Source organism: Streptomyces sp. NPDC048185 (assembly GCF_043202495.1).
In the GTDB taxonomy this organism is placed as follows: Bacteria; Actinomycetota; Actinomycetes; order Streptomycetales; family Streptomycetaceae; genus Streptomyces.
Map to the genome: position 1 here is coordinate 522284 of NZ_JBIDAN010000003.1, position 57055 is coordinate 579338.

Below are 57055 nucleotides of genomic sequence, written 5' to 3' on the forward strand. Positions count from 1 at the left end.
CCGGCTGGGGTGCGGGTTCTTGGCCGAGCGGTTCGGCTGGGGTGCGGGTTCTTGGCCGAGCGGTTCGGCTGGGGTGCGGGTTCTTGGCCGAGCGGTCCGGCCGGGGTGCGGCTTCTCGGCCGACCGGGCCGGCCTGGCGCGTGATTTCTTGGCCGACCGAGTGGGCCTGAGGCTTGGCATCCTGGCCCACCGGGGCGGGCCCGGGGCGTCGCTTCTTGGCTGGCCGAGTCGGGTGGTGGGTGGGCGTAGGCCGGGGGTCCAGGGGGCGGAGCCCCCTGGCGGGGTTGCGAGGGGCGGCGCCCCTACAACCCCGCCCCCTGCCGCGACCGCCGCCCGAGCAACTCGGCCAGCCCCCGCCGCGTCGCCGCCAGCACCACCCGATCCTCACCCCGCAGGACATACGTGTCGGGCATCCCCCACACCAACCGCGCCCCCCGGCCCCCCTCCGCACCGGCACCGACACCCGCACCGGCACCCGCAACCGCACCCGCACCAGCCCCCGCACCGCCCCCCACCCCGTCGGAGACCTCCCGCGCCACCACCCGCCACGCCCCCGCCCGGAATGCCTCCCCGACCGTCTTCCCCTCCAGCTGCGGATGCCCCGCCACCCGCACCGCCGCGAACAGCAGCACCCGCCGCTCCACGGGAATCGCCCCCAGGATCTGACGCCCCATCATCGCCCCGGCGAACGCGGGCGCGGCCAGGTGGGTCACGCTGCGGCTGCGGGTCAGCGCCCCCGGGTGCGCGGCGCGCAGGGTGCGGTAGACGGCGGTCGCGAAGTCGTCGTCGTACAGGCGCAGCACCACCCGCAGATCGGGCCGCACGGACCGCCCGTACAGCACCGCCTCCAGGTTCGTCGTGTCGACGCTGGTCAGCGCGAGCAGCGAGTGCGCGCGGTGGATCTTGGCCGCCTCCAGGACGCCCTCCTGCGTGACGTCCCCGAGCACCACCGGCACCCGCAGCCGCCGCGCGGTCGCCATGCCGCGTGCCTCCGGGTCGCCCTCGACGCACACGACGGGGATGTCCATCTCCCGCAGCCGGGTCAGCACCCGCGTGCCGATCTTGCCGAGGCCCAGCAGGACGACGTGCCCGCCGAGCCCGCGCGGCGGCTTGCGCAGGCTGGAGGCGCTGCGGAAGGTCCCCAGGGCCTCCAGCACGGCGGCCAGCAGCACCGGCAGCAACAGCAAACCCACGAAGCCCGAGAGCAGTTGGAGGACCTGTTCCCCGGAGTCCTTGTTGTGGGCGGGCTCGTTGATGGCGAACAGGTCGAGCAGCGTCACGTACGTCGCGTGCAGCGGATGGTCGCCGGTGACCACCATGAGCGCCACGGCGAGCCCGATCACACAGGCCACGAGCCCGGCCAGCGACCACCGCAGCCGCCGCGAGAACAGCGAGGCGAACGGCGGCACCCCCGCCCGCCCGGCGGGCAGTGACGGGCCCGAGTACGACACCTGCTCCAGGACGACGGTGCCGCGGCCGGTCGCCGCCCGCACCGCCGCCGCGTCGGGCAGCAGCTGCGGCCCCTGCTCGCCGCTGCCCTCCGAACCGTCCGCACCGGCGGGATCGTTGCTCGTCGCGGACAGCAGGGCCAGCGTGCACAGCCCGGGGTCGGCGACCTCACCGGCGCGGGGCGGCCGGCGCTCCACCGCGCGCAGCAGCAGCCCGTCCGTCTGGACGACCTTGCTGGTGCCGACGAGCGCGGTCGCCGCGAGGGCGGGCGCCGCCGTGTCGGCGTCGGAGAGCACGGTCGTGGAGGCCTCGACGCCGTCCGGTCCGGCGGGACGCCCGTCGCCGGCCGCGAGGGCGGCACTCTGGTCGAGGAGGGCCTCGATGTGCTGGCCGAGCCGCCGGTTGTACAGGCGCAGCACGAGTCGCAGCCGTGGATTGAGCCGACGGGCGGTCAGGGCGGCGCGGATGTTGGTCTCGTCGTCGTCGTAGACGAGGGCGAGTGCGGCGGCCCGGTCCACGTCGGCCTCCGCGAGGACGTCCTCGGCCGGCTCGGCGGCCTCCAGCGTCCGCCCGGTGCTGCCCGCGTCGCCGTTGCCCGTCCGGTTGACGGCCGCGTTGAAGCGGTCCAGCAGTGCCGCCGAGGCCGCGCGGGCCCGGCCCACCACCGGCTGGCGTACCCGGCGCCCGGAGGGCGGGACGACGAGCGTGACCTGCTCGCCGTAGACCCCGCGCAGTTCGGCGGCGAGCCGGTGCGCCAGCCCGTCGTCGCCGCACACCACCATGTGCGCGGACGTGTCTCCGGGCGCACCGCCCGGCGGAACCTGGTTCGGAACGCTCACCACACCGGACAAGACTGCCGGTGCGGTGCGGCCGGTTCCAGTGCGTGAGCGCGGCATGGAAGAGGCGGGAAGATTGCCGGGCCCCGGAAGTGACGGGCCGTCACCGTCCGTGTGACGATGCGTCTCACCGAAGCTCAGCGACGGGTGGGAGGGGGACGGCACGCAGGGCCCGGTCTCCGGACCGGGTGCCACGGGGGACGTGCCGCCCGCCCTGTCGCTGGTCTTCGGGCCTTCGCTTCCGGTCAGATCTCCTCGGTGGGCCAGCCCAGCAGCCGGGCCCCGATGACCGCGGTCTGCAGCGTGTAGCGGTGCACGGGGTCGGCGGGGTTCGCCCCGGTCAGCTGGTGGATGCGGTCCAGCCGGTAGGTCAGCGCCCGCACGCTGAGCGCGAGGCGCCGCGCGGCCTCGGCCGCGGTGCACCCGGCGTCGAAGTACACCTCCAGGGTCCGCAGCAGCGGCTCGGCACCGCCCCGGGCGTCGCGCAGGGGGCCCAGCACGCTCAGGACGAGGTCGGCCATGGCCTGCCGGTCGCGGGTGAGCACCGGGTAGACCAGCAGGTCGGCGGCGCGCACCACGGGCTCGTCGAGTTCCAGGCGTGCGGCGAGTTCGAGGGTGCTGAGCGCCTCCTCGTAGCTGTGCACCACGCCGCCCGCACCGGCCCGGGGCCGGCCGATGGCCACCCGGCTGCCCTCGGTGGCGGCGTAGGCCTGCTTGGCGAAGAAGGCGAGGACGTCGTCCTGGTCGCCGGGGGCGATGCAGATGAGCCGGCCGTTCTTGGTGGCGATGAGGATCCGCCGGTCGCCGAAGCGGGAGACGAGCGCGGTCTCCACGAGCCGGGTGACGGGGGCGGTGTCGTCGTACGCCGCGGGCCCCTCGGCCACCGCCACGGCGTGGGCCCGGGACAGCACCAGGCCGAAACGTTCCGCCCGCTCGGCGAGCCGTCCCAGGTCGCTGCGCCCGTAGAGCAGGTCGTCGATGAACTCCCGCCGCGCGGCCTCCTCCTGCCGTACCGCGTGCCGCTGGGCGCGCTCGTACCCCTCGGCGAACGCGTCGACGGCCTGGGCGACGGCCCCGAGCACGCTGTCGGTCGTGCCGGCGCTCCCCGCCCCGCCCGGCCAGCAGCTGCGCGTGGCGTCCAGGTGTCCCTGGACGAGGGTGCGCAGGCTGTGGCCCTCTTCCGCGGCCTGTTCGCCGAGCCGCCGCCGCTGCTCCAGCTCGTCGCGGTTCAGCCGGCGTCCCGTGCCGGCGACCTGCGCGAGGATCTCCGCGTACCCGGTCAGGTACGCCTCCTGCCGTTCCCCCACTCCGCCCTCCCCTGCCGGTCACGCCCGGTGCGCGGGGTCCGGCAGCGAAAGGGTAGTCAGGGCTGCCGGAACCCGGCAACGGGGACGGGCGCCTAGGACTGGTACGGCTGCTGCTGCGGCTGCCCGTACGCCGGCCCGCCCTGGCCGCCCGCGCTCTGGGCCAGGAGCTGGTCGGCCTGCTCCTTGGTCACCTGCTGCTCGGCGCCGCAGAAGGTGCACTGGAGCGCGTACTTCGTGGAGAAGGGGAAGAGCGGCACGAAGAACAGGGTGAACTTGACGACGCGCTTCCTGAGCGTGTGCGCGGCGGGCGTGTTGCAGGAGCGGCAGACCAGCGTCAGTATCGCGAGCTGGTAGAGGTATCCCTTGGTGCCGAAGATGATCACGGGGCGGTCCTTCCCGGGTGGGTGCCTGTGGGCAAGGAGATCTTCTCCCAGGGTGCGCCCGGACAGCCGCCGAGGGCCACTGGGGACGGCCCCGCCCACGCACCTTCGCTACGCGTCCCCGGTCTCCCAGCGCAGCAGGTCGCCGGGCTGGCACTCGAGCGCCTCGCAGAGCGCGGCGAGGGTCGCGAAGCGTACGGCCTTGGCGCGGCCGTTCTTGAGGACCGCCAGGTTGGCGGGGGTGATGCCGACGCGTTCCGCGAGCTCGCCCACGGACATCTTGCGCTTGGCCAGCATCACGTCGATGTCGACCGCGATCGGCATCAGATCACCTCGGCCAGCTCGGCCTGCATCCGCGACGCCTCGACGTCCCGGGCGACGGCCTGGGCGAGGAGCATCCGCAGCACGAGGACGGTCAGCGCGACGCCAAGCACCGCGACGGCGGCCCCGCCCAGCAGCAGGACGACGCCCGGGGCGACGGCCTCGCCCGGTGCCAGGACGACCCCGAGCGCGAACACCAGGAGCGCGGCCGCCACGAAGGCGCCGATCACGATGTGCACGTAGCGGAAGGCGCCGGGGGAGAACACCGTCCCGCGTCGCACCATCGTCACCAGCCGCCACACGCAGACCAGGACGACCTGAGCCGCCACGACGCCCAGGACGACGATCACGAGCACCGGGGTCCGTGCGGCCACCAGGTCCGGGCCGGCTCCGCCGAAGTCCTTCGCCAGCAGCGGCACCATCACCGCCTGGACGAACACCGAACCGGCGAGCAGCACCCCGATCACGGCCCGCAGCGCGAGCACGGTCAGCTTTCCCATCACCCCTCCATCCATCGACCGACGATGAAAAGCTATCGAAAAACGATAGGTGCGGCAAGGTGGCGGGCGAACGACGAGGGGCCGGGCCGACGCCTCGAAGGCGTCGGCCCGGCCCCTCGGCCGTGCGGCGGTCAGTCGGTGCCGGACTCCATCGCGGCACGGTCCAGCAGCTCGTCCTCACCGGAGACCTCGCCGCGGGAGGCGATGGCCTCGGCGCCGCCCTCGGGCATGGCGCCGATCAGCCCGGTCGCCGCCGCCTGCGCGGCACCGATGGCCGGGTTGGCGGTGCCGATCAGGCCGAGACCGGCGTACTGCTCGAGCTTGGCGCGCGAGTCGGCGATGTCGAGGTTGCGCATGGTGAGCTGGCCGATCCGGTCCACCGGGCCGAACGCGGAGTCCTCGGTGCGCTCCATCGACAGCTTGTCCGGGTGGTAGCTGAACGCCGGGCCCGTGGTGTCGAGGATCGAGTAGTCCTCACCGCGCCGCAGCCGCAGGGTGACCTCGCCGGTGACGGCCGAGCCGACCCAGCGCTGCAGCGACTCGCGGATCATCAGCGACTGCGGGTCCAGCCAGCGGCCCTCGTACATCAGCCGGCCGAGCCGCCGGCCCTCGGTGTGGTACTGGGCGAGGGTGTCCTCGTTGTGGATCGCGTTGACGAGGCGCTCGTACGCCGCGTGCAGCAGGGCCATGCCGGGTGCCTCGTAGATGCCGCGGCTCTTGGCCTCGATGATCCGGTTCTCGATCTGGTCGGACATGCCCATGCCGTGGCGGCCGCCGATGGCGTTGGCCTCCATCACCAGGTCGACGGGGGAGGCGAACTCCTTGCCGTTGACCGTCACCGGGCGGCCCTGGTCGAAGCCGATGGTCACGTCCTCGGCGGCGATCTCGACCGACGGGTCCCAGAACCGCACGCCCATGATGGGCTCCACGGTCTCCACGCCGGTGTCGAGGTGCTCCAGGGTCTTGGCCTCGTGGGTGGCGCCCCAGATGTTGGCGTCGGTGGAGTACGCCTTCTCCGTGCTGTCCCGGTAGGGCAGGCCGTGGGCGAGCAGCCACTCCGACATTTCCTTGCGGCCGCCCAGCTCGGTCACGAAGTCCGCGTCGAGCCAGGGCTTGTAGATCCGCAGGTGCGGGTTGGCGAGCAGGCCGTAGCGGTAGAACCGCTCGATGTCGTTGCCCTTGAACGTCGAGCCGTCGCCCCAGATCTGGACGTCGTCCTCGAGCATGGCGCGCACCAGCAGCGTGCCGGTGACGGCGCGGCCGAGCGGCGTGGTGTTGAAGTACGCCCGCCCGCCCGAGCGGATGTGGAACGCACCGCAGGTCAGCGCGGCCAGTCCCTCCTCGACCAGTGCCGCACGGCAGTCGACCAGACGCGCGATCTCGGCGCCGTAGGTCTTCGCACGGCCGGGCACCGAGGCGATGTCGGGCTCGTCGTACTGACCGATGTCAGCGGTGTAGGTGCACGGCACGGCGCCCTTGTCGCGCATCCACGCGACCGCGACGGAGGTGTCGAGGCCGCCGGAGAAGGCGATACCGACGCGCTCACCGGTGGGCAGGGAGGTGAGGACTTTGGACATGGAAAAAGTATGCATCACTTCGCATGGTCATGCAACCCATGCATGAGCGACCGGCCCACCGACAAGGCCGGTCCCCCTGGGTGCGCGGCCTGTCGGTGCGCCACCGGCACACGGTGGGGGTGGATGAGCCTGAGGAAGCCCCCTACTGGGCCCGGCGGCCGAGGATGCAGAACTCGTTGCCCTCGGGATCGGCCAGGACGACCCACGACTGTTCACCCTGGCCGATGTCGACACGCTGTGCGCCGAGAGCGACGAGACGGGCCACCTCTGCGTCCTGGTCGTCCGGCACGAAGTCGAGGTGCAGCCGGCTCTTGGCCTTCTTGGGCTCGTCGAGCAGCACGAACTCCAGCCCCGGCGCCTGCCCCGACTCCGGGCGTATCGCGAACTCCACCTCGGAGGTGTGCACGACGACCCACCCGAGGGCCTCGGCCCACCACCGCCCCAGCGCCGCCGGGTCCTGGGAGTGGACGATGACGTTCTGCCATTTCAAGGTCATGACCGGAGCTTAGGCTCCGCCGGCCCCGCGGAGCAGGTGCTTTCCGGCGCGGCGCCGGCGGGCGGGGCGGCCGGCCCGGGCGGCGGCCGGCCCTCCCCGGACGCATGCTGGACCCAGGGCCGCCGGGAAGGGTGCCGCCCCGGGAGGACGTGCGGGAGAAGGTGACCGCCCATGTGGGCCGACGGCGAGGCGTACGAGCCGTACATCGGGCGATGGAGCCGGCGGGTCGCGGACGCGTTCGTGCGCGGGCTTGACGTGCCGACCGGAGCGAGATGGTGGGACGTCGGCTGCGGCACCGGCGCGGTGACCCGGACGGTGCTGGAGACCGCGGCGCCCGAGCGGGTGGTCGGCATCGACCCGTCCGACAGCTACCTGCGGTACGCGCGACGGAACATCACCGACCCGCGAGCCGCTTTCGCACGCGCCGACGCCATGAGACTGCCCGTCAGGGACGGGGCCGCGTCCGTCGCGGTCAGCGGCCTGGTCCTGAACTTCGTCCCGGACCCCGGCCGCGCGGTCGCCGAGATGCTCCGTGCCGTCCGCCCCGGAGGCACGGTCGGCGTCTACGTCTGGGACCACGTCCAGGGCGGCATGGAGATCATCCGCCGTTTCTGGGACGCCGCCGTGGCGCTGGAGGACGACGCCGCGCCGTTGAGCGAGGCCGTCCGTTTCCCCCTGTGCGCACCGGAACCCCTGCGCGGTGTGCTGCGCGACGCAGGACTCACCGACGTCCGGGTCGAGGCCATCCCGGTCCCGGCCCGCTTCGCGGACTTCGCGGACTACTGGGGGCCGTTCGAAGGCGGTCAGGGCCCGGCACCGTCGTACCTGGCCTCGCTGCCGAGCACCCGGAGGGACCGGCTGCGGGACTACCTGCAGTCGACGCTCCCCGAGGCGGCCGACGGCTCGATCACCCTGACCGCCCGCGCCTGGAGCGCCAGGGGCAGACGTCCTGTCCACTGAGGGACCACAAGGGAAAGGGGCCTGACCCGCTTTCGCGGATCAGGCCCCTGACCGGTGTTCACTGTCGGGGTGGCGGGATTTGAACCCACGACCTCTTCGTCCCGAACGAAGCGCGCTACCAAGCTGCGCCACACCCCGATTGTCGCTGCTCGTCGCGGCGACGTCGTTTACTTTAGCCCACCCGCGCCCGGACACGAAATCGGGTTTACCAGCGGCGGCGCAGCGGGTCAGGGCGGATGTGGTCCAGGGCCACGAGGAGGACGGCCAGGGCGTAGACGGCGAGGCCCAGGAGGAGGGCGTTGCCCAGGACGCCCTTGTAGCCGTGCTGGTCGACGTCGAGGAAGGGGTAGAGGTAGCGGCCCTCGGTGCCGGGGAGGAGGAGCTCGCCGCGGGCCAGGGAGAAGCCCAGGTAGGCCAGGGGGTAGAGGAGCCACGTGACGGCCTGGCGCAGGTGCAGGTGGCGGGGGCGGGTGAGCAGGAGCCAGTCCAGGGCCGCGGCGGCCGGCGTGACCGTGCACATGAGCTGGACGGCGACGGCGCGCCACCCCGTGCCGCCGGCGTCGGCCACGGCGAACGGGCTCGCGGCGTCGGCCAGGAGCAGGTGGTGCACGAGGCCGGCGACGACGGCGTAGAGCAGCGCCGCGCCCGTCAGGCCGCCGGACACGGGGCGCCCGGCGGACCAGGCGCGGCGGGCCGAGACGGCCATGACCAGGGCCAGCAGGATGCTGCTCTGCACCGAGAAGTGGCTCAGGGCCCGGAGGGCCGGACCGCCGAGGGTCAGCTCGAGCGCCGCGCCGGTCAGGGCCAGCAGCGCGGTGAGCAGGCGGAAGCCGGCGACCAGCGGGCGCCGGACCGGGGTCAGGACCGCGCTCGCCGGGACCGGTGAGGGCAGGAGTCTGGGCGGGCGCGGGACCGCGGGCAGGTCCGGGATGTCCCTGGGTATCGGAGCTGTCATGGCCTCACGCTAGGGAGGCCGGACATATCGGACCATACGGGTGGTCCGACCGGGTTACCTCCGCTGCTCGCGCCCCACCAGCGTCAGCAGCGTCGCCTCCGGCGGGCAGGCGAAGCGGACGGGGGTGTAGCGGTTGGTGCCGCAGCCCGCCGACACGTGGAGGTAGGCCGTGCGGCCCTCGGCCGTGTGCCTGGACAGGCCCTTCACGCGGTCCGTGTCCAGGTCGCAGTTGGTGACCAGCGCGCCGTAGAAGGGGATGCACAGCTGGCCGCCGTGGGTGTGGCCGGCGAGGACCAGGGGGTAGCCGTCCCCGGCGAAGGAGTCGAGGACGCGCAGGTAGGGCGCGTGGACCACGCCCATCGAGAAGTCGGCCGCCCCCGACGGGCCGCCCGCCACCTCCGCGTACCGGTCCCGCTTGATGTGCGGGTCGTCGAGGCCGGTCAGCTCGACCGACACCCCCTCGACCTTCAGCGTGCCGCGCGTGTTCGTGAGGTTCTGCCAGCCCGCCGCGTCGAAACCGTCCCGCAGGTCCTCCCACGGGTTGTGGACGGCGCCGACGGCGGGCGCGTTGCCGTTCAGACCGTGGCGTCCCTGGACCTTCTCGATCAGGTACCGGGCGGGGTTGCGGAGCTTGGGGCCGTAGTAGTCGTTGGAGCCGAAGACGTACGCGCCCGGGAACTCCATCAGGGGGCCCAGCGCGTCCAGCGTCTCCGGGACGCCCTCCGGGTCGGACAGGTTGTCGCCCGTGTTGATCACGAAGTCGGGGCGCAGCCCGGCCAGCGAGCGCAGCCAGCGCTGCTTCTTGCGCTGGCCGCCGACCATGTGGATGTCGGAGACCTGGAGCACGCGCAGCGGGCGCATCCCGGAGGGCAGGACGGGGACGGTCACCCGTCGGAGGCGGAAGGAGCGGGCCTCGAAGCCCGCCGCGTAGGCCAGACCGGCGGCGCCGACCGCCGTGATTCCCAGGGGTACTCCGTATCGCGCGCGCATACCCCCATCGTGTCAGAAGCGGCGGCCGGGGCCGACCGTGCGGGGACTCGTCATGGGGTCCCGGAAATCGGCGGGCGTCCTTCCTGTCGCACCTGCGACAATCGCACCCATGACCACGCTCAAGTCGAAGCTGCACGACGACCTCAACGCCGCGATCAAGGAGCGAGACGAGCTCCGCTCCTCGACGCTCCGGCTGACGCTCGCCGCGATCACCAAGGAGGAGGTCGCGGGGAAGGAGAAGCGGGAGCTCTCCGACGACGAGGTGCAGAAGGTGATCACCCGCGAGGCGAAGAAGCGCCGCGAGGCCGCCGACGCCTTCGCCCAGGGCGGCCGCCCCGAGCAGGCCGAGCGGGAGAAGGCGGAGGGTGAGGTGCTCGCCGCGTACCTGCCCAAGCAGCTGTCCGACGACGAGCTGAACGCGATCGTCGCCCAGGCCGTCGAGGAGGCCAAGGCGGCCGGCGCCGAGGGGCCGCGGGCCATGGGCGCCGTCATGAAGATCGTGAACCCGAAGGTGGCCGGGCAGGCCGAGGGCGGCCGGGTCGCCGCCGCGGTCAAGAAGCTGCTGGCCGGCTGACCCGAGGCCACGCGCACCGACGGCCCCCTTCCCGGTGAGGAAGGGGGCCGTCGCCGCGAGCGGGGTGCGGGTCTCAGTCGCGCCGGCCGCCGGGGCCGTTCCCGCCGTTGCCCTGGCCCTGGAAGAGGTCGCCCCAGGCGCCTCCCGGGAAGCCGCCGTCGCCGCCGGTGTCGCCGCCGCCGTCGCCGTTGTTCCCGTCGTTCCGGCCGCCGCCGTCGCCCTTGTCCCTGTCCTTGTCCTTGTCCTTGTCCGTGTCCTTGCCCTTGTCGGCGTCGGGGATGTCGATGATGTTGAAGCCGGGAGCGGGCTTGCCCTCCAGCGCGCCGGACATCATGTCCCGCCAGATCGGGCCGGGGACCGCGCCGCCGAAGACCTTGTCGTACGGGACGCCGCCGATGGTGATGTTCACCATCTGCCGGTCGTGCTTCGGGTCACCGACCCACACGGCGCCGGCGAGGTTGGGGGTGTAGCCCACGAACCAGGCGGCGTAGCGCTCGTCGGTCGTACCGGTCTTGCCCGCGCTCGCCCGGCTGCCGAGGCCGGCCTGCGTACCCGTGCCGTCCTCGACGACGCCCTTGAGGAGCGTGTTGACGGTGTCGGCCGTGGTCTCGGACATGGCGCGCGAGCACGTGGACTTCGGGACCTCCAGCGACTTGTTCTTGTTGCCGATCCGCTGGCTGATCGACTCGATGGCGACCGGCGTGCAGTACATGCCGCGCGAGGCGAAGGTCGCGTAGGCGCTCGCCATGGTCAGCGGGGAGACCTCGGTGACGCCGAGGGCGATGGACGGGGTCTGCTCGAGCTTCTTGCCGTTGGCGCGCGCGACGCCCATCTTCTCGGCCAGCTGCGTCACCGGGCAGACGCCGATGTCGCTGATCATCTGCACGTAGTAGGTGTTGACCGACTTGGCGGTCGCTTCCTTCATGTCGTACGGGCCGACCTCGGTCTCGTTCTCGTTGGTCAGCTCGACGCCCGGCTCGTTCCACGACTTGCCGTCGCAGGCCGCGACCGGGGCCGGGTAGTCCATCTTGTACGGCGAGGAGTACGTCTTCGTCGCCGGCATCCCGCCCTCGAGGGCCGCCGCGGCCACGATCGGCTTGAACGTCGAGCCCGGCTGGAAGCCCGCGCCGCCGCCCATGGCCTGGTCCACCGACAGGTTGAGCGTCGTCTCGTGCTGCTTGACGTCGACGCCGTACGGACGGGACTGGCCCATCGCGACGATCTTGCCGGTGCCGGGCTGGACGATGGTCGCGGCGGTCGCCACGTCGTCGCCCGAGTTGACGTGGTCCTTGATCGACTGCTGCACCGACTTCTGGGCCTGCGGGTCCAGGGTCGTGCGGATGGTGAGGCCGCCCTGGTTCCAGACCTTGGCCCGGGCCTCCTTGGTCTTGCCGAAGACCGGGTCGCTCAGGAAGACGGAACGCACGTAGTCGCAGAAGAAGCTCGCGCCCTTCACGGCCGTGATGCAGCCGTTCTTGGGCCGGCTGACCTTCAGCTCCAGCGGCGCCTTCTGGGCCTTGTCCGCCTCCGCCCGCGAGATGTCGCCGACCTCGGCCATGCGCGCCAGCACCACGTTGCGCCGCTTGACGGCCTCGGCCTCGTCGTTGACCGGGTCGTAGCGGGTGGGCGACTGGACGATGCCGGCCAGGAGGGCGGACTCCTGGAGGTTGAGGTCCTTGGCGCTCTTGGAGAAGTACCGCTGGGCGGCCGCCTCGACGCCGTAGGCCTGCTGGCCGAAGAAGGTGATGTTGAGGTAGTTCTCGAGGATCTTCTTCTTGCCCAGCTCCTCCTCGACCTGGATCGCGAACTTCAGCTCGCGGATCTTGCGGCCGATGGTCTGCTGGGTGGCCTGCGCGACCTTCGTCGGGTCGTCACCGGCCTCCTCGACGAAGACGTTCTTGACGTACTGCTGCGTGAGCGTGGACGCGCCCTCGGAGACCCCGCCGCTGCGGGCGTTCTTGTTGAGCGCGCGCAGCACGCCCTTCAGGTCGACCGCGCCGTGCTGGTAGAAGCGCGAGTCCTCGATGGCGACGATCGCCTTCTGCATGTACGGCGAGATGTCCTTCAGGCCGACCACCGTGCGGTCGCGCGAGTAGACGGAGGCGATGGTGCCGCCCTCGGAGTCGAGGATCGTGGTGCGCTGGCTCAGCGGGGGAGTCTTCAGGTTGGCCGGGAGTTCGTCGAAACTCTCCACCGAACCCTTGGCGGCCAGCCCCAGCGCGCCCACGGCCGGCAGCGCGATGCCGGCCAGGACGGCTCCCGCGAGCACACTGACACCGAGGAACTTGGCGGCCTGCTGCGTTGGCGACAGACCACCGCCCGAGCGCTTCTTTGGCATGGAGGCAGCCTACGTTCTCATTCGCCGGACACGCGTATATGCCTTGGCCTAAGCTGCACTCAACTGTCACAGCAGTGAGGCCACGTATCAATACGTCCGGCGACCCCGAATCGTTCCGGACCCGCTCGACTTTCTTCCGAGAGGCCCCGCTGGGGGGCGCGTTGGCGTGTGCGAGCGCGTGCCACGGCGTGGGGGATGCGTGTCCGTATCCACCTTGTGTGTCACCGGGTGTCCGTTGTGGCGCCATGGAGTTGACCCGAATGCCGGGATCGTCACGCATGTCGCCAGCTCACTCCCCCGGGTGATCTGCCGCTTACGCATAGTCCGTTCGGGCCATTCAAGATTGGGCCCGAAGGGGGTGTTGCGCTGTGCCCACCTTCCGTAACGTCCTCAACTGGCGGCGGTGAATATGCCGCTGCCGCCGTGGGGGAGCCTCGATTCGGGAGAGGACGGCGCCGGTATGGGCTGGGTAACCGACTGGAGTGCGCAGGCCGCCTGCCGCACTACCGATCCGGACGAACTGTTCGTTCAGGGAGCAGCGCAGAACAGGGCCAAGGCGGTGTGCACCGGGTGTCCGGTGCGGACCGAATGCCTGGCCGACGCGCTCGACAACCGCGTCGAGTTCGGCGTGTGGGGAGGCATGACGGAGCGGGAGCGCCGCGCACTGCTGCGCCGGCGGCCCACCGTGACCTCCTGGCGCCGACTGCTGGAGACGGCGCGGACGGAGTACGAGCGAGGGGCCGGCATCGTGCCCCTCGACGACGACGAGGTCTACGAGAACTACGCGGCCGTGGGCTGAGGCGGCCGGGGGTGCTCCTCGGAAGCGGACGCCCCGGTCGGGTCGGAGCACGGGCCGGCGCTCGGGTCAGGCGCCGGGCTCGGGCAGCTCGGGCCGGACCGTCGCGAGACGGTCCCCGATGTCCCGCAGCCCCGCGAGGTCGTGCACGTCGCCGGGCAGCGCGGCCACTTCGGTGACCGCCACCTCGGGATGACGCGCGGTGAAGCGGTCGCGCGTGCGCTGCTCGCGGGCCAGCAGGTGCATGCGCTCCGCGTGCAGCCTCAGCAGGCCCGCGGTGATCCGGTCGACGGATCGCTCCGGCGCGTCCGGAGCCTCGGGGGATGGATCGGCGGGGGCGTCGGTCTGGCTTCCGGCAAGGGCTCCGGCAGGGGACTGCGGGTCGATCGCGGCTGAACTGCCGTACGTGTCGGGAGAGTTACGAAGTCCAGCTTTCCCGTCGTCCTGATCCACAATGCGAGGATCCTCAAGATTTTCCGCGGCGTCGAGCGCCCGCTCGGCCGAGAGCCCGTCGGCACCGCTGCCGTGGACGCGGTTGAGCACCAGACCCGCGAGCGGCATGTCCTCGGCCGCCAGCCGTTCCACGAAGTACGCGGCCTCGCGCAGCGCGTCCCGCTCCGGGGCCGCGACCACCAGGAACGCCGTCCCTGGCGCCTGGAGCAGCTTGTACGTGGCGTCCGCGCGGGTACGAAAACCCCCGAACATGGAGTCCATCGCGGCCACGAAGGTCTGGACGTCCTTCAGGAACTGCCCGCCGAGCACCTTCCCCAGGACACCGGTCATCATCGACATGCCGACGTTCAGGAACTTCATGCCGGCCCGGCCGCCGACCTTCGCGGGGGCCAGCAGCACGCGGATCAGCTTGCCGTCCAGGAACGACCCGAGGCGCTTGGGCGCGTCCAGGAAGTCCAGCGCCGAACGGGACGGCGGCGTGTCGACGACGATGAGGTCCCACTCGTCCCGCGCCCGCAGCTGCCCCAGCTTCTCCATCGCCATGTACTCCTGCGTGCCCGCGAAGCCCGCCGAGAGCGACTGGTAGAAGGGGTTGCCCAGGATCGCGGCGGCCCGCTCCGGGTCCGCGTGCGCCTCGACGATCTCGTCGAAGGTGCGCTTCATGTCGAGCATCATGGCGTGCAGCTCACCGCCCGCCGAGTCGTCGACGCCCTTCACCCGGCGCGGAGTGTTGTCGAGGGAGTCGATGCCCATGGACTGGGCGAGCCGCCGGGCCGGGTCGATGGTGAGGACGACCACCTTGCGGCCCCGCTCGGCCGCGCGCAGTCCGAGGGCCGCCGCGGTGGTCGTCTTGCCGACGCCGCCCGAGCCGCAGCACACCACGATGCGCGTCCTCGGGTCCTCCAGCAGCGGATCGACGTCCAGCGCCCGCGCGGCGGCCAGACGGCGCCCGCCCTCTCCCCGCCGGTCCGGTTCCGGACTCATGCGATCCCCTGCTTCCGCAGCTCGTGGGCCAGTTCGTACAGGCCCGCCAGGTCCATTCCCTCGGCGAACAGCGGCAGTTCGTGCAGGGGCAGGTCCAGTGCGCCGAGGGCCGCCCGCTGCTCCTGCTCCAGCGCGTACCGCTCCGCGTACTCGTCGGCCTGCGCCAGCAGCGGGTCCACCAGCCGCTCGGCGTGCCCGCCCCGCCGCGCCCCGCCGAGCCCGGCCCCGGACAGGGACCGCGCGATCGCCGCGCGCGGTGTGCTCCGTACGAGGTCCAGGTCGGTCGCGTCCAGCAGCGAGGGGCGGACCATGTTCACGATGACCCGGCCCACCGGCAGCCGGGCCGCGCGCAGCTCTGCGATGCCGTCCGCGGTCTCCTGGACCGGCATCTCCTCCAGCAGCGTCACCAGGTGCACGGCGGTCTCCCGGGACTTCAGCACCCGCATCACGGCCTGCGCCTGATTGTGTATCGGGCCGACCTTGGCGAGCCCGGCGACCTCGTCGTTCACATTGAGGAAGCGCGTGATGCGCCCGGTGGGCGGCGCGTCCATGACGACGTAGTCGTACGCGAACCGCCCGCTCCTGTCCTTGCGCCGCACGGCCTCGCAGGCCTTGCCGGTCAGCAGGACGTCCCTGACCCCCGGCGCGATGGTGGTCGCGAAGTCGATCGCGCCGAGCTTCTTCAGGGCCCGTCCGGCGCTGCCCAGTTTGTAGAACATCTGGAGGTAGTCCAGAAGGGCCAGTTCGGGGTCGATGGCGAGGGCGTACACCTCCCCGCCCCCGGGAGCGACGGCGATCTTCCGCTCCTCATAAGGCAGCGCTTCGGTTTCGAAGAGCTGCGCGATGCCCTGGCGACCCTCGACCTCGACGAGAAGCGCGCGCTTCCCCTCGGTGGCCAAGGCCAGCGCGAGGGCCGCGGCCACCGTGGTCTTGCCGGTTCCGCCCTTGCCGCTGACGACCTGGAGCCTGCTCACGTATTCGAGCGTAACCAGTCCGCCCGCGTAGTACGCCGGTGGCCGTGGAGAACGTGGCCGCGGTCGGCCGTCTGCCGGGTCCCGGGCAGCGGCTAGAGTCGCCCACATGACCAAGTGGGAATACGCAACCGTGCCGCTGCTCGTCCATGCCACGAAGCAGATCCTGGACACCTGGGGCGAGGACGGCTGGGAGCTCGTCCAGGTCGTGCCCGGGCCGAACAACCCCGAGCAGCTCGTGGCCTACCTGAAGCGGGAGAAGCAGGCGTGAGCGCCGTCGAGGAGAAGCTGGCCGAGCTCGGCCTGACGCTGCCCGAGGTCGTCCCGCCGCTGGCCGCCTACCAGCCGGCCGTGCAGTCCGGCCCGTACGTCTACACCTCCGGCCAGCTGCCGATGGTGGACGGCAAGCTCCCCGTCAGCGGCAAGGTGGGCGGCGAGGTCACGCCGGAGGAGGCCAAGGACCTGGCGCGCACGTGCGCGCTGAACGCCCTGGCCGCGGTGAAGTCCGTCGCCGGTGACCTCGACCGCATCGCGCGCGTGGTCAAGGTCGTCGGTTTCGTCGCCTCGGCGACCGACTTCAACGGCCAGCCGGGCGTGGTCAACGGCGCCAGCGAGCTCCTCGGCGCGGTCCTGGGCGACAAGGGCGTGCACGCCCGCAGCGCGGTCGGCGTGGCGGTACTGCCGCTGGACGCGCCGGTGGAGGTCGAGATCCAGGTGGAGCTCACCCAGGCGTGACCCGCCGCGGCGGACGGACGGCGCCGAGGACGCAGGACGGTGAGACCGGGGGCCCGGGGCCCCGACCCCGCGCCGCCGGTACGGACGGTCGGCCGGGTGACCTGGGCCGCGCCGCCGGAACGGGCGGCCGGCCGGGTGGCCCGGTCCGTGTTGCCGGTACGGGCGGCCGACTGGGTGACCTGGGCCGTGTTGCCGGAACGGCAACAAGCCTGGTCCCTGCCCGAGCCGCCCTCGCAGGATGGTCGCCGGCGCCGTACCGACCGACCCGCCCGGAGGAGCCATGCAGCAGTCGCCCGTCCCCGTCCAGGCCCCCGTCCACCGGCTCGTGCCCTCACCGGCGGGCCGGACGCACCTCGTGGAGCAGGGCAGCGGGCCCCTGGTCCTGCTGGTCCACGGCTTCCCCGAGTCCTGGTACTCCTGGCGCCGCCAGCTCCCCGCACTGGCCGCCGCGGGCTTCCGCGCCGCCGCGATCGACGTACGCGGCTACGGGCGGTCCTCCCGGCCCGGCGCGGTGGACGCGTACCGGATGCTCGACCTGGTGGCGGACAACGCCGCCGTGGTGGAGGCGCTGGGCGAGCGCTCCGCGGTGATCGTCGGCCACGACTGGGGCGCGACGATCGCCGCCCACTCCGCGCTGCTGCGGCCCGACGTGTTCCGCGCGGTCGGCCTGCTCAGCGTGCCGTACACCCCGCCGGGCGGCCCGAAGCCCAGCGAGGCCTTCGCCGCCATGAGCGACCCCTCCGGGCCCTTCGCCGGGCAGGAGTTCTACGTCTCCTACTTCCAGGAGCCCGGCCGCGCCGAGGCGGAGATCGAGCCCGACGTACGGGGCTGGCTCGCCGGCTTCTACGCCGCCCTGTCCGCCGGGACGATGCCGGGGCCCCAGGCGCCCGACCCGCACTTCGTCGCCCCCGGCGGCAGGCTGCGCGACCGCTTCCCGGCCGACGGGCGGCTGCCGGCCTGGCTCACCGAGGAGGACCTGGACGTCTACGCGGGGGAGTTCGAGCGCACCGGCCTGACCGGCGCCCTCAACCGCTACCGCGCCATGGACCGCGACTGGGCGGACCTGACCGGCCACGCGGGTGCCCCGGTCACCCAGCCGTCCCTGTTCCTCGGCGGCGCCCTGGACGCCTCCACCACCTGGCTGTCCGACGCGATCGCCGCCTACCCGGCCACCCTGCCCGGCCTGACCGCCTCGCACCTCCTCGACGGCTGCGGCCACTGGCTCCAGCAGGAACGGCCCGAGGAGACGAACCGGCTGCTCACCGAATGGCTGGCCGGTCTGCCCGGCTGACGTCCGCCCGGCCCCGGGGGCCACTCGAACATCCGCCCGTCACCGGATAGCCTCCGGCCATGGCGAATGGGCAGGCGAATGGGCAGTGGTACCCCCCGGAGTGGCCGGACCGCATCCGCGCGCTGGCGGACGGCACGCTCACCCCGGTCACCCCGAGACGCGCGGCCACCGTCATGCTCCTCAAGGACACCGGCACCGGCACCGCCGTGCACATGCTGCGCCGCCGCGCCTCGATGGCCTTCGCCGGGGGCGCGTACGCGTACCCGGGCGGCGGCGTCGACCCGCGCGACGACGACCGTGACATCGGCTGGGCGGGCCCTCCGCGCGCGTGGTGGGCCGACCGGCTCGGCGTCGACGAGGCGGGCGCCCAGGCGATCGTCTGCGCGGCCGTACGGGAGACGTACGAGGAGGCGGGCGTCCTGCTCGCCGGCCCGACCCCCGGCTCGGTGGTCGGCGACACCACGGGTGAGGACTGGGAGGCCGACCGCGCGGCCCTGGTCGCCCGGGACCTGTCGTTCGCGGAGTTCCTGCACCGCAGGGGCCTCGTCCTCCGCTCCGACCTGCTCGGCGCCTGGGCCCGCTGGATCACCCCGGAGTTCGAGGCCCGGCGCTACGACACGTGGTTCTTCGTGGCCGCCCTTCCCGAGGGCCAGCGCACGCGCAACGCCTCCACGGAGGCCGACCGGACGGTGTGGATCACCCCGGCCGACGCGGCCGAGGGGTACGACAAGGGCGAGCTGCTGATGATGCCGCCGACCATCGCCACCCTGCGCGCGCTCGCGGAGTGCGGCACGGCGGCCGAGGCGCTCGCGTCGGCGCCGGACCGCGACATGACGCCCGTACTGGCCCGGGCGCGGCTGGTCGAGGGCGAGATCGAGCTCTCGTGGCCCGGTCACGACGAGTTCACCAAGCACGTCCCGGCCACCACGCCGGCGCCGGCCACACCTTCCGACCCGACCGGGGGAGCCCCCGCATGACGGACGCAGCAGCACTGCCCGGCCAGCCGCGCGGCGGGGTCCTCTCGGGGCCGGCCACCGCCCGCGCGGTGAACGTCCTCGCGCCCAACGCCTCCGCGATGACGCTGGACGGCACGAACACCTGGATCCTCGCCGAGCCCGACTCGGACCTGGCCGTCGTGGTCGACCCGGGCCCGCTGGACGACTCCCACCTGCGGAACGTCGTCGACACCGCCGAGCGGGCGGGCAAGCGCGTCGCCCTCACCCTGCTGACGCACGGTCACCCGGACCACGCGGAGGGCGCCGCGCGCTTCGCCGAGCTGACGGGCACGAACGTGCGGGCACTGGACCCGGCGCTGCGGCTGGGCGACGAGGGGCTGGCCGCGGGCGACGTGGTCACGGTCGGCGGCCTGGAGCTCAGGGTCGTACCGACCCCGGGGCACACCGCGGACTCCCTGTGCTTCCATCTCCCGGCCGACCGGGCGGTCCTTACGGGCGACACCGTCCTGGGCCGCGGCACGACGGTGGTGGCCCATCCCGACGGCCGTCTCGGCGACTACCTGGACTCGCTGCGCAGGCTCAGGTCGCTCACGGCCGACGACGGCGTGCACACGGTGCTGCCCGGCCACGGGCCGGTCCTGGACGACGCGCAGGGCGCCGTCGAGTTCTACCTCGCCCACCGCGCCCACCGCCTCGCCCAGGTCGAGACGGCGGTGGAGGACGGCTACCGGACGCCGGGCGAGGTCGTCGCCCACGTGTACGCGGACGTCGACCGCTCACTGTGGCCGGCGGCGGAGCTGTCGGTGCGGGCGCAGCTGGAGTACCTGGGCGAGCACGGGCTCATCCAGCTGCCCGACTGAGGTCCCTCAGCGGGAGCGCTTGGCGAGCCGCTCCACGTCCAGCAGGATCACCGCGCGGGCCTCCAGCCGCAGCCAGCCGCGCTGGGCGAAGTCGGCGAGGGCCTTGTTGACCGTCTCGCGGGACGCGCCGACCAGCTGGGCCAGCTCCTCCTGCGTCAGGTCGTGCACCACGTGGATGCCCTCCTCGGACTGCACGCCGAAGCGGCGGGAGAGGTCCAGCAGGGCGCGGGCGACGCGGCCGGGAACGTCCGAGAAGACCAGGTCCGACATGGCGTCGTTGGTCTTGCGCAGCCGGCGCGCGACGGCGCGCAGCAGCGCGGTGGCCACCTCCGGGCGGACGTTCAGCCAGGGCTGGAGGTCGCCGTGGCCGAGGGCGAGCAGCTTCACCTCGGTCAGCGCGGTGGCGGTCGCCGTGCGCGGGCCCGGGTCGAAGAGCGACAGCTCGCCGATCAGCTCGCTCGGTCCGACCACGGCCAGCATGTTCTCGCGGCCGTCGGGGGACGTGCGGTGGAGCTTGACCTTGCCCTCCGTGACCACGTAGAGGCGGTCTCCGGGGTCGCCTTCGTGGAACAGCGAGTCGCCGCGGGCGAGGGTCACCTCACTCATGGAGGCGCGGAGCTCGGCGGATTGCTCGTCGTCGAGCGCCGCGAAGAGCGGGTTGCGCCGCAGAACGTCGTCCACGAGTTCTCTCCTTGTCGACCGGCTCAGAGGATCTTGTTCCCCCGGTGTACCAGGGGTCCGTGGTGCCCATTTTGCCGGACAGTCCAAACAGTGTGATCTGTCACAAGGATGCCGCACACATGTCCTGGGGTATGCGGCAGGGGTCCAATTGGACGCCGATCTTCAGGGTCCGGGGCGGATGTCGGTGCCGGGTCGTAGGCTGGCCGGGTGTCCAAATCGCCGGTGAGAGCACAGGCCTAGGGGGCTGCGCGGGTGGTTGTACGTCGCGATTCCGCTGTGGGCGAACAGGGTCCCGATGGCGGCAGGAAAACGGCGAAAACGGCAAAGAAGGCGGCGCCTGCCAAGCGAGTGACCGCGGAGAAGGGTGCCTTGAAGAAGAACGCGGAGAAGACGCCGCCCGAGCCCGCCGAAAAGCCGGCGACGCCCGCGAGGAAGACGGCGCCCGCCGAAAAGCCGGCGACGCCCGCGAAGAAGACGGCGCCCGCGAAGAAGACGGCGTCGGCCAAGAAGACGGCGCCTGCGAAGAAGTCGGCGTCCGTCAAGAAGCAGGTGTCCGCCGGGAAGGCCGCTCCCGCGGAAAAGTCCGCGCCCGCCAGGAAGGCCGCCTCCGAGAAGAAGTCCGCCCCCGCCGGGAAGCCGGCGTCCGCGAAGAAGTCCGCCCCCGCCAAGAAGCCGGCGGCAGCCAAGCGGCAGGCCCCCGCCAAGAAGCCCGCCGTCGTCCCGGCGAAGGCCGCCGCCGCGGTCAAGGGCGTGACCCCGGCGAAGACCATCGCCCCGCACTCCCCCCGCGACGAGTCGCGCACCGCCCTGGTCCGCCGTGCCCGCAGGATCAACCGTGAGCTCGCCGAGGTGTATCCGTACGCCCACCCGGAACTGGACTTCGAGAACCCCTTCCAGCTCCTGGTGGCCACGGTGCTCTCCGCCCAGACCACCGACCTGCGCGTCAACCAGACGACGCCCGCCCTCTTCGCCGCGTACCCCACCCCCGAGGACCTGGCGGCCGCCAACCCGGAGGAGGTCGAGGAGATCCTGCGCCCGACCGGGTTCTTCCGCGCCAAGACCAGGTCGGTCATAGGGCTGTCCAAGGCCCTGGCCGAGGATTTCGGCGGCGAGGTCCCCGGCCGCCTCGAGGACCTCGTCAAGCTGCCCGGCGTCGGCCGCAAGACCGCCTTCGTCGTCCTCGGCAACGCCTACGGCCGGCCCGGCATCACCGTGGACACGCACTTCCAGCGTCTGGTGCGCCGCTGGCAGTGGACCGCGGAGACCGACCCGGACAAGATCGAGGCCGCGATCGGCGCGCTGTTCCCCAAGAGCGACTGGACGGACCTGTCCCACCACGTGATCTGGCACGGCCGCCGCATCTGCCACGCCCGCAAGCCCGCCTGCGGTGCCTGCCCCATCGCCCCGCTCTGCCCGGCGTACGGGGAGGGCGAGACGGACCCCGAGAAGGCGAAGAAGCTGCTGAAGTACGAGAAGGGCGGCCTGCCCGGCCAGCGGCTCAAGCCCCCGCAGGCCTACCTGGACGCGGGCGGTACCCCGGCGCCGCCGCTGAGGGCCGGATGACGGAACGATCTAGGGGGCCTCGTACGTTGGACACGGCAGAACGGGGGTGGCGATGACGCGGGCGGGCAACACTCAGGGCGTGGCGCTCAGCGAGGTGGGCCTGCCCGGCTGGCTGGAGCCGGTGGCGCGGGCCGCCCGGACGGTCCGGCCGAGCCAGCTGAGCCGCTTCCTCCCCCCGCCCGACGGGGCCGGGCGGCAGTCCGCCGTGCTGATCCTGTTCGGCGAGGGCGTGGCCGAGAGCGAGGGCGGCCGCGGCCCCGAGCTGCTGCTCATGGAGCGGGCCGGCTCCCTGCGCTCGCACGCGGGCCAGCCCGCCTTCCCCGGCGGCGCCCTCGACCCGGAGGACGGTGATCCGCAGGGGGAGGGCCCGCTGCGGGCCGCCCTGCGCGAGGCCGAGGAGGAGACCGGCCTCGACCCGGCCGGCGTGCAGCTCTTCGGGGCCCTGCCCAAGCTGTACATCCCGGTCAGCAGCTTCGTCGTCACGCCCGTGCTCGGCTGGTGGCGGGAGCCCAGCCCGGTCGGCGTCGTCGACCCGAACGAGACGGCGCGGGTCTTCACGGTCCCCGTGGCCGATCTCACGGACCCGGCCAACCGGGTCACCTCCGTCCACCCCCGCGGCCACCGGGGACCGGCATTCCTGGTCGAATCGACCCTGGTGTGGGGCTTCACCGCCGGGATCATCGACCGCCTGCTGCACTTCGCCGGCTGGGAACGCCCCTGGGACAGGGACAAGCAGGTCCCGCTCGACTGGCGGTCATGACAGGGTGACCGGTGTGAGCGTAGGACGACGAGGCGAGGCCTGAATCAGTGAACGTGCTGGACATCCTGCTGCTGCTGGCCGCCGTCTGGTTCGCGATCGTCGGCTACCGCCAGGGCTTCGTGGTCGGCATCCTGTCCGTGATCGGCTTCCTCGGCGGCGGTCTCGTCGCCGTCTATCTCCTCCCGGTCGTCTGGGACGCCCTGACGGACAACGCGGAGGTGAGTACGACCGCCGCCGTCGTCGCGGTCGTCGTCGTCATCATCTGCGCCTCCGTCGGCCAGGCCCTGACCACGCATGTGGGCAACAAGCTGCGCCGGTACATCACTTGGTCCCCGGCCCGTGCCCTGGACGCCACCGGCGGCGCACTGGTCAACGTCGTCGCCATGCTCCTCGTCGCCTGGCTCATCGGCTCCGCCCTCGCCGGCACCACGCTGCCCACGCTCGGCAAGGAGGTCCGCAGCTCCAAGGTGCTGCTGGGCGTCTCCCGGGCGCTGCCCGCGCAGGCCGACACCTGGTTCGCGGACTTCTCCTCGGTCCTCGCGCAGAACGGCTTCCCGCAGGTCTTCAGCCCGTTCTCCAACGAGCCGATCACCGACGTCCAGCCGCCCGACCCGGCCCTCGTCAACAGCCCCGTCGCCACCCGTGCCAAGCGTTCCATCGTCAAGGTGATGGGCACGGCCACCGGTTGCGGCAAGGTCCTGGAGGGCACCGGGTTCGTCTTCGCCGAGCGCCGCGTGATGACCAACGCCCATGTGGTGGGCGGCGTCGACGAACCCACCGTGCAGATAGGCGGTGAGGGCCGCAAGTACGACGCGACGGTCGTCCTCTACGACTGGCAGCGCGACATCGCCGTCCTCGACGTCCCGGAACTGCGGGCTCCCGCCCTGCGGTTCACGGACGAGGACGCCACCAGGGACGACGACGCGATCGTCGCGGGCTTCCCGGAGAACGGGGCGTACGACGTGCGTGCCGCGCGCGTGCGCGGGCGCATCACGGCCAGCGGCCCGGACATCTACCACCGCGACACGGTCCGCCGCGACGTCTACTCGCTGTTCGCGACCGTCCGTCAGGGAAACTCCGGCGGCCCGCTGCTGACGCCCGAGGGCGAGGTCTACGGCGTGGTCTTCGCCAAGTCCCTCGACGACCCGGACACCGGCTACGCGCTCACCGCGGACGAGATCCGCGAGGACATCACCGAGGGCCGCGCCGCCGACCAGCAGGTGGACAGCGACAGCTGTGCGCTCTAGGGAAGTCCGGCCGCGAGGGCGCCGACCGCGAGTACCGCGCGGCGCTCAGGTGCGCGGATGACGCAGGCGTACGGAGACCCAGCGGGCCCGGCGGCGCAGAATGCGCGGAATGCCCACCCGTAGATCCGTCCCCGCCAGTTGCGGGGTGCCGCCGCGTCGGTGGGTGCTCGCGCCGCTCGTGGAGCGGCCGTCGCGTGCTACGTCACTGTAGTCGTGCGTCCAGCCCATACCGGGACGTGTGCCCCCGCCCCAAGGTCGATAACCGCTCCCGGGGCCCCCAATTGGCCTATGCGCCAGGCAAGTGGCCGTTCATAGGACAAGCGTTCCGGTATGGATACCGGGCGCGTCCGTTCGGTCACCGATCGGGTTCGGGATCCTTCAGCCAGTTGATCAGTTCGGTGGAGAAAGTGACCGGATCCTCTTCGTGCGGGAAGTGCCCGAGCCCGTCGAACAACCGCCAGCGGTACGGCGCTTCGACGTACTGACCGGATCCCGCCGCGCTCCGCGTCCGCAACACGGGGTCCAGCGAGCCGTGCAGATGCAGCGTCGGCACGCGCACCGGCCGCTTCATGCGGCGGTAGAACTGGACGCCGTCGGGACGGGCCAGCGAGCGGACCAGCCAGCGGTACGGCTCGACGGAACAGTGGGCCGTGGACGGGATGCACATGGCCCGGCGGTAGACCTCCACCGCCTCCTCGTCGGGCAGCCGCGGCCCCGACCACTCCTGGATCAGCCGGCCGACCAGCGCGCCGTCGTCCGCGGTCAGCTGCCGCTCCGGGATCCAGGGGCGCTGGAAGCCCCAGATGTACGAGCCCGCCCGGGTCTGCCGGACGTCCCCGAGCATGGCGGAGCGCCAGCGGCGGGGGTGCGGCATCGACGACACCGCGAGCCGCCGCACGAGCTTGGGGCGCATCGCCGCGGCCGTCCAGGCCAGGTAGCCGCCCAGGTCGTGGCCGACCAGCGCGGCGTCGGGCTCGCCGAGCGAGCGGATCACTCCGGTGATGTCCAGGGCGAGGCCCGCGGGGTCGTAGCCGCGCGGGGTGCGGTCGCTGCCGCCGACGCCGCGCAGGTCCATGGCGACGGCGCGGAAACCGGCGTCGGCCAGTGCCGTCAGCTGGTGCCGCCAGGTCCACCAGAACTGCGGGAAGCCGTGCAGCAGCAGCACCAGCGGTCCGTCGCCGAGTTCGGCGATGTGGAAGCGGGCGCCGTTGGCGGCGACGTCCCGGTGGGTCACCTCACGCCCGCCGGGGATGTCGAGTCGTACGACCGAGGTGGGTTGCGCCGATGGAGTGGCGGGGTCCGTCATGAGGACGAGCGTGCCACAGCCTCGATGGCCTCGGGGGACCGGTCGGCCGGCAGCTCCGGGCGCGGGTGCGGCTTGGCGTTCTGCAGGACGCCCGCCGACTGCTTCACCGAGGCGGCGACCTTCTGCGGGCCGCGGCCCTTCTTGGCCTTCTTGGCGAAGGTGATGCCGATCAGCGCGAGCAGGCCGGCGATCAGGACGTTCGCGGCGAACGACAGCAGGAAGCAGACCGCGAGGTTCCAGCCGCTCCACGTCCGGATCCCGTAGGCCAGGGCGAAGTTCAGCATCGGCAGCGAGAAGACCAGGAGCAGGCCCGCCAGCGAGAAGGCGCCCCCGCTGGTCGCCCCGCGCTTGACGTCCTGCCTCAGCTGGGCCTTGGCCAGCGCGATCTCGTCGTGCACCAGCGCCGACAATTCGGTGGTCGCCGAGGCGAACAGCTGGCCGATGCTGCGTTCGGTGCCGACCGGGCTGCCGTCGGGTGCGCTCATCGCGGTCTCCCTTTTCTGCTGGCTTGCTGCGTACGGTTCCGTGGCGGTCGTCGGCTTCCGTCCGACTGCGTACGGTCCCGTCTTTTGTACCGTCTCGTCAGATCATGCCGGACCGTCGCCCTCCTCGCCTGCCCCGCCCGGCACTTCGGCAAGCCGTTCCGACTCCTTCTCCGCGGCGATCCGCCGGTGTTCGGCGGCCTTCCGCTCGTAGATGGCCGCCATCCGCAGGTGGTAGGCCGGGTCGTCCACCTCGTAGACGTCCGGTACACCGCTGAGGTCCTCGTCGCGCTCCTCGTCCTCGGTCATGCGGCGGTACTTGGCGTTCCGGATCTTCAGCAGCACGGTCGCCAGGGTCGCCGCGATGACCGACCCGGTCAGGACGGCGGCCTTGACCTCGTCGGTCATCGTCGCCTCGCCCTCGAAGGCCAGCTCGCCGATGAGCAGGGAGACGGTGAATCCGATGCCGGCCAGGGTCGCCACGGCGAACACGTCGGCCCAGGCGAGGTCGTCGCTGAGCGAGGCCCTGGTGAAACGCGCGGTGAGCCAGGTGCCGCCGAAGATGCCGAGCGTCTTGCCGAGGACGAGACCGAGCACGACGCCGAGCGTCTCGGGCCTGGTGAACACGTCGGTCAGGGCGTCGCCCGAGAGGGCCACTCCCGCGCTGAACAGCGCGAACAGCGGTACCGCCAGGCCGGCCGACAGCGGGCGCACGAGGTGCTCGATGTGCTCACCGGGGGAGTGTTCCTCGCCCTCACGGGTGTGGCAGCGCAGCATCAGGCCCATCGCGACGCCCGCGATGGTGGCGTGGATGCCGCTGTTGTACATCAGGCCCCAGACGACGAGACCGAGCGGGACGTACACGTACCAGCCGCGCACGCCCTTGCGGAGCAGCAGCCAGAAGACGGCGAGGCCAGCGGCCGCACCGCCGAGGGCGGCGAAGTTCAGGCTGTCGGTGAAGAAGACGGCGATGATCAGGATCGCGAAGAGGTCGTCGACGACGGCGAGTGTCAGCAGGAAGGCGCGCAGGGCGCTGGGCAGGGACGTGCCGATGACGGCGAGCACGGCGAGCGCGAAGGCGATGTCGGTCGCGGTGGGAACGGCCCAGCCGGCCAGGGAGCCGCCGCCCGCGGTGTTGGTGAGCGTGTAGACGACCGCCGGTACGGCCATGCCGCACAGGGCCGCCACCACGGGCAGCGCGGCGGCCTTCGGGTCCTTGAGGTCGCCGGCGACCAGCTCGCGTTTGAGCTCGATGCCGGCGACGAAGAAGAACACGGCCAGCAGTCCGTCCGCCGCCCAGTGCTCGATGGACAGGTTCAGGCCGAGGGCCCCGGGACCGAAGTGGAAGTGGCTGACGCTCTCGTAGCTGTCGTGGAGCGCCGGGATGTTCGCCCAGACCAGCGCGGCGACCGCGGCGACGAGCAGCAGGACTCCGCCGACGGTCTCGGTGCGCAGGGCGTCCGTGAGGTAGGTCCGCTCCGGGAGGGACAGCCGGCCGAAGGCCTTGCGGGGGGTGCGGGGCGACGTCACGGGGGACCTCCGGTCGATGGGCAGCACGGAACACGTGCCGACCAGACTTCCCGGCGCACCATGAGGATCGTGTGGTGATCCTCTTACGTGTTTCTTAGCTTACCTAACGGGTCGCGTCGGCGCGAACGGGCTGGACGGTGCTCGCGCCGTGGGACGCCCCGTGCGAAGGGGCACCCGGCGGATCTCCCCGCCGGGTGCCCCTCGGTCCGCTGCTTCAGTCCCGCGGATCAGTCCTCGCCGGGCGCCGCCGGGAGCTTGTCCTGGATCAGCTGCATCACGCTGCTGTCGGTCAGGGTGGTGACATCGCCCAGGGCACGGTTCTCCGCCACGTCGCGCAGCAGGCGGCGCATGATCTTGCCCGAGCGCGTCTTCGGCAGCTCGGCCACCGGCAGGATCCGCTTGGGCTTGGCGATCGGGCCGAGCGTGGCGCCGACGTGGTTGCGCAGCTCGGCGACGAGGTCATCGCTCTCGGCCGCGGTGCCGCGCAGGATCACGAACGCCACGATGGCCTGGCCGGTCGTCTCGTCCGCCGCGCCGACCACGGCCGCCTCGGCGACCGACGGGTGGGAGACGAGGGCCGACTCGACCTCGGTGGTGGAGATGTTGTGCCCGGACACGAGCATCACGTCGTCCACGCGGCCGAGCAGCCAGATGTCGCCGTCGTCGTCCTTCTTGGCGCCGTCGCCGGCGAAGTACTTGCCCTCGAACCGCGACCAGTACGTGTCGATGAACCGCTGGTCGTCGCCCCAGATGGTGCGCAGCATCGACGGCCACGGCTCGGTGAGGACCAGGTAGCCGCCCCCGCCGTCGGGCACCTCGTTCGCCTCGTCGTCGACGACGGTCGCGGAGATGCCGGGCAGCGGGCGCTGGGCGGAGCCGGGCTTGGCCTCGGTGACACCGGGCAGCGGCGAGATCATCATCGCGCCCGTCTCGGTCTGCCACCAGGTGTCGACGACGGGGGTGGCGTCCGCGCCGATGGTCTTCCGGTACCAGATCCAGGCCTCGGGGTTGATCGGCTCGCCCACCGAGCCGAGCACGCGCAGGGAGGACAGGTCGAACTTCGCGGGGATGTCGTCGCCCCACTTCATGAACGTCCGGATCGCGGTGGGGGCGGTGTAGAGGATGGAGACCTTGTACTTCTGCACGATCTCCCAGAAGCGGCCCTGGTGCGGGGTGTCCGGGGTGCCCTCGTACATCACCTGGGTGGCGCCGTTGGCGAGCGGGCCGTAGACGATGTAGGAGTGCCCGGTCACCCAGCCGACGTCGGCGGTGCACCAGTAGACGTCGGTCTCGGGCTTGAGGTCGAAGACCGCCCAGTGGGTGTACGCCGTCTGCGTGAGGTAGCCGCCCGAGGTGTGCAGGATGCCCTTGGGCTTACCCGTCGTGCCGGACGTGTACAGGATGAACAGCGGGTTCTCGGCGTCGAACGCCTCCGGCGTGTGCTCGGCGGACTGCCGGTCGACGGTCTCGTGCCACCACTTGTCGCGGGAGTCGTCCCAGGCGACCTCCTGGCCGGTGCGGCGGACGACGAGGACGTGCTCGACGGTGCCGGCGCGCTCGACCGCCTCGTCGACGGCGGGCTTGAGCGCGGAGGGCTTGCCGCGCCGGTAGCCGCCGTCGGAGGTGATGACGACGCGGGCGTCGGCGTCCTGGATGCGGGTCGCGAGCGCGTCGGAGGAGAAGCCGCCGAAGACGACCGAGTGGGCGGCGCCGATCCGGGCGCAGGCCAGCATCGCGATCGCCGTCTCCGGGATCATCGGCATGTAGACGGCGACCCGGTCGCCCTTGCGCACACCCAGCTCCAGCAGGGCGTTGGCGGCCTTGGAGACCTCGTCCTTGAGCTGGGCGTAGGTGATGGCGCGGCTGTCGCCGGGCTCGCCCTCGAAGTGGATGGCGACGCGGTCGCCGTGCCCGGCCTCCACGTGCCGGTCGACGCAGTTGTAGGCGACGTTGAGCTTGCCGTCCTTGAACCACTTGGCGAACGGCGGGTTCGACCAGTCCAGGGTCTCGGTCGGCTCCTGCGCCCAGGTCAGTCGGCGGGCCTGCTCGGCCCAGAAGCCGAGCCTGTCAGCCTTGGCCTGTTCGTACGCCTCTGCCGTGACGTTGGCGTTCGCGGCCAGGTCAGCGGGCGGCGCGAAGCGTCGCTCCTCCTTCAGGAGGTTGGCCAAGGAATCGTTGCTCACGACATCTCCCTTTCTCAGGGTTGTCCGTTGTGTCCCAGGCCACACCTCATCAGACCCGGGGGGCCGGTGACAAGGGCCGACGGGTAATTGGTTTAGACCTGTCAGGGCCGCCCGTCGTCTCCGTGGCCACTGGTCACCCGTACCCACGGGCGCCGGCGGCGCGGAGTTCAGCGTGTGTAACGCCTCTCACACTCCGCGTCCGCCGGTGCCCGTACGGCTCAAGCGGTCAGGTCGGTCTCCCGCACCAGCTCGAACCGTCCGGCTCCGTCCCCCTCGGTGAGCAGGTACGCCTGGGCCTCGCCGACGTGGAAGTACATGCCGTGCAGCTCCAGCTCCCCGGCGCCCAGTGCGCGGGAGACCGACGCGTGGGCGCGCAGGTGCTCCAGCTGCTGGACGACGTTGGCCAGGCAGAGCTGCTCGGCCGTGTCGACGGGTCGCCGCCCCGCCAGCCGGGTGGAGGAGTCCTCGTCCTCGGACAGACGCCGCAGGCTCGGCGCCCCGTGCCGCAGCCACCGCTTGAGCGGCGTCTGCGCTCCCCCGGGCTCCGTGCCGAGCAGCGCCTGCATGGCACCGCACCCCGAGTGGCCGCACACCGTGATGGAGCGCACCTTCAGCACGTCCACCGCGTACTCGATCGCGGCGGCGACCGAGTCGTCGCCGCTCTCCTCGCCGGGCAGCGGCACGAGGTTGCCCACGTTGCGCACGACGAAGAGGTCTCCGGGGCCGCTGGAGGTGATCATCGACGTGACCAGCCGGGAGTCGGCACAGGCGAGGAACAGCTGGGAGGGCTGTTGTCCCTCGCGCGCCAGCCGGGCCAGCTCACCGCGCACCAGCGGGGCCGTGTTGCGGTGGAACGCGCTGATGCCGCGCGCCAGTTCGCGCCCGCTGGAGCCACTCGGTCCGCCTCGGCCGCCGAGGCCGCCGAGACCGTCGGGGCGGCCCGGGAGGTCGGCCCCGCGGTGGCCGGTGGGGGCCGCGGGCTCGCCGGTCGGGCCGGTCGGGCCTGTCCCGGCGCCACCGGCGGGGCCGGCACTGCCGGTCCCGGGCCGCCGGCCGGCGCCGGGCGGGCGCGCGGGTGCCGTCGGCGGGCGGTCGCACTGGTGGTTGCGCCAGGGCGTCCAGGGACGGCAGCGGCAGCCGTCCGTCTCGGCCGGCTCGGAGATGCGGAGCCCGGGGCGACGGCCGGTGATCTCGACGGAGCCGCCCTGCGCGGTGTGCGTCTTCTGCCAGTCCTGGAGCGTCTCGTACGCCGCGTGGTCCATGAACGATCCGTCCAACTCCACGACCGTGTCGGCGCCGTGGGGCACGTGGTGCAGGACTCTGCTGAGCCGGGGCACCGCCAGGAACGTCAACTGGCCTCTGACATGGACGTGGTGGACTCCTTCCGTCTCGACGTGCGTGATGCGGGTGCGGGTCAGCCGGTGCAGGGCGACTCCGACGGCCACGGCGATGCCCAGTGCGACGCCCTCCAGGACGCCGAAGAACACCACGCCGCACGTGGTGACCGCGTAGACCAGCACCTCACGGTGGCGGGTCACCGTGCGGATGTGGTTGAGGGACACCATCTTGAGGCCGACGGCCATGACCAGGGCGGCGAGCGAGGCGAGCGGGATGAGCTCCAGGGCCGGGACCATCAGCAGTGCGGCGATCACTACGAGAACGCCGTGCAGCATCGTCGAGTTCCGGCTGACGGCGCCCGCTTGCACGTTCGCGGAACTGCGCACGGCCACACCGGCGATGGGCAGGCCGCCGAGCGTGCCGGAGACGACGTTGGCGGCGCCCTGGCCGAGCAGTTCCCGGTCCAGGTCGGAGCGCTTGACGCGGCCGGTCAGGCCCGGCCGGGCGGCGACGAGCTTGTCCACGGCGACCGCCCCGAGCAGGGACTGCACGCTGCACACGAGCGTGGTGGTGAGGACGGCGGCGACGAGGCCGAGCACCGGGCCGTCGGGCAGCGTGGCCAGGGCGTGGCTGCTCCAGGAGGGCAGGTCGACCTTGGGCAGCCGGAGCCCGGCGAGGGCGGCGACCGCGGTGGCACCGGCGACGGCGATCAGGGCGGCGGGCACCTTGCCCAGGAGCTGCCCGGCCCGGCCGGGAATACGGGGCCAGAGCAGCAGCAGGCTCAGGGTCAGCACGCTCACCGCCAGGTCGGCGGGCTGCGCGTCCGCCAACTGGGCGGGAAGGGCGCGAAGGTTGTCGGGAACGGCGCTCTGCGGGGTGCCGCCGAGGACGATGTGCAGCTGGGCCACGGCGATGGTGACGCCGATGCCGGCGAGCATGCCGTGCACGATGGCGGGGCTGACGGCGAGGGCGGTGCGTGCCACGCGCAGGCAGCCGAGGCCCAGTTGGGCGAGCCCGGCGCAGACGGTGATGGCGCAGGTCGTGCGCCAGCCGTAGCGCTGGATGAGGTCGGCGGTGACGACGGTGAGTCCGGCCGCGGGCCCGCTGACCTGGAGCGGGCAGCCGCCGAGCCGGCCGGCGACGATCCCGCCCACCGCGGCGGCGACGAGGCCGGCCTGGAGGGGTGCGCCGGTGGCCAGGGCGATGCCCAGGGACAGGGGGAGGGCGATCAGGAAGACCGCGATCGAGGCCGAGACGTCGGCACCCGCGATGCGGAAGCGGCGGGGGCGCTCGGGCGGTGGGCTGTGGGGCGGGTGGACGTGCTCGGTCCGGGCCGTATCGGCGCGGGCAGGGACGCAGGCTGACATGTTTCCCGTCTCCTCCGGGGCTGCGCGGTCGCGGTCAGGGGGTCCCCCGCTCGGCGGGGGTGGTGTCGCGGCCGTGGGTCACGGCGTACAGCGGCGGGACTCTCGGGCATTCGTTGATTGCACTCAGTAAACGGATCGTAATTCAGAGTAAAGAGGAGGCATAGACTTTTCGCGCAAATGGAGTAATGAGCTGCTCTGGCGAGTGAATCGGTCTTTTCATCGGCTTGTCATATTAATTCCTTCTCGCTCCCGTGCCACCTTGACGGCGCTGACGGCACGTCCCGGTACAGCACCCGACATCGCCCTCGTCGGCGTTGGCCCGAGAGAAGGAAGAAGGTGGGCGGAACATGGCCGCCACCCAGAGGATCGCCACGCGCGTCGTGATCGCCGCGATCTGCGCCGCCTCGTTCGCCGGCTGCGCGATCGGCACCGGCGGCAACCATTCCGAGGGAACGCACGGCCCGCAGAAGGAGAAGGGGAAAGCGGCGCCGGCGCCCAAGAACGGGGTCCGGCTGATCGGTGACGGTTCCACGGCGTACACCGGCGCACAGCCGCACCTGCCCCGGCCCGAGCGTCTCGAGCCGGGTCAGAAGCCTCCGCAGTTCGTGGTGTTCTCGTGGGACGGGGCGGGCGAGGACAGCCAGAAGCTGTTCTCGCACTTCCGTGAGGTGGCCAAGGAGAACAACGCCACCATGACGTACTTCCTGAGCGGCGTGTACATGCTGCCGAAGGAGAAGCGGGACCTGTACGAGCCCCCGCAGCACTCCCCGGGCCGCTCCGACATCGGCTTCAACGACGAGGAGGGCATCACCGACACCGTCGCGCAGCTGCGGCAGGCGTGGCTGGAGGGCAACGAGGTCGGCACCCACTTCAACGGTCACTTCTGCGGTGCCGGGGGCGGCGTCGGCGAGTGGTCGGTCGAGGACTGGAAGAGTGAGATCAGCCAGGCCAAGCGGTTCGTGAAGACCTGGAAGACCAACACGGGGCTGAAGAACGCCTCACCGCTGCCCTTCGACTACGACAAGGAGCTGATCGGCGCCCGCACCCCGTGCCTGGAGGGCCAGGAGAACTTCATGAGGGCCGCGAGCCAGATGGGATTCCGCTACGACAGCAGCGGCGTGAACAACCAGGTCTGGCCGAAGAAGAAGTACGGGCTGTGGGACCTGTCGATGCAGCTCGTCCCGTTCACCGGGCACTCGTACGAGCAGCTCACCATGGACTACAACTTCATGGTCAACCAGTCCGGCACCGCCACCCAGGGCGACCCCGACAAGCAGGAGTTCTGGGGTGACCAGATGCGGGACAGCCTGCTGCAGGGCTTCCGGCGGGCCTACGACGGCAACCGCGCACCGCTGATCATCGGCAACCACTTCGAGTCGTGGAACGGCGGCACGTACATGCGGGCCGTCGAGGAGGTCGTCGAGAAGGTGTGCACCAAGGAGGAGGTGCGCTGCGTCTCCTTCCGGCAGCTCGTGGACTGGCTGGACGCCCAGGACCCGAAGACGCTGAAGAAGCTGCGCACCCTGGAAGTCGGCGAAGCCCCCGAGAAGGGCTGGGCGTCCTTCCTGTCGGCCGCCCCCGCCCCGGCGCCGAAGGGCGTGCCCGGAGCGCCGGCGACCAGGCAGTAGGCATCACACCGGGGCGACGGCCTCCTCGCCGAGGACGAACCCGGGGTCGACCTGCGCGGCGAGGTCGGCCCCGGTCCGCTCGTTGCCCCAGCCCCGGGCGTTCTTCACGTGGAAGTGCACCATCTGCCGCGTGTAACGCTTCCAGTCCCGCTGCTCGTACGCCGCGTCCGCGGCCGTGTGCAACGCCCGCAGCGCCCGGCGGTTGGCGTCCTCCAGCAGCGCGAACCGGGGCGGCCGGCCCTTCTCCATGGCGCGCACCCAGTCCGAGTGGCCGACGGTCGTCAGCAGGTCGTCCCCGACCTCGTCGCGCAGGAAGTCGAGGTCGTCCTGCCCCTGCACCTTGTTGCCGACGACCTTCAGGGCGACGCCGAAGTCGCGGGCGTACTCCTTGTACTGGCGGTAGACGGAGACCCCCTTGCGGGTCGGTTCGGCGACGAGGAAGGTGACGTCGAAGCGGGTGAACATGCCGGAGGCGAACGAGTCCGAGCCCGCCGTCATGTCCACCACGACGTATTCGTCACGGCCGTCGACCAGGTGGTTCAGGCACAGCTCCACCGCTCCGGTCTTCGAGTGGTAGCAGGCGACCCCCAGGTCGGCCTCGGTGAAGGGCCCGGTGACCATCAGACGGACGGTGTCGCCGTCGAGTTCCACCGGCCGGGCGCAGGCCTCGTAGACCGGGTTCTCCTCGCGCACGCGCAACAGCCGTGAGCCCTCGCCGGGCGGCGTCGTCTTGATCATCGCGTCGGCGGAGGTGATGCGGGGGTTGGTGCCGCGCAGGTGCTCCTTGATCAGCGGCAGGTGGTCGCCCATCGCCGGCAGCGCGGCCGCGTCCGCCTCGTCGAGGCCCAGCGCGGCCCCCAGGTGCTGGTTGATGTCGGCGTCGATCGCGACGACGGGCGCGCCGGTGGCGGCGAGATGGCGGATGAACAGGGAGGACAGGGTGGTCTTGCCGCTGCCGCCCTTCCCGACGAAAGCAATTTTCATGTTCACGAAGCGTAGTGGAACGGTAGCTGTACGTGGCACGGGAGCCTGAGGCGAGTGAAGAAGACCACTCGTTCGTGGGGTGTGGCGTCCGGGTGCGTAGGGTCGTACCCATGAGTACGACAGGCGCGACCGCCGATCCGCTCGCGGCCCTGGGCTCGCTGCCCGGCGTGGCCGAGACCGTGGAGTCCGTACGCAAGGCCGTGGACCGGGTCTACGGTCACCGGATCATGCGGCGACGCAGCAACGAGATCACGTCCGAGGCGGCGCTGCGCGGCGCCCGGGGTTCCGCGGCGCTGTCCGGCGCGGACTGGGCGCTGGAGGAGGTGCGCCGGCGGACCGACTTCAGTGGCGAGGCCGAGGCGCGCACGGTGGGCGCGGCCCTGCGGCTGACCGCGGAGGCGGGCCAGCTGCTCTCCATCTGGCGTCAGTCCCCGCTGCGGGTGCTGGCCCGGCTGCACCTGGTGGCGGCCGCGGACAAGGCCGATCAGGTGGGACGACCGCGCCAGGAGGGCGAGCCGGTGGACGAACCGCTCGTCGAACTGCCGCTGCCGAGTGCCGCGGAGGCGCACGGCCGTCTGGACGGTCTGGCCGAACTGGTGAGCGCCGGGAGTACCGCGCCGGCGCTGGTGACCGCCGCCGTCGTGCACGGGGAACTGATGGCCCTGCGCCCCTTCGCTTCGCACAACGGCCTGGTCGCGCGGGCGGCGGAGCGGATCGTCCTGGTCGGCAGCGGTCTGGACCCGAAGTCGGTCTGCGCCGCCGAGGTCGGACACGCCGAGCTGGGCCGCGCGGCCTATGTGGCGGCCCTCGACGGCTACGTCTCCGGCACCCCCGAGGGCATGGCCGCCTGGATCGCGCACTGCGGCGCGGCGGTGGAGCTGGGCGCGCGCGAGTCGACGGCGGTGTGCGAGGCGCTCCAGCGCGGAGCGGCGTGAGCCGACGTCCGGGCGCGGCGCAGCAGTAATGCGGCGGTACGAGAATTCGTACCGCCGCTGGCATGCTCACCGCGTTACCAAGCGTCCTCGAAATATGCCCATCAGGTCGGGACTTTGCCCGTCACCTGGTGCGGCTGGCCCGTAATCGACGGGTCGACGTCGCGTGGGTGCCCGGCGTTCATGCTCGGTCCGTGGGGCCAAATGCGTTCTTAAGGTGATCCTTTCGGATGTCCTTGGTCTCGCGGGCCGTTGAGTCCTTTGTACTCCGGACCGGGGACAAGTGGAAGCCCTCCCCGCACTTCTTTACTTCTGTGGTCAGACACGGGTGAAAGGTTCGGATCAGGCCACTGCCGTGCGGCGCCGGCTCGCGTACCAGACGAGGCCCGCGGTGGCCGCCGCGGCACCTATCGCGGCGGCGGCGACGAGTGCCGGACGCGGCGGTACGGCGAAGCCGGGAATCCGCTGCTTGAGCCGCACGGGCCGGTGGAAGTCGAGAATCGGCCATGCGCGCGCGAGCGCCTCACGCCGCAGGGCGCGGTCCGGGTTGACGGCGTGCGGGTGGCCGACTGCCGCCAGCATCGGCAGGTCGGTGGCCGAGTCGCTGTACGCGTAGCAGCGGGCGAGGTCGTACCCCTCGGACGCGGCCAGCTCGCGGATCGCCTCGGCCTTGGTCGGGCCGTAGGCGTAGTACTCCACCTCCCCGGTGAAGCAGCCGTCGTCGCCCACGACCATGCGGGTCGCCACCACCCGGTCCGCTCCCAGCAGCTCGCCGATGGGTTCGACGACCTCGGCGCCCGACGTGGAGACGATGACGACGTCACGGCCGGCGGTGTGGTGCTCCTCGATCAGGGACGCGGCCTCGTCGTAGATGATCGGGTCGACCAGGTCGTGCAGCGTCTCGGCGACGATCTCCTTGACCAGCTGGACGTTCCAGCCCCGGCAGAGCGCGGACAGGTACTCGCGCATCCGCTCCATCTGGTCGTGGTCGGCGCCGCCCGCGAGGAAGACGAACTGGGTATAGGCGGTACGCAGCGCGGCCCTGCGGTTGATCAGCCCGCCTTGGTAGAACGACTTGCTGAAGGTGAGTGTGCTTGACTTCGCAATGACCGTCTTGTCCAGGTCGAAGAAGGCCGCGGTACGGGGCGAGGAGTGGTTTTCCACGACCCCGAGCATAGGGGCAGCCCATTCGGCGTAAGGTGTGGCGTGTGGGTTTGCCTGAGAAGGCTCTCGGGTACACCATGGAAGTCACGGATCGTTCGCGACCGTGCTAACCCGGTCCGACTCCTCCCCCCCCGAGTCGGCCGTGGAGACGACCCCCGCTCTCCCCCCCGGCGGGGGTCGTCGCATGTCCGGGTGCGTTTCCCCTTCTGTCGCAGGCGCGATCGGCGCGCTCGCTCTGCATGCGGCGAGTCTCTTGTCATGCTCATGATTGTTGACTGTGTGTAGTTGATGGGCTGCTCTGCGGGAGTCGCACTTCGGGGCGGAGTGGGGCGGCTCCGGGCTCACCGGTATGGGTGACGGAGATATTCACAGCCCTCGGCTTGTCCACAGTTATCGACCAAGATCCACACAATTTCACGGTCCGCTGCACGGTGATTCCACGCGTTCGGGCCGCACCGCTCATGACCGGTTCGTTTTGCCGGGCGCATATGGCCGGTCGCCGGCGAGGCGACGCACGGGACGCACCGAATCGGCCGCACCGAATCAGACGCAGCGCAGCAGACGCAGCGCAGCAGACCCGATGAAGGGGGACGCAGGAATGACCGGGACCGTCACACATGGACCGCCGCCGGCAGCCGGTGGGAGGCAGAGCGGCCCACTGATCGTCACCGAGGACACCGAGCTCCTGGACGACCTGCTGCGCCTGTGCGCGGCGGCCGGCGCCACACCCGAGGTGCATCACTCGGTGCCCGGGAAGCCCTCGGCGTCCGGGCAGCGCGGCAGCTGGGAGGCGGCGCCGCTCGTCCTGGTGGGCGACGACGCCGCACGGCGCGTACGCGGGGCCGCGCGCAGACGAGGCGTGGTGCTGGTCGGCCGCGACCAGGACGACTCCGGGGTCTGGCAGAGGGCCGTCGAGATCGGCGCCGACCACGTCCTGATGCTGCCCGACGGTGAACAGTGGCTGGTCGACCGCATCGCCGACGTTGCGGAGGGTGCCGGACGGCCCGCCCTCACCGTCGGTGTCATCGGCGGGCGCGGCGGTGCCGGAGCGTCCACCCTGGCCTGCGCGCTCGCCGTCACCTCGGCGCACCAGGGTCTGCGCAGCCTGCTGGTGGACGCCGACCCGCTGGGCGGCGGACTGGACGTCCTGCTCGGCGGTGAGACGGCCGAAGGACTCAGGTGGCCCGCGTTCGCCGCCTCCCGCGGACGGGTCGGCGGCGGCGCCCTGGAGGAGTCGCTGCCCGAACTCCACTCGCTGCGCGTGCTGAGCTGGGACCGCGGGGACTGCGTCGCCGTCCCGGCCCCAGCGGTGCGGGCGGTCCTCGCCGCGGCGCGGCGCAGGGGCGGCACGGTCGTCGTCGATCTGCCGCGCCGGATCGACGACGGGGTCGCCGAGGCCCTCGCCCAGATCGACGTCGGACTCCTCGTCGTCCCGGCCGAGCTGCGCGCGGTCGCGGCGGCCGGGCGGGTGGCCTCCGCGGTCGGCATGGTCCTGCGCGACCTGCGGGTCGCGGTGCGGGGCCCGTACGCGCCGGGGCTCGACGACCGGGAGGTGGCCCGGCTGCTCGGGCTGCCACTGGTCGGCGACGTGCCCGTCGAGTCCGGGCTGCTGCGGGCGACGGAGGGCAGGCGGCCACCGGGCGCCGCCGGCCGCGGGCCACTGGCGCGCTTCTGCCGGGAGTTCTGGGAGCGGGCGCTGGCGGCGGAGACGGGCGGTGCGGCATGAGGACGCCGGTGCACGCCGAAGACGCGATGCGTGAGGGCCTGCCGGCCGGGGCGGTGGTGCTGAAGGCGGCCAAGGGAGCGGTGGCCGGGCCGTCCGGCGAGGCGGGGTTTCGAGAGACCGGTGAGACAGGGCCCCGGGAGCCCGGTGGGACAGGGCTCCGGGGGTCGGGTGAGGCGGGGCGCCCGGGGGCGTTCAGGCGGCCCGCGTGGGCGGCGACGGGAGTGGGCCGTCCGGGGCGGTCCGTGGGGGCGGTCGTCGGGTCGTGCGCGAGGGGGCCGGCCGGGGCGGCCATGGGGGGCGCGGCGGAGTCGTCCGCGGGAGCGGCGGCCCCTCGAAAGGGCACCGGGTCCGCCTCGGGAGCAGGTCCAAGGGTTCCGAGGGCGTTTTCGGCGCCGCGGTCAGTGCCCGCGCCGGTCTCCCGAGCAGGCGCGGGGCCTGCCTCGGGAGCAGGTCCAGGGGCTCCGAGGGCGTTTCCGGCCCCGGCGTCGGTGCCCGCGTCGGTCTCCCGAGCAGGCGCGGGGCCTGCCCGGGAAGCAGGTGCACGGGCTTCAGGGGCGTTTCCGGTCCCGGCATCCGCACCCACGCCCGGGCGGGCTCCCGCTGCGACTCTCGGGGGCGGCTCCGGGGTGGCCCCGGGGTCCGCCTCGGAGCTGCTCGACGGTGTGCGGAGGTGGCTCGCCGAGAGCGGTGCGGAGCCGACCCCCGCGCGCGTGGCGCAGGCACTGCGGGAGCAGGGGCGAGTCCTGGGCGACGCGGAGGTCCTCGGTGCCGCCGAGCAGTTGCGGTCCGAGCTCGTCGGCAGCGGACCGCTGGAACCGCTGCTCGCGGATCCGTCGGTGACCGACGTACTCGTGTCCGCGCCGGACCGGGTCTGGGTGGACCGGGGCAGCGGCCTGGAGCTCACGCCGGTCGCCTTCGCGGACGCCGGAGCGGTGCGGCGGCTCGCACAGCGCCTCGCCGCCGTCGCCGGACGCCGGCTCGACGACGCCCGTCCGTGGGTGGACGCCCGGCTGCCCGACGGCACCCGGCTGCACGCCGTGCTGCCCCCGGTCGCCGTCGGCTGCACCTGTCTGTCGCTGCGGGTCGTGCGACCACGTGCCTTCACGCTCGACGAGCTGGTGGCGGCGGGCACCGTGCCGCCCGGCGGGGACCGAGTGCTGCGGGCGCTCCTGCGGGCCCGGCTGTCCTTCCTCGTCAGCGGTGGCACCGGCAGCGGCAAGACGACGCTGCTGAGCGCGTTGCTGGGGCTCGTCGGACCGGGTGAACGGATCGTGCTCGCCGAGGACTCGGCGGAGCTGCGGCCGGACCATCCGCACGTCGTCCGGCTGGAGGCCAGACCCGCCAACCAGGAGGGCGCGGGCCTGGTCAGCCTGGAGAACCTGGTGCGGCAGGCCCTGCGGATGCGGCCGGACCGGCTCGTCGTCGGAGAGGTGCGCGGCCCCGAAGTGGTCCATCTGCTCGCCGCGTTGAACACCGGACACGAAGGCGGGTGCGGGACCGTGCACGCCAACGCCGCCGCCGACGTGCCCGCCCGGCTGGAGGCGCTCGGCACCGCCGCGGGGCTGGACCGGGCCGCCCTGCACAGCCAGCTGGCGGCAGCTCTGTCGGTCGTCCTGCACCTGGCGCGGGACCGGGCGGGACGGCGGCGGATCGCCGAGGTGCACGTGCTGGAACGGGACCCGTCGGGCCTGGTGCGGACGGTTCCGGCGCTGCGGTGGGGCCATGAGGCGTTCGTGGCGGAGCGCGGTTGGGAGCGACTGCGGGAGCTGCTGCTCGGTGAAGGACTCGGAGCACGGCCCGTGGGAGGGAGGCGAACAGGTGACGAGCACGGATGAACTGACGGCGGCCGCTGCCCTGGCGTGTCTGGGCGCGGGGACGTGGCTGACGGTCGGATGGTACGCGGGAGCGCGGCGTGCGCGGGTGCTGCTGGCGGGGGACGGGGCGGTCGCGGCCGGGCCGCCCGTGCCGCGCCGGGCGATCGACGGGCTGCGGCAGGTACGCCGTCGGCTGCGGGGCGAGTGGTGGTCCCTGGCGGCCGGGCTGGTGCTGGCGGTACTGGGTGCCTCGGTGCTCCCGGTCGTCGCGGGGGCGGCCGGGGTGCCGGTGCTGCGGCGGGTGCGGCTGGCCGGTCGGGCACGGCGGGACCGGGAGCACCGGCAGGACGCGGTGATCGGACTGTGCGGCGCGCTCGCGGGCGAGGTCCGGGCAGGAAGGCAGCCGGGCGAGGCCCTGCTCTGCGCGGCCCACGACTCCGGCGGACTCGGTGACGCGCAGGCGGCGGTACTGGCGGCGGCCAGGTTCGGCGGCGACGTCCCGGCCGCGCTCGCGGCGGCGTCACGCCGACCGGGTGCCGACGGGCTGCGGGGCCTCGCGGCCTGCTGGCGGGTGGCCGTCGACCAGGGCGCCGGGCTCGCGGCGGGGCTCGAGCGGCTGGAGGGGGCCCTGCGGGCCGAGCGTGACCAGCGGGCCGACCTGCGCGCCCAGTTGGCGGGTGCCCGCGCCACGGCGGTGATGCTCGCCGGCCTGCCGGTGCTGGGCCTCCTGCTCGGTGTCGCTCTCGGCTCCGACCCGCTGCACGTGCTGCTGCACACCGCGGGAGGACTCGGCTGTCTGCTGGCCGGAGCGGTGCTGGAGGGCCTCGGCGTGTGGTGGGTGGCCCGGATCGTGCGGAGTGCGGAGGCGGCGGCGTGAACGGGGACGTTGTCCACAGGCTGGGGGCAGTGCTGGGGACGGCGCTGGTCCTCGGGTGGCTGGTGGGCGGGGCCGCAGCCGCGCGGCGCAGGCGGACGGTGCGGAAGCGGCTCGCGGCGCTGCTGGTCCCGTCGCCGGCCCGGGCCGGTCCGCGGCGCGGCGAGGTGCTGGCCACCGCGCGCGCATGGCTGCCCCTGGCGGGAACGGCGGGCGCCGGGTGGGCCCTGGTGGGCGGCGTCATCGGCGCCGTGGTGGGGCTGGCCGCGGCGGTGGCGCTGTGGTGGTGGCACACGAAGCGGCCGGCCACCGGGTCGGCCGTGGAGGAGACCGTCGCCGTGGAGGCCGCCCGTCAACTGCCCCTGGCCGCGGATCTGCTGGCGGCCTGTGTCGCGGCGGGCGCCGGCCCGGTGATCGCGGCCCAGGCCGTGGGCGACGCCCTCGGCGGGCCCGTCGGGGACGCGCTGGTGCGCGGCGCCGCGGAAGTCCGGCTCGGCGGCGAGCCGGGCGGTGCGTGGCGCGGGCTTGCCGCACTGCCGGACGCCGGGCCACTGGCGCGACTGCTGGAACGCGCCGACGTGTCCGGGATGCCCGCCGCCGGACCGGTCGCCCGCCTCGCCGCCCAGGCCCGCGCCGACCGGGCGCGCGCCACGACCGTCCGTGCCCGCCGGGCGGCCGTCATGGTCACCGCGCCGGTGGGCCTGTGCTTCCTGCCCGCGTTCGTCGCGGTGGGCGTACTGCCGGTGGTGATCGGCCTGGCGGGCGGAGTGCTGGGCGGAGGAGGTGGTGGCTGACGGAGCGGAGCGGAACGGCGCGGAGCCGGCGAGCGAGTGGACGACGGACGAGCGAGTGAATGACGGAACCGAACCTCACGGGGGTTGTGATGAGTCGATTGGTACGGGCACGGCGTGCCCTGGTGCGCGGGATGCGTGCGGTGTGGCGGCAGGCCGCGGCGCGGCGGGACGCGGGAATGGTCACTTCCGAGTACGCCATGGGCATCGTCGCGGCGGTGGCGTTCGCCGTGGTGCTCTACAAGGTGGTGACGAGCGGGGCGGTCAGCGCGGAGCTCCAGGGCATCGTGAAGAAGGCCCTCGATGCACGGATGTGAGCGGTCGGCGGGGCGGGGAGCCCGCAGGAGTGCCGACGGTGGGTTCGTGACGGCGGAGACCGCCGTGGTGCTGCCGGTGCTGGTGGTGTTCGCGACGGCGCTGGTGTGGGGTCTGCTCGCCGTGGCCGCTCAGATCCAGTGCGCGGACGCGGCCCGCACGGGGGCTCGCGCGGCGGCCCGTCAGGACCCGGCCGGCGCGGTCGTGCAGGTCGCCCGGGAAGCGGCGCCGGACGGCGCGCGGGTCACCGTGGCCCGGGAGGCGGACCGCGTCCGCGTGGTGGTCGTGGCCGCACCGCCGCTCCTGCACGGCCTGCCCTTCGAAGTTCGGGAGGAGGCCGTGGCCTCGGTGGAGCAGGCGGTGGGCCCGGCCGTGGGCCGCCCGGGTGATCCGACGGTGGGTCCGGCAACAGATCCGGCAGTGGATGCGCCAGGGGATCGGGCAGGAGGTCGGGCCCCGGGCCGGACGGCCGGCGTGTCGGTGGCGGAAGCGGCGGGGGCGGGGCCGTGAGGGGCGTGCCCTGGTGCCGCAGGGCGACCGGCCGGGGCGCTCCCGGTGGGGCCGACCGGGGGTCCGCCACCGTCTGGAGTGTCGGTGCGATCGCCGTCCTGGGCCTGGTGTTCGGCGTCGTGCTGGCGTCGGGGCAGGCCGTCGTGGCCCGGCATCGCGCGGCCGGCGGGGCCGACCTCGCGGCGCTGGCGGCGGCCGACCACTGGTCGCTCGGCACTACGGCGGCCTGCGCCCAGGCGGACCGGATCGCGCGGGCCCAGGGCACGCGGCTGGTGCGGTGCGTACTCGCCGGCCAGGTCTCGGACGTGACGGCGACGTCGGGCCGGGGGCCCTTCAGAGCGGAGGTCCGGGCCCGGGCCGGCCCCGCGGGGGCGGACCCGGCGGGGGCGGACCAGGCCGCCGGGACGAGACGGGACGTGCGGAGGTGAGCCGCGCCGGAGGCGCAGCGTCTACGGCGCCTCCGGAGCGGTCTCCGCCCCCGGTGCGGTCTCCGCCCCCGGTGCGGTCTCCGCCTTCGCCGCTCCCCGCAGCAGCACCGCGAGCAGTCGTACGGCTCCCCTCTTGTGCAGCGGATCGTTGCCGTTGCCGCACTTGGGAGACTGGATGCAGGACGGGCAGCCGGCCTCGCACTCGCAGGACGCGATGGCCTCCCGGGTGGCCGAGAGCCAGGCCCGGGCCGTGTGGAAGGCGCGCTCGGCGAAGCCCGCACCACCCGGATGGCCGTCGTACACGAAGACCGTCGGCAGCAGCGTGTCCGGGTGCAGCGGCACCGACACACCGCCGATGTCCCAGCGGTCGCAGGTGGCGAACAGGGGCAGCATGCCGATCGACGCGTGTTCGGCGGCGTGCAGGGCGCCGCCGAGGATCTCCGGGTTGATCCGGGCCTCGTCCAGCTGGTCCTCGGTGACCGTCCACCACACCGCTCGTGTGCGCAGGGTCCGGGGAGGGAGGTCGAGCTTCGTCTCGCCCAGGACTTCGCCGGTGATCAGGCGCCGGCGCAGGAAGGAGACCACTTGGTTGGTGACCTCGACCGAGCCCAGGCAGAGGCGTCCGTCGCCCCACGGGACCTCGAGGTCGGTCTGGAGGACGGAGATCGACGTCGTGTCGCGGGCCACCGTCGAGTACGACGGCGTGGCCTGCTCGACGAGGGCGACGGAGTCCTCCAGGTCCAGGGAGCGCACGAGGTACGTGCGGCCCTGGTGGAGGTGGACGGCACCCTCGTGGACGGTCGTGTGGGCGGCACCGGCGTCGACCGTGCCCAGCAGCCGTCCCGTCCCGGCCTCGACGACCTGGACCGGACGTCCGCCCTCTCCGCGGATGTCGGTCAGGTCGGCGGCCCGCTCCCGGCGCGTCCAGTGCCAGGCCCGGGTCCGCCGGCGCAGCAGCTTCGCCGCCTCCAGCTGGGGGAGCAGCTCCTCGCAGGCGGGGCCGAAGAGCTTCAGGTCGTCCTCCGTCAGGGGCAGCTCGGCCGCGGCGGCGCACAGGTGGGGGGCGAGGACGTACGGATTGTCGGGGTCCAGGACCGTGGACTCCACCGGCTGGTCGAACAGGGCCTCCGGATGATGGACGAGGAAGGTGTCCAGCGGGTCGTCCCGGGCGACCAGCACGGCCAGCGCCCCCTGCCCGGACCGGCCCGCCCGCCCGGCCTGCTGCCACAGCGACGCCCGCGTGCCCGGATAGCCGGCGATGACCACGGCGTCCAGACCGGAGATGTCGACGCCGAGTTCCAGGGCGTTCGTCGCCGCGAGGCCGAGCAGTTCGCCCGAGTGCAGGGCGCGTTCCAGGGCACGGCGCTCCTCGGGGAGGTAGCCGCCGCGGTAGGCCGCCACCCGCCGGGTCAGTGACCGGTCGACCTCGGACAGGCGCTCCTGGGCGATCACCGAGATCAGCTCGGCGCCGCGCCGGGAGCGGACGAAGGTGATCGAGCGCATGCCCTGCACGGTGAGGTCGGTGAGCAGGTCGGCGGCCTCGGCGGTGGCGGTGCGGCGGACGGGCGCGCCCTTCTCGCCCTCCAGTTCGGTCAGCGGGGGTTCCCAGAGGGCGAACACCAGCTCACCGCGCGGTGAGGCGTCGTCGGCGACCTCGACCACCGGCAGCCCGGTGAGCCGGCGGGCCGCCACCGAGGGTTCGGCCGCGGTGGCGGAGGCCAGCAGGAACACGGGCGACGCGCCGTAGCGGGCACACAGCCGGCGCAGTCTGCGCAGCACCTGGGCGACGTGCGAGCCGAAGACGCCGCGGTAGGTGTGGCACTCGTCGATGACGACGTACTTCAGCGACTTCAGGAAGGAGGACCAGCGGGAGTGGGACGGCAGGATCCCGCGGTGCAGCATGTCCGGGTTGGTGAGGACGTAGGTGGCGTACTGGCGGATCCACTCCCGTTCCTCGAACGGCGTGTCGCCGTCGTACACGGCGGCCCGCACGGATGTGCCCAGCGGCCGTGCGAGTTCCTTCACGGACCGGCACTGATCGGCGGCCAGCGCCTTGGTCGGAGCCAGGTAGAGGGCGGTGGCGCCGCGCCCGTTCGGGGCCTCGGAGCCCTCCAGGAGCGTCGAGAGGACCGGCACCAGATAGGCCAGGGACTTGCCGGAGGCGGTGCCGGTGGCGACGACCACCGACTCGCCGTCCAGAGCGTGTTCCGCCGCCCGTGCCTGGTGGGCCCAGGGGTGTTCGATGCCCGCGGCCCGCACCGCCGCGACGACCTCCGGGCGAATCCGGTCCGGCCAGAGGGCATGACGGCCCGCACGTGGGGGCAAGTGCTCCGTATGAGTGATGCGCGCAGCCCGGCTCGGTCCCGCGGCGAGCCGGTCCAGGACCGTGCCCGGATCCGGCCGGGAGCCGGGCCCCGCCGGGGGTCGATCGGTTCGGTGATTGTCGGCCATCGGCACCGAGTGTGTCACTGGCGTGACGGACAATGGGACCAAGGCGTCGTGCACGCCTGCCGGTAAGTGATTGAATGCCATCGCGGCTGGCGAACCGTCCTGGGGGCTTCAAGCCGAGGTGTCCCGAGGGACGACCGCTCGATAGCAAGGTGCTGGAGGATCCGTGGACCTGTCCCTGTCGACCCGTACCGTCGGCGATCGTACGGTCGTCGAGGTCGGTGGCGAAATTGACGTATACACCGCGCCCAAGCTGCGTGAGCAGCTGGTCGAGCTGGTGAACGACGGGAGTTTCCACCTCGTCGTCGATATGGAGGGCGTGGACTTCCTCGACTCCACCGGGCTCGGCGTGCTGGTCGGCGGACTGAAGCGGGTGCGTGCCCATGAGGGCTCGCTGCGCCTGGTCTGCAACCAGGAGCGCATTCTCAAGATCTTCCGTATCACCGGCCTCACCAAGGTGTTCCCGATTCACACCTCGGTCGAGGAAGCGGTGGCGGCCACCGACTGACGACCGGTCCCGGGCCCTGGGCCCGGGACGACCGAACCAAGGAGGGGCCGGGCTTCGGCGGCCCGGCCCCTCGACAGCACGCCCGTAGTCCGAGGGGGATGCATGGCCACCGTCGAACTCCGCTTCAGCGCGCTGCCCGAGCATGTCCGCACCGCCCGTCTCGTGGCGGCCGCGGTGGCACGCAGGGCCGGAGTGGACGAGGCCGTCCTCGACGAGGTCAGGCTCGCCGTCGGCGAGGCCTGCACCCGGGCAGTGGGCCTGCATCAGCACGGCGGCATCACGGCGCCGGTCAACGTGGCGCTGATCGAGGAGGAGAAGCAGTTCTCCATCGAGGTCGGCGACAAGGCGCCGCACGCCGTGACCGGACCCGGAGCGCCGGACACCGCCGTCGACGAGGCGGAGGCCGAGGAGGACGAGATGGGCCTCGCGGTCATCAGCGGCCTCGTCGACGACGTGGAGGTCTCGGCCGACGAGGACGGCGGACTGATCCGCATGACCTGGCCGACCGCGACCGCGGTGCTGCCGCCGGCCTGACATTTCCGCATCACCCGAAGGGCCCTACCTCGTAGGGCCCTTTGCCATGTGCGGAAGATGCAGGCGATGCCTACAGTGGTCCGAGCGGTAGTGAATTCATTCACGATCCTTTGCACGGAAAAGGATCACCCGAATGGATCACGACTGCAATGCCGGAGGGGCATTACTACGTCCGGGGCCTTTCCGGTTGACAGGTCATTTCTCTTTGTCGTGCACTGTTTTGATCAGGTTCCGGTACCTACAATCCCGTCCACATCTTGAGCTCAGCCCAAGCGTCAAGGAGGACGAATGGCGGAGCTTTCCACCCCTCATCAGTTGGGCGACGCCTCGACCGTCGCCGCCGCCGTACTGACCGACGGAAACCGCGCCCTGATCGCGGTCATCGCGGTCGTCGCGCTGGCCGCGCTGGTGCTCGCGGGAGTCCTGGTGCGCCAGGTGCTCGCGGCGGGCGAGGGAACCGACAGCATGAAAAAGATCGCGGCGGCCGTCCAGGAAGGCGCGAACGCCTATCTGGCCCGGCAGCTGCGCACGCTCGGCGTATTCGCCGTGGTCGTGTTCTTCCTGCTCATGCTGCTGCCCGCGGACGACTGGAGTCAGCGTGCCGGACGATCGGTGTTCTTCCTGATCGGCGCGGCGTTCTCGGCGGCCACCGGCTATATCGGCATGTGGCTCGCCGTGCGCAGCAATGTGCGCGTCGCCGCGGCGGCGCGGGAAGCGACACCGGCCCCGGGCGAACCGGAGAAGGATCTCACCCTCGTCTCGCACAAAGCGATGAAGATCGCCTTTCGCACGGGCGGCGTCGTCGGCATGTTCACGGTGGGACTCGGCCTCCTGGGCGCCTCCTGCGTGGTGCTGGTGTACGCGGCCGACGCGCCGAAGGTGCTGGAGGGCTTCGGCCTCGGAGCCGCGCTGATCGCCATGTTCATGCGGGTCGGCGGCGGCATCTTCACCAAGGCCGCCGACGTCGGCGCCGACCTGGTCGGCAAGGTCGAACAGGGCATTCCGGAGGACGATCCGCGCAATGCCGCGACCATCGCCGACAACGTGGGCGACAACGTCGGCGACTGCGCGGGCATGGCCGCCGACCTCTTCGAGTCGTACGCCGTGACGCTGGTCGCCGCGCTGATCCTCGGCAAGGTGGCCTTCGGCGACTCCGGGCTGGCGTTCCCGCTGCTCGTGCCGGCGATCGGCGTGATCACCGCCATGATCGGCATCTTCGCGGTGGCGCCCCGGCGGTCCGACCGCAGCGGCATGAGCGCGATCAACCGGGGCTTCTTCATCTCCGCGGTGATCTCGCTGGTGCTGGTGGCGGTGGCCGTCTTCGTCTACCTCCCCGGCACCTACGCCGACCTCGACGGCGTCGGCGACGCGGCCATCGCCGCCAAGGACGGCGACCCGCGGATCCTCGCGCTCGTCGCCGTGGCGATCGGCATCGTGCTGGCCGCCCTGATCCAGCAGCTCACCGGCTACTTCACGGAGACCACCCGGCGGCCCGTCAGGGACATCGGGAAGACCTCGCTCACCGGTCCCGCCACCGTCGTCCTGGCCGGCATCTCCATCGGCCTGGAATCCGCCGTCTACACCGCCCTGTTGATCGGCCTCGGCGTCTACGGGGCCTTCCTGCTCGGCGGCACGTCGATCATGCTGGCCCTGTTCGCGGTGGCGCTGGCCGGCACCGGCCTGCTCACCACGGTCGGCGTGATCGTCGCCATGGACACCTTCGGGCCGGTCTCCGACAACGCCCAGGGCATCGCCGAGATGTCCGGCGACGTCGAGGGCGCCGGCGCCCAGGTGCTCACCAACCTGGACGCCGTCGGCAACACCACCAAGGCCATCACCAAGGGCATCGCCATCGCCACGGCCGTCCTCGCGGCCTCCGCGCTGTTCGGTTCGTACCGCGACGCCATCACCACCGGCGCGCGGGACGTGGGCGAGAAACTCAGCGGCGACGGCGCCCCGATGAGCCTGATGATGGACATCTCGCAGCCCAACAACCTCGTCGGGCTGATCGCCGGCGCGGCGGTCGTCTTCCTCTTCTCGGGGCTGGCGATCAACGCGGTGTCGCGGTCGGCGGGGTCGGTGGTCTTCGAGGTGCGCCGGCAGTTCCGGGAGAAGCCCGGGATCATGGACCACACCGAGACACCGGAGTACGGCAAGGTCGTCGACATCTGCACCAGGGACGCCCTGCGCGAACTCGCCACGCCCGGACTGCTCGCGGTGATGGCACCCATCTTCATCGGGTTCACGCTCGGCGTCGGCGCGCTCGGCGCCTTCCTGGCGGGCGCGATCGGCGCGGGCACGCTGATGGCGGTGTTCCTCGCCAACTCCGGCGGAGCCTGGGACAACGCCAAGAAGCTCGTCGAGGACGGCCACCACGGCGGCAAGGGCAGCGACGCCCACGAGGCCACCGTCATCGGCGACACGGTCGGCGACCCCTTCAAGGACACCGCGGGCCCCGCCATCAACCCGCTGCTGAAGGTCATGAACCTGGTGGCACTGCTCATCGCGCCGGCGGTCATCAAGTTCTCCTACGGCGGCGACAGGAGCGTCGGCGTGCGCGTGCTGATCGCTGTCGTCGCGTTCGCCGTCATCGCCGCGGCGGTGTACGTGTCCAAGCGGCGCGGCATCGCGGTGGGTGACGAGGACAACACCGATCAGGAGCCCAAGTCGCCCGATCCGGCGGTCGTTTCGTAGAAATCGTTTCGGACGGCGGGCGGGCGGCCCCGCTCAAGGCACGGGCGGACGACGCGTACTGACGCGTCGTCCGCCCGTGCGGCGTTTCCGCGCGCGCTCACCGTGAGCCTTCTCTCTCTTGGTGCAAATGGCTGCAATACGGTCTTAATGGATGTTCGTCCTGCGAGTGTCCCCCATCCGGCGTGTATGTTCCGGGGCCGAGAGCCATGGAAGGGACCAATCCGGTGAACAAGAAGCTCGCGGCCGCACTGTCCGGCGGTGCGGTACTGGTACTGGCGCTGACGGGATGCAGCAGCGACGACGGCAACGACAAGCTGGACTCCTGGGCCAAGCAGGTCTGCGACGGAGTGCAGCCGCAGGCGAAGAAGATCGAGGCCGCCAACGCCGCGATCCAGAAGGAGACCTCGGACAACAGCACGCCGGAGCAGGTCCAGAAGACCGACGCGAAGGCCTTCCAGGACATGTCCGACGCCTACAAGGCGATGGCCGGCACGGTCCAGAACGCCGGGGCGCCGGACGTCGACGAGGGCGAGAAGAAGCAGCAGGACGCGGTCAAGGAGCTCAACGGCCTCTCGGCGTCCTACGCCTCCCTGAAGAAGCAGGTGGAGGACCTCGACACCAAGGACCAGGCGAAGTTCGCCGACGGTCTCAAGGACGTCGCCACCGAGCTGAACAAGCTCAGCAAGTCCGGCAGCGACGCGCTGAAGACCCTCGAGGAGGGCGAAGTCGGCCAGGCCATGGCCCAGCAGCCCAGCTGCAAGTCGGCCAGCCCGTCGGCAGCGGGGACCGCCGGCTGACGCCACGGCACGTCCGGGGCGGCGGCCGGGAGGGACCGGCCTCCGCCCGGCGGGCGCGACGCGGGACGCGGGCCACAATGGGGGTGTGAGTAACGCCAGCCTCTCCCCCCTGCCCGCCGCCGACCGCACCGACGTCACCGCCCGGCTGCGGGACGCCCTGCTCGGGGCGTCCTTCACCGCCGACGGACTGCTGGAGCTGCTCGGTGCCCCCGCCTACGCGGCGCTGTCGCGCAGCGAGGTCGTGCCCGCGCTCCGGGCCACCCGCGGCGACACGCCGCTGGAGCTGCTCGTCCGGCTCTTCCTCCTCCAGCAACCGGTGCCCCACGCGCGCGCGGCGGACGTCCTGCCCGTCGACGCCTGCCTGGAGAGCGGATGGCTGGTGTCCGTCGACGGCGAGCTGGCGTCCACCGTGGACGTACGGCCGTACGGCGGGCCCGACGGCGAGGACTGGTTCATCGTGTCCGACCTCGGCTGCGCGGTCGGCGGCGCGGGCGGCATCGGGAACCGCGCGGAGGGCGTCGTCCTCGGCGTCGGCGGCGCCTCCACGACCCTCGCCGGCCTCACCGTCCGCACCCCCGTCTCCACCGCCCTCGACCTCGGCACCGGCTCCGGCATCCAGGCGCTGCACGCCGCCCGGCACGCCACGCGCGTGACGGCGACGGACGTCAACCCGCGCGCGCTCCACATCACCGCGCTGACCCTCGCCCTGTCCGGGGCCCCGGCCGCCGACCTGCGGGAGGGCTCGCTCTACGACCCGGTCGACGAGGACGACACCTACGACCTGATCGTGTCCAACCCGCCGTTCGTGATCTCCCCCGGGGCCCGGCTGACCTACCGGGACGGCGGGATGGGCGGGGACGATCTGTGCCGCACGCTCGTTCAGCTGACGGGGGAGCGCCTGAACGAGGGCGGGTTCGCGCACTTCCTCGCCAACTGGCAGCACGTGGAGGGGGAGGACTGGACGGACCGGCTGCGCTCCTGGGTGCCGCGCGGCTGCGACGCGTGGATCGTGCAGCGCGAGGTGCAGGACGTCACGCAGTACGCCGAGCTGTGGCTCAGGGACGCGGGCGACCACCGCGGCGACGAGACCGAGTACGAGGCGCGCTACGACGCGTGGCTGGACGAGTTCGAGGCGCGCAAGGTCAAGGCCGTCGGCTTCGGCTGGATCACGCTGCGCAGGACGGCCGCCGCGGAGCCGTCGATCACGGCGGAGGAGTGGCCGCACCCGATCGAGCAGCCGCTCGGCGAGACGGTGCGGGCGCACTTCGCCCGCCTCGACTACCTGCGCGACCACGACGACGCGGCCCTGCTCGAGGCGCACTTCACGCTGGCCGCCGAGGTCGTCCAGGAGCAGGTCGGCCTGCCCGGCGCCGAGGACCCCGAGCATGTCGTGCTGCGCCAGAACCGCGGCATGCGGCGGGCCACCAGGGTCGACACCGTCGGCGCCGGCTTCGCGGGCGTCTGCGACGGCACCATGAGCGCCGGCCGCATCCTGGACGCCATCGCCCAGCTGGTCGGCGAGGACCCGGTGGCGCTGCGCGACCGCACGCCCGCGCAGATCCGGCTGCTGGTGGAGCAGGGATTCCTGGAACCGGCGTAGGCGTCCGCCGTACCGGCGCGAGGGCCCGGCCCGCCGCCCCGGTGCGCCCCGGCACCGGCGGCGGACCCGGTGGAACGAGCCACGGGCAGGACCTGTCGGCTCCCCGTTCACCCAGGGTTCGCCTGCCCGCCGCCCGCGGGTGACAGCCTCCCGGAGGCTGGGCACTCGCGGACGGAGAAAAGGGGCACGGGGACCATGGAAAGCGGGCCGGCGATCTTCGCGGGAATGGTGTTCGCCCTGTTCGGGGGCGGCCTGCTGGTGTGGACCGCGACACGGGTGCGGCACGGCCGGCCCGTCGCGCTCGGTGTGAGGCCCGTCGCATCGGCGACCGTCGCGAGTGTCGTCGCCGTGGCCGCGCTGGCCGCCGGGGCCTGGTGCCTGACGCGCGTGTGAGGGGCCGGATCCGGACGCCTGCCGCACCCCCGCCCCGGTAATCGGGGGATCGCGCTCCGGATACGCGCATCGTGCCTGGTCGGCACTCCGGGCGGCAGGAACAGGCTTCGTCGGGTTACCGTTCGAGTGGCCGTTGCGGGCTTTTCCCGTTTGACACGGGGGCGGGAGGTACCGTCACACTCCGCAGCGTCACGACCGAAACGCAGCACGACCCGACCCCGGGAGCACTGCCTGGGGAGGCCCCAGCGTCGACCGGAGAGAAGAGCGAAGTTGTCCCCGACCAGCGAGACCGCGAACGGCGGCCGCCGACTCGTCATCGTCGAGTCGCCTGCCAAGGCGAAGACGATCAAGGGCTATCTCGGTCCTGGATACGTCGTCGAGGCGAGCGTCGGGCACATTCGCGACCTTCCCAGCGGCGCCGCGGAGGTGCCGGAGAAGTACACCGGTGAGGTTCGCCGCCTCGGTGTGGACGTCGAACACGACTTCCAGCCGATCTATGTGGTCAACGCGGACAAGAAGGCGCAGGTCAAGAAGCTCAAGGACCTGCTGAAGGACTCCGACGAGCTCTTCCTCGCCACCGATGAGGACCGCGAGGGCGAGGCCATCGCCTGGCACCTCCAGGAAGTCCTCAAGCCGAAGATCCCGGTCAAGCGCATGGTGTTCCACGAGATCACCAAGGACGCGATCCGGGCCGCCGTCGCCAACCCGCGCCAGCTCAACCAGAAGCTCGTCGACGCCCAGGAGACCCGCCGCATCCTCGACCGCCTCTACGGCTACGAGGTCTCGCCGGTCCTGTGGAAGAAGGTCATGCCGCGCCTGTCGGCGGGCCGCGTCCAGTCCGTCGCGACGCGGCTCGTCGTCGAGCGGGAACGCGAGCGCATGGCGTTCCGCTCCGCCGAGTACTGGGACCTGACCGGCACCTTCGCGACCGGCCGGGCGGGCGACGCCTCCGACCCGTCGTCGCTGGTCGCCCGCCTCCAGACGGTCGACGGCCGGCGTGTCGCGCAGGGCCGCGACTTCGACTCCCTGGGACAGCTGAAGAGCGCGAACACCCTCCACCTCGACGAGGCGAACGCCCGCGCGCTCGCCGCGGCGCTGGAGAACACCCGCTTCGCCGTCCGCTCCGTCGAGTCCAAGCCGTACCGCCGCTCGCCGTACGCCCCGTTCCGTACGACGACGCTCCAGCAGGAGGCCTCGCGTAAGCTCGGCTTCGGTGCGAAGGCGACCATGCAGATCGCCCAGAAGCTGTACGAGAACGGCTACATCACCTACATGCGTACGGACTCGACGACGCTGAGCGACACGGCGGTCACCGCCGCCCGCGCCCAGGTCACGCAGCTGTACGGCGCCGACTACCTGCCGGCCCAGCCGCGGACGTACGCCGGCAAGGTCAAGAACGCGCAAGAGGCGCACGAGGCGATCCGCCCCTCCGGCGACCGCTTCCGCACGCCCGCCGAGACCGGTCTGACCGGCGACCAGTTCAAGCTGTACGAACTGATCTGGAAGCGGACCGTCGCCTCCCAGATGAAGGACGCGACCGGCAACAGCGTCACCGTGAAGATCGGCGGCGCGGCCGCCGACGGCCGGAACGTCGAGTTCAGCGCCTCCGGCAAGACGATCACCTTCCACGGCTTCCTGAAGGCCTACGTCGAGGGCGCCGACGACCCGAACGCCGAGCTGGACGACCGCGAGCGCCGGCTGCCGCAGGTCGCCGAGGGCGACGCGCTGACCGCCGACGAGATCACGGTCGACGGTCACGCCACCAAGCCCCCGGCCCGCTACACCGAGGCGTCGCTGGTCAAGGAGCTGGAGGAGCGGGAGATCGGCCGCCCGTCGACGTACGCGTCGATCATCGGCACGATCCTGGACCGCGGCTACGTGTTCAAGAAGGGCACGGCCCTCGTGCCGTCCTTCCTGTCCTTCGCCGTGGTCAACCTCCTGGAGAAGCACTTCGGCCGGCTCGTCGACTACGACTTCACCGCCAAGATGGAGGACGACCTCGACGCCATCGCGCGCGGCGAGGCCCAGTCCGTGCCGTGGCTGAAGCGGTTCTACTTCGGCGAGGGCGCCGGCGAGGGCGGCGCGGCAGACGCCGGCAACGGCGACGGGGACCACCTCGGCGGCCTCAAGGAACTGGTGACCGACCTCGGCGCGATCGACGCCCGCGAGGTGTCGTCGTTCCCCGTCGGCAACGACATCGTGCTGCGCGTCGGGCGCTACGGCCCCTATGTCGAGCGCGGCGAGAAGGACACCGAGCAGCACCAGCGCGCCGACGTCCCCGACGACCTGGCGCCGGACGAGCTGTCCGTCGAGCTGGCGGAGGAGCTGCTCGCCAAGCCGAGCGGCGACTTCGAGCTGGGCACCGACCCGGCCACCGGCCACACCATCGTCGCCAAGGACGGCCGCTACGGCCCCTACGTCACCGAGGTGCTCCCCGAGGGCACCCCCAAGACCGGCAAGAACGCCGTGAAGCCGCGGACGGCCTCGCTGTTCAAGTCGATGTCGCTGGACACGGTGACCCTGGACGACGCCCTGAAGCTGATGTCGCTGCCGCGCGTCGTCGGGACCGACGCCGAGGGCGTCGAGATCACCGCGCAGAACGGCCGCTACGGCCCGTACCTGAAGAAGGGCACGGACTCCAGGTCGCTGACGTCCGAGGAGCAGCTCTTCACGATCACGCTGGAAGAGGCGCTGGCGATCTACGCCCAGCCCAAGCAGCGTGGCCGGGCGGCGGCCAAGCCCCCGCTGAAGGAACTGGGCACCGACCCGGTCAGCGAGAAGCCGGTCGTCGTCAAGGACGGCCGCTTCGGCCCCTACGTCACCGACGGCGAGACCAACGCGACCCTGCGCTCCGGCGACAGCGTCGAGGACATCACGCCGGAGCGCGGCTACGAGCTGCTCGCCGAGAAGCGGGCCAAGGGGCCCGCCAAGAAGACGGCGAAGAAGACCGCGGCGAAGAAGACCACCGCCAAGAAGGCCCCGGCCAAGAAGGCGGCGGCGAAGAAGACCGCGGCCAAGACGACGGCCGCCAAGAGCACGGCAGCCAAGTCGACGGCGAAGAAGACGACGAAGACGGCCGCCAAGAAGGCCGGCGCGTCCCCGGCCTCGGAGGACTGAACCGGGTCCCAGGACCCCGCGCGCGCATGCGCCGCCGTTCGCTGAGCGAACGCCCCGGCATCGATTCGGTGTCGGGGCGTGCGTACGTTCGGCCGGGTACCACGGCCTGTCGGTGCCGCCCGATAGGCTGAACGCATGACGCGAGCCGACCAGCCAACGGCCCCTCACCCCGCCCCGGACGACGCCCTGGTCGCGGACTCCCGCGAGCGTGCCGTCCGCGCCCTGCTGCGCCGACCGCAGCTGAGGCGGTTGTGGAGCGCACAGCTCGTGGGGGGTGTCGGCGACACCCTCGCCCTGCTGGTGCTGGTCCTCCTCGCCGTGCAGGCCGCCATAGGCGCGGGCTCGTTCGGCGGGGGCTACCGGGGCGTGGCGTTCGCAGTGGCGACCGTTTTCGGCGTCCGCGTCCTGGCGACGCTGCTCTTCGGCGCGGTCCTGCTCGGCCCGCTCACCTCGCTCACCTCGCAGGACGGTCCTCTCGACCGCCGCTGGACGATGGTGGGCGCGGACGGTCTGCGGGCGGCGCTGCTGATCGTGGCGCCGCTGTGGATCGACTGGACACCGCAGGACGCCCTCGCCGTCCTGCTGGTGACCGGCTTCGTCACCGGCGTCGCCGAGCGCTTCTGGACCGTGTGCCGGGAGAGCGCGGCCCCCGCGCTGCTGCCCGCGCCGCCCCCGGAGGGCGCGACGGTACGTCCCCTGCCGGACCACATGGACGCCCTGCGCCGCCTGTCGCTGCGCACCGGCTTCGTGGCCATTCCCCTGGCCGCGGCCGTGCTGGTCGTCGCGGGACTGCTGAACAACCTGCTGGGCGCCGGCGTCGACTGGTTCGCCCAGCACCAGGCGGCGCTCGGCTCGTACGTGGCGGCCGGGCTGTTCGCCGCCTCCCTGTCCCTGGTGACCTTCCTCGAACTGCCCGGGACGCGCACGCCGCGCGCCCGGTCGCCGCTGGAGGGCATGCGCCGCCCGAAGACGGCCGCCGGCGTAGACAAGGGCCGCACCGGCGCCCTGCCGCTGCTGGTGTTCGCCTGCGCGGCCGTCGCCGCCGCCGTGTCCGCCGCGGTCGCCGTGGCGGTGCTGCACGCCAAGGACCTGGGCGGCGGCCCGGTGCTGTACGGGCTGGCGGTCGGTGCCCTGACCGGCGGAGTGGTCGTCGGCATCCGCACGGCCCCCGCCCTGCTGCCCTCCCTGTCGCGCCGGCGGCTGCTCGCCCTGGCGATCGCCTTCGTCGGCGTCGCCCTGCTGGCCGCGGGTCTCGTCCCGGACGCCACCAGCGTGCTGCTGCTCCTCGCGCTGGCCGGCGTCGGCGCGGGCGTGGCCGCCAACACCGGGCACGCGCTGCTCGACCAGGAGACCGAGGACCACCGCCGGACGCGGACGACCGAGCACCTGCACGCCGTCGTCCGGGTCTACGTGGCGCTCGGCGCGGTGATCGCACCCGTGGTGGCGGCGGCGATCGGGCCGCACCGGCTGGAGAACGGCAAGTTCGTCTTTGCCCACGGCGGCGCCGCGTTCGTGCTGATGCTGGTCGGCGCGCTGCTGCTGCCGGTGGCCGCGCTGGTGCTGGCCAAGGTCGACGACCGTTCCGGGGTGCCGCTGCGGCACGACCTGAAGG

The 57055-nt window shown here is 72.4% G+C and carries 49 protein-coding genes, 1 tRNA gene and 1 pseudogene (1 of these 51 only partly in view); 28 read left to right on the forward strand and 23 right to left on the reverse strand.

What is annotated here, in order from left to right; translation table 11 throughout:
• Window positions 1-302: 302 nt before the first annotated feature.
• The 7 genes from ACGF3H_RS12960 to ACGF3H_RS12990 form a co-directional block, all read right to left on the reverse strand.
• Window positions 303-2231: an NAD-binding protein gene (locus tag ACGF3H_RS12960; RefSeq protein ID WP_362490495.1), complete on the reverse strand. Its 1929-nt coding sequence runs from the start codon at window positions 2229-2231 to the stop codon at window positions 303-305.
• 299 nt (window positions 2232-2530) lie between these two features.
• On the reverse strand, window positions 2531-3592 hold the full coding sequence (locus ACGF3H_RS12965) for a helix-turn-helix domain-containing protein (RefSeq protein WP_362490103.1): 1062 nt from the start codon (window positions 3590-3592) through the stop codon (window positions 2531-2533).
• A 92-nt stretch (window positions 3593-3684) separates the two neighbouring features.
• On the reverse strand, window positions 3685-3975 hold the full coding sequence (locus tag ACGF3H_RS12970; RefSeq protein WP_362490106.1) for a zinc-ribbon domain-containing protein: 291 nt from the start codon (window positions 3973-3975) through the stop codon (window positions 3685-3687).
• Between the two features lie 108 nt (window positions 3976-4083).
• A complete protein-coding gene (locus ACGF3H_RS12975) occupies window positions 4084-4296 on the reverse strand; it encodes a helix-turn-helix transcriptional regulator (RefSeq protein ID WP_362490109.1) in 213 nt (70 codons plus the stop codon).
• On the reverse strand, window positions 4296-4793 hold the full coding sequence (locus tag ACGF3H_RS12980) for a DUF2975 domain-containing protein (protein WP_362490112.1): 498 nt from the start codon (window positions 4791-4793) through the stop codon (window positions 4296-4298). Before ACGF3H_RS12980 ends, ACGF3H_RS12975 begins: the two co-directional genes overlap by 1 nt.
• Before the next feature lie 131 nt (window positions 4794-4924).
• Window positions 4925-6370 (reverse strand): argininosuccinate synthase, encoded by a 1446-nt coding sequence (gene argG / locus ACGF3H_RS12985; protein WP_351020590.1) that lies wholly within the window; start codon window positions 6368-6370, stop codon window positions 4925-4927.
• A gap of 142 nt (window positions 6371-6512) precedes the next feature.
• A complete protein-coding gene (locus tag ACGF3H_RS12990) occupies window positions 6513-6866 on the reverse strand; it encodes a VOC family protein (protein ID WP_362490116.1) in 354 nt (117 codons plus the stop codon).
• A gap of 171 nt (window positions 6867-7037) precedes the next feature.
• On the opposite strand from ACGF3H_RS12990, the gene ACGF3H_RS12995 reads away from it, so the two are divergent.
• Entirely contained in the window at window positions 7038-7826 is a 789-nt protein-coding gene (locus ACGF3H_RS12995) for a methyltransferase domain-containing protein (protein WP_362490119.1), read from the forward strand.
• A gap of 64 nt (window positions 7827-7890) precedes the next feature.
• Here ACGF3H_RS12995 and ACGF3H_RS13000 read toward each other — a convergent pair.
• The 3 genes from ACGF3H_RS13000 to ACGF3H_RS13010 form a co-directional block, all read right to left on the reverse strand.
• Window positions 7891-7964: transfer RNA gene (locus ACGF3H_RS13000), tRNA-Pro, on the reverse strand.
• A gap of 67 nt (window positions 7965-8031) precedes the next feature.
• Complete coding sequence (locus ACGF3H_RS13005) at window positions 8032-8781, reverse strand: Pr6Pr family membrane protein (protein ID WP_362490122.1); 750 nt, start codon at window positions 8779-8781, stop codon at window positions 8032-8034.
• Between the two features lie 54 nt (window positions 8782-8835).
• A complete protein-coding gene (locus tag ACGF3H_RS13010; protein ID WP_362490125.1) occupies window positions 8836-9771 on the reverse strand; it encodes a metallophosphoesterase in 936 nt (311 codons plus the stop codon).
• A 109-nt stretch (window positions 9772-9880) separates the two neighbouring features.
• Here ACGF3H_RS13010 and ACGF3H_RS13015 point away from each other — a divergent pair, with 109 nt between their 5' ends.
• Window positions 9881-10345 carry a GatB/YqeY domain-containing protein gene (locus ACGF3H_RS13015; protein WP_189229972.1) on the forward strand — a complete coding sequence of 155 codons (465 nt, stop codon included), beginning with the start codon at window positions 9881-9883 and terminating at the stop codon, window positions 10343-10345.
• 73 nt (window positions 10346-10418) lie between these two features.
• On the opposite strand, the gene ACGF3H_RS13020 is transcribed toward ACGF3H_RS13015, so the two are convergent.
• Window positions 10419-12683 carry a transglycosylase domain-containing protein gene (locus ACGF3H_RS13020; RefSeq protein ID WP_362490128.1) on the reverse strand — a complete coding sequence of 755 codons (2265 nt, stop codon included), beginning with the start codon at window positions 12681-12683 and terminating at the stop codon, window positions 10419-10421.
• Between the two features lie 460 nt (window positions 12684-13143).
• On the opposite strand from ACGF3H_RS13020, the gene wblA reads away from it, so the two are divergent.
• Window positions 13144-13482, forward strand: a complete 339-nt coding sequence (wblA, locus tag ACGF3H_RS13025; protein WP_188185285.1) for a transcriptional regulator WblA — start codon at window positions 13144-13146, stop codon at window positions 13480-13482.
• A 66-nt stretch (window positions 13483-13548) separates the two neighbouring features.
• Here the strand turns inward: wblA and ACGF3H_RS13030 are convergent, their stop codons facing one another.
• Together ACGF3H_RS13030 and ACGF3H_RS13035 are read right to left on the reverse strand one after the other, a co-directional pair.
• Complete coding sequence (locus tag ACGF3H_RS13030; protein ID WP_362490132.1) at window positions 13549-14916, reverse strand: ArsA-related P-loop ATPase; 1368 nt, start codon at window positions 14914-14916, stop codon at window positions 13549-13551.
• On the reverse strand, window positions 14913-15890 hold the full coding sequence (locus ACGF3H_RS13035) for an ArsA-related P-loop ATPase (protein WP_362490135.1): 978 nt from the start codon (window positions 15888-15890) through the stop codon (window positions 14913-14915). The genes ACGF3H_RS13030 and ACGF3H_RS13035 overlap by 4 nt, the downstream gene beginning before the upstream one ends.
• Before the next feature lie 106 nt (window positions 15891-15996).
• On the opposite strand from ACGF3H_RS13035, the gene ACGF3H_RS13040 reads away from it, so the two are divergent.
• The 5 genes from ACGF3H_RS13040 to ACGF3H_RS13060 all read left to right on the forward strand — a co-directional run bounded on the left by ACGF3H_RS13040 (window position 15997) and on the right by ACGF3H_RS13060 (window position 19729).
• Window positions 15997-16158, forward strand: a complete 162-nt coding sequence (locus ACGF3H_RS13040) for a DUF4177 domain-containing protein (protein WP_003975360.1) — start codon at window positions 15997-15999, stop codon at window positions 16156-16158.
• Entirely contained in the window at window positions 16155-16622 is a 468-nt protein-coding gene (locus ACGF3H_RS13045; RefSeq protein WP_362490138.1) for a RidA family protein, read from the forward strand. The genes ACGF3H_RS13040 and ACGF3H_RS13045 overlap by 4 nt, the downstream gene beginning before the upstream one ends.
• Window positions 16623-16902: 280 nt before the next feature.
• Complete coding sequence (locus tag ACGF3H_RS13050) at window positions 16903-17913, forward strand: alpha/beta hydrolase (RefSeq protein WP_362490141.1); 1011 nt, start codon at window positions 16903-16905, stop codon at window positions 17911-17913.
• Between the two features lie 59 nt (window positions 17914-17972).
• Window positions 17973-18890 carry an NUDIX hydrolase gene (locus tag ACGF3H_RS13055; protein WP_362490143.1) on the forward strand — a complete coding sequence of 306 codons (918 nt, stop codon included), beginning with the start codon at window positions 17973-17975 and terminating at the stop codon, window positions 18888-18890.
• The gene (locus ACGF3H_RS13060; RefSeq protein WP_362490145.1) at window positions 18887-19729 is read left to right on the forward strand and encodes an MBL fold metallo-hydrolase; all 843 of its coding nucleotides are present in this window, start codon (window positions 18887-18889) and stop codon (window positions 19727-19729) included. The genes ACGF3H_RS13055 and ACGF3H_RS13060 overlap by 4 nt, the downstream gene beginning before the upstream one ends.
• Before the next feature lie 6 nt (window positions 19730-19735).
• Here ACGF3H_RS13060 and ACGF3H_RS13065 read toward each other — a convergent pair whose 3' ends face one another.
• Complete coding sequence (locus ACGF3H_RS13065; RefSeq protein WP_019329813.1) at window positions 19736-20410, reverse strand: Crp/Fnr family transcriptional regulator; 675 nt, start codon at window positions 20408-20410, stop codon at window positions 19736-19738.
• Between the two features lie 549 nt (window positions 20411-20959).
• On the opposite strand from ACGF3H_RS13065, the gene nth reads away from it, so the two are divergent.
• From nth to ACGF3H_RS13080, 3 genes are read left to right on the forward strand one after another with little or no spacing between them, the layout of a single operon-like run.
• Entirely contained in the window at window positions 20960-21973 is a 1014-nt protein-coding gene (gene nth, locus ACGF3H_RS13070; protein ID WP_362490497.1) for an endonuclease III, read from the forward strand.
• Window positions 21974-22025: 52 nt separating this feature from the next.
• Window positions 22026-22733, forward strand: coding sequence for a CoA pyrophosphatase (locus ACGF3H_RS13075; protein ID WP_362490149.1), 708 nt, complete (start codon window positions 22026-22028; stop codon window positions 22731-22733).
• A 47-nt stretch (window positions 22734-22780) separates the two neighbouring features.
• Complete coding sequence (locus tag ACGF3H_RS13080) at window positions 22781-23980, forward strand: MarP family serine protease (RefSeq protein WP_362490152.1); 1200 nt, start codon at window positions 22781-22783, stop codon at window positions 23978-23980.
• 45 nt (window positions 23981-24025) lie between these two features.
• Here ACGF3H_RS13080 and ACGF3H_RS13085 read toward each other — a convergent pair whose 3' ends face one another.
• The 6 genes from ACGF3H_RS13085 to ACGF3H_RS13110 form a co-directional block, all read right to left on the reverse strand.
• On the reverse strand, window positions 24026-24208 hold the full coding sequence (locus ACGF3H_RS13085; protein ID WP_225637763.1) for a hypothetical protein: 183 nt from the start codon (window positions 24206-24208) through the stop codon (window positions 24026-24028).
• A gap of 127 nt (window positions 24209-24335) precedes the next feature.
• Window positions 24336-25286, reverse strand: a complete 951-nt coding sequence (locus ACGF3H_RS13090; protein WP_362490155.1) for an alpha/beta hydrolase — start codon at window positions 25284-25286, stop codon at window positions 24336-24338.
• Window positions 25283-25771, reverse strand: a complete 489-nt coding sequence (locus tag ACGF3H_RS13095; RefSeq protein WP_189229961.1) for a phage holin family protein — start codon at window positions 25769-25771, stop codon at window positions 25283-25285. Before ACGF3H_RS13095 ends, ACGF3H_RS13090 begins: the two co-directional genes overlap by 4 nt.
• 102 nt (window positions 25772-25873) lie before the next feature.
• Window positions 25874-27298: a Na+/H+ antiporter NhaA gene (nhaA, locus tag ACGF3H_RS13100; RefSeq protein ID WP_362490159.1), complete on the reverse strand. Its 1425-nt coding sequence runs from the start codon at window positions 27296-27298 to the stop codon at window positions 25874-25876.
• Between the two features lie 227 nt (window positions 27299-27525).
• Window positions 27526-29481 (reverse strand): acetate--CoA ligase, encoded by a 1956-nt coding sequence (acs, locus tag ACGF3H_RS13105; RefSeq protein ID WP_362490161.1) that lies wholly within the window; start codon window positions 29479-29481, stop codon window positions 27526-27528.
• Between the two features lie 218 nt (window positions 29482-29699).
• Window positions 29700-32186 carry a SulP family inorganic anion transporter gene (locus tag ACGF3H_RS13110; RefSeq protein ID WP_362490163.1) on the reverse strand — a complete coding sequence of 829 codons (2487 nt, stop codon included), beginning with the start codon at window positions 32184-32186 and terminating at the stop codon, window positions 29700-29702.
• A gap of 347 nt (window positions 32187-32533) precedes the next feature.
• On the opposite strand from ACGF3H_RS13110, the gene ACGF3H_RS13115 reads away from it, so the two are divergent.
• A complete protein-coding gene (locus tag ACGF3H_RS13115) occupies window positions 32534-33814 on the forward strand; it encodes a hypothetical protein (protein ID WP_362490166.1) in 1281 nt (426 codons plus the stop codon).
• Between the two features lie 3 nt (window positions 33815-33817).
• On the opposite strand, the gene ACGF3H_RS13120 is transcribed toward ACGF3H_RS13115, so the two are convergent.
• On the reverse strand, window positions 33818-34798 hold the full coding sequence (locus ACGF3H_RS13120; protein ID WP_362490167.1) for an ATP-binding protein: 981 nt from the start codon (window positions 34796-34798) through the stop codon (window positions 33818-33820).
• 110 nt (window positions 34799-34908) lie between these two features.
• Between ACGF3H_RS13120 and ACGF3H_RS13125 the strand changes: the two genes are divergently transcribed.
• Complete coding sequence (locus ACGF3H_RS13125) at window positions 34909-35733, forward strand: oxidoreductase (RefSeq protein WP_362490170.1); 825 nt, start codon at window positions 34909-34911, stop codon at window positions 35731-35733.
• 339 nt (window positions 35734-36072) lie between these two features.
• Here the strand turns inward: ACGF3H_RS13125 and ACGF3H_RS13130 are convergent, their stop codons facing one another.
• On the reverse strand, window positions 36073-36906 hold the full coding sequence (locus ACGF3H_RS13130; protein WP_362490173.1) for an HAD family hydrolase: 834 nt from the start codon (window positions 36904-36906) through the stop codon (window positions 36073-36075).
• A gap of 586 nt (window positions 36907-37492) precedes the next feature.
• On the opposite strand from ACGF3H_RS13130, the gene ssd reads away from it, so the two are divergent.
• The 7 genes and pseudogenes from ssd to ACGF3H_RS13165 all read left to right on the forward strand — a co-directional run bounded on the left by ssd (window position 37493) and on the right by ACGF3H_RS13165 (window position 43352).
• Entirely contained in the window at window positions 37493-38620 is a 1128-nt protein-coding gene (ssd, locus tag ACGF3H_RS13135; protein WP_362490176.1) for a septum site-determining protein Ssd, read from the forward strand.
• A 626-nt stretch (window positions 38621-39246) separates the two neighbouring features.
• Complete coding sequence (locus ACGF3H_RS13140) at window positions 39247-40455, forward strand: TadA family conjugal transfer-associated ATPase (RefSeq protein ID WP_362490178.1); 1209 nt, start codon at window positions 39247-39249, stop codon at window positions 40453-40455.
• Complete coding sequence (locus tag ACGF3H_RS13145) at window positions 40439-41311, forward strand: type II secretion system F family protein (RefSeq protein WP_362490180.1); 873 nt, start codon at window positions 40439-40441, stop codon at window positions 41309-41311. Before ACGF3H_RS13140 ends, ACGF3H_RS13145 begins: the two co-directional genes overlap by 17 nt.
• The gene (locus ACGF3H_RS13150) at window positions 41308-42102 is read left to right on the forward strand and encodes a type II secretion system F family protein (protein ID WP_362490182.1); all 795 of its coding nucleotides are present in this window, start codon (window positions 41308-41310) and stop codon (window positions 42100-42102) included. The genes ACGF3H_RS13145 and ACGF3H_RS13150 overlap by 4 nt, the downstream gene beginning before the upstream one ends.
• 89 nt (window positions 42103-42191) lie before the next feature.
• A complete protein-coding gene (locus ACGF3H_RS13155; protein ID WP_362490185.1) occupies window positions 42192-42416 on the forward strand; it encodes a DUF4244 domain-containing protein in 225 nt (74 codons plus the stop codon).
• Window positions 42403-42780: pseudogene (locus ACGF3H_RS13160) on the forward strand (TadE family type IV pilus minor pilin); the annotation flags it as partial. The gene ACGF3H_RS13155 and the pseudogene ACGF3H_RS13160, both read left to right, overlap by 14 nt.
• Before the next feature lie 140 nt (window positions 42781-42920).
• Window positions 42921-43352, forward strand: a complete 432-nt coding sequence (locus ACGF3H_RS13165; protein ID WP_362490187.1) for an Rv3654c family TadE-like protein — start codon at window positions 42921-42923, stop codon at window positions 43350-43352.
• A gap of 21 nt (window positions 43353-43373) precedes the next feature.
• Here ACGF3H_RS13165 and ACGF3H_RS13170 read toward each other — a convergent pair whose 3' ends face one another.
• Window positions 43374-45884 (reverse strand): DEAD/DEAH box helicase, encoded by a 2511-nt coding sequence (locus ACGF3H_RS13170; protein WP_362490190.1) that lies wholly within the window; start codon window positions 45882-45884, stop codon window positions 43374-43376.
• An 82-nt stretch (window positions 45885-45966) separates the two neighbouring features.
• Between ACGF3H_RS13170 and bldG the strand changes: the two genes are divergently transcribed.
• From bldG to tmk, 8 genes are all read left to right on the forward strand, one after another.
• Window positions 45967-46308: an anti-sigma factor antagonist BldG gene (bldG, locus tag ACGF3H_RS13175; protein ID WP_003975386.1), complete on the forward strand. Its 342-nt coding sequence runs from the start codon at window positions 45967-45969 to the stop codon at window positions 46306-46308.
• Window positions 46309-46410: 102 nt separating this feature from the next.
• Window positions 46411-46842: an ATP-binding protein gene (locus ACGF3H_RS13180; RefSeq protein WP_362490191.1), complete on the forward strand. Its 432-nt coding sequence runs from the start codon at window positions 46411-46413 to the stop codon at window positions 46840-46842.
• Between the two features lie 288 nt (window positions 46843-47130).
• Complete coding sequence (locus ACGF3H_RS13185; RefSeq protein WP_362490193.1) at window positions 47131-49536, forward strand: sodium-translocating pyrophosphatase; 2406 nt, start codon at window positions 47131-47133, stop codon at window positions 49534-49536.
• 206 nt (window positions 49537-49742) lie between these two features.
• On the forward strand, window positions 49743-50333 hold the full coding sequence (locus ACGF3H_RS13190) for a small secreted protein (RefSeq protein ID WP_362490195.1): 591 nt from the start codon (window positions 49743-49745) through the stop codon (window positions 50331-50333).
• Between the two features lie 85 nt (window positions 50334-50418).
• Window positions 50419-51933: a methyltransferase gene (locus tag ACGF3H_RS13195; protein WP_362490198.1), complete on the forward strand. Its 1515-nt coding sequence runs from the start codon at window positions 50419-50421 to the stop codon at window positions 51931-51933.
• A gap of 195 nt (window positions 51934-52128) precedes the next feature.
• Window positions 52129-52326 (forward strand): hypothetical protein, encoded by a 198-nt coding sequence (locus ACGF3H_RS13200; protein WP_362490200.1) that lies wholly within the window; start codon window positions 52129-52131, stop codon window positions 52324-52326.
• Between the two features lie 270 nt (window positions 52327-52596).
• Window positions 52597-55443: a type I DNA topoisomerase gene (gene topA / locus ACGF3H_RS13205; protein ID WP_362490202.1), complete on the forward strand. Its 2847-nt coding sequence runs from the start codon at window positions 52597-52599 to the stop codon at window positions 55441-55443.
• A gap of 135 nt (window positions 55444-55578) precedes the next feature.
• On the forward strand, window positions 55579-57055 hold the 5' portion of the coding sequence (gene tmk / locus ACGF3H_RS13210) for a dTMP kinase (protein WP_362490204.1). It continues 1859 nt past the right edge of the window; the window shows 1477 of its 3336 coding nt (coding positions 1-1477); the start codon lies at window positions 55579-55581; its stop codon lies off the right edge, out of view.

What these genes read in the sequence shown, in the direction of transcription:
- ACGF3H_RS13075 (WP_362490149.1), top strand. Translation starts at nt 22,026, where the DNA reads ATGACGCGGGCGGGCAACACTCAGGGCGTGGCGCTCAGCGAGGTGGGC.
- ACGF3H_RS13115 (WP_362490166.1), top strand. Translation starts at nt 32,534, where the DNA reads ATGGCCGCCACCCAGAGGATCGCCACGCGCGTCGTGATCGCCGCGATC.
- ACGF3H_RS13090 (WP_362490155.1), bottom strand. Translation starts at nt 25,286, where the DNA reads ATGACGGACCCCGCCACTCCATCGGCGCAACCCACCTCGGTCGTACGA.
- ACGF3H_RS12975 (WP_362490109.1), bottom strand. Translation starts at nt 4,296, where the DNA reads ATGCCGATCGCGGTCGACATCGACGTGATGCTGGCCAAGCGCAAGATG.
- wblA (WP_188185285.1), top strand. Translation starts at nt 13,144, where the DNA reads ATGGGCTGGGTAACCGACTGGAGTGCGCAGGCCGCCTGCCGCACTACC.
- ACGF3H_RS13120 (WP_362490167.1), bottom strand. Translation starts at nt 34,798, where the DNA reads ATGAAAATTGCTTTCGTCGGGAAGGGCGGCAGCGGCAAGACCACCCTG.
- ACGF3H_RS13010 (WP_362490125.1), bottom strand. Translation starts at nt 9,771, where the DNA reads ATGCGCGCGCGATACGGAGTACCCCTGGGAATCACGGCGGTCGGCGCC.
- ACGF3H_RS13085 (WP_225637763.1), bottom strand. Translation starts at nt 24,208, where the DNA reads ATGGGCTGGACGCACGACTACAGTGACGTAGCACGCGACGGCCGCTCC.
- ssd (WP_362490176.1), top strand. Translation starts at nt 37,493, where the DNA reads ATGACCGGGACCGTCACACATGGACCGCCGCCGGCAGCCGGTGGGAGG.
- ACGF3H_RS12980 (WP_362490112.1), bottom strand. Translation starts at nt 4,793, where the DNA reads ATGGGAAAGCTGACCGTGCTCGCGCTGCGGGCCGTGATCGGGGTGCTG.
- ACGF3H_RS13015 (WP_189229972.1), top strand. Translation starts at nt 9,881, where the DNA reads ATGACCACGCTCAAGTCGAAGCTGCACGACGACCTCAACGCCGCGATC.
- ACGF3H_RS13005 (WP_362490122.1), bottom strand. Translation starts at nt 8,781, where the DNA reads ATGACAGCTCCGATACCCAGGGACATCCCGGACCTGCCCGCGGTCCCG.
- ACGF3H_RS13030 (WP_362490132.1), bottom strand. Translation starts at nt 14,916, where the DNA reads ATGAGTCCGGAACCGGACCGGCGGGGAGAGGGCGGGCGCCGTCTGGCC.
- ACGF3H_RS13095 (WP_189229961.1), bottom strand. Translation starts at nt 25,771, where the DNA reads ATGAGCGCACCCGACGGCAGCCCGGTCGGCACCGAACGCAGCATCGGC.
- ACGF3H_RS13200 (WP_362490200.1), top strand. Translation starts at nt 52,129, where the DNA reads ATGGAAAGCGGGCCGGCGATCTTCGCGGGAATGGTGTTCGCCCTGTTC.
- ACGF3H_RS13155 (WP_362490185.1), top strand. Translation starts at nt 42,192, where the DNA reads ATGAGTCGATTGGTACGGGCACGGCGTGCCCTGGTGCGCGGGATGCGT.
- ACGF3H_RS13180 (WP_362490191.1), top strand. Translation starts at nt 46,411, where the DNA reads ATGGCCACCGTCGAACTCCGCTTCAGCGCGCTGCCCGAGCATGTCCGC.
- ACGF3H_RS13020 (WP_362490128.1), bottom strand. Translation starts at nt 12,683, where the DNA reads ATGCCAAAGAAGCGCTCGGGCGGTGGTCTGTCGCCAACGCAGCAGGCC.
- argG (WP_351020590.1), bottom strand. Translation starts at nt 6,370, where the DNA reads ATGTCCAAAGTCCTCACCTCCCTGCCCACCGGTGAGCGCGTCGGTATC.
- ACGF3H_RS13185 (WP_362490193.1), top strand. Translation starts at nt 47,131, where the DNA reads ATGGCGGAGCTTTCCACCCCTCATCAGTTGGGCGACGCCTCGACCGTC.
- ACGF3H_RS13170 (WP_362490190.1), bottom strand. Translation starts at nt 45,884, where the DNA reads ATGGCATTCAATCACTTACCGGCAGGCGTGCACGACGCCTTGGTCCCA.
- ACGF3H_RS12960 (WP_362490495.1), bottom strand. Translation starts at nt 2,231, where the DNA reads ATGGTGGTGTGCGGCGACGACGGGCTGGCGCACCGGCTCGCCGCCGAA.
- ACGF3H_RS12990 (WP_362490116.1), bottom strand. Translation starts at nt 6,866, where the DNA reads ATGACCTTGAAATGGCAGAACGTCATCGTCCACTCCCAGGACCCGGCG.
- ACGF3H_RS13050 (WP_362490141.1), top strand. Translation starts at nt 16,903, where the DNA reads ATGCAGCAGTCGCCCGTCCCCGTCCAGGCCCCCGTCCACCGGCTCGTG.
- ACGF3H_RS13060 (WP_362490145.1), top strand. Translation starts at nt 18,887, where the DNA reads ATGACGGACGCAGCAGCACTGCCCGGCCAGCCGCGCGGCGGGGTCCTC.
- ACGF3H_RS13190 (WP_362490195.1), top strand. Translation starts at nt 49,743, where the DNA reads ATGGAAGGGACCAATCCGGTGAACAAGAAGCTCGCGGCCGCACTGTCC.
- ACGF3H_RS13110 (WP_362490163.1), bottom strand. Translation starts at nt 32,186, where the DNA reads ATGTCAGCCTGCGTCCCTGCCCGCGCCGATACGGCCCGGACCGAGCAC.
- ACGF3H_RS13040 (WP_003975360.1), top strand. Translation starts at nt 15,997, where the DNA reads ATGACCAAGTGGGAATACGCAACCGTGCCGCTGCTCGTCCATGCCACG.
- ACGF3H_RS13055 (WP_362490143.1), top strand. Translation starts at nt 17,973, where the DNA reads ATGGCGAATGGGCAGGCGAATGGGCAGTGGTACCCCCCGGAGTGGCCG.
- ACGF3H_RS13125 (WP_362490170.1), top strand. Translation starts at nt 34,909, where the DNA reads ATGAGTACGACAGGCGCGACCGCCGATCCGCTCGCGGCCCTGGGCTCG.
- ACGF3H_RS13130 (WP_362490173.1), bottom strand. Translation starts at nt 36,906, where the DNA reads ATGCTCGGGGTCGTGGAAAACCACTCCTCGCCCCGTACCGCGGCCTTC.
- ACGF3H_RS12995 (WP_362490119.1), top strand. Translation starts at nt 7,038, where the DNA reads ATGTGGGCCGACGGCGAGGCGTACGAGCCGTACATCGGGCGATGGAGC.